Here is a 57,671-nt window from a genome sequence, read left to right as displayed (position 1 = left end):
GAAACACCCGGTGATCCAGGGTATGGACATTAGATTACTTGAGAGAATCCGCGAGAAAAGCAAAGGGCAGGTATATATCTGCCCCCCGAATGTAGATTCCTACGGGCAACAGGTATTAATTTCTAAGCTGTTTTGTCTCATAAGTATGCGATATCATCCGGTTGTATTTGCTGTCAAAGGAAACACGCCATTTATATCCATATATTACGAGCACAAAGCTGAGGGATTCGCCCGAAAGGTGGGCTTTACGGATTTTATGCTTAATGTAGAAGATATAAGCGCAGGCGAGATTATCAACAGATTCGAAGTCTTGGAACAAAACTACGACACGGTCAAAGAGCGGCTCATCGCCATAAATCCACTACTGAAAGAGGAGTCCAGAAAGACAACAAGAATCATAGTGGATAAGCTAGTACAACTTGGATGGAAGATTAATTAGATAAGGGAAAAATTACAGGTTAGTGAGAACTTGGATGTAATTCTTGGCAACGATATTTCTAGAATGTTTCAAATACGATAAGCTATTATCGAGCCGCCGCGCTGTCCTTATTGATAAAACAGCCCTTCCGTAAAATAGCTGTTAACTGCCACTGGAAAAACACATGGAGGCTCAAATATGAAGGTCTACCCCGTGCTCAAAGCGCCCATCAGAAAGGTATACCTGGTGCTTTGGGCGCTGATGCTGAAGGGCTACTATTTGCTCTTGGTACCCGTCGATATCTACCTCATCTTGTACTCCACAGATATTCATAATACGTACAGGATGTCAGAACTCAGGAAGTTCAAATTAGGTTTTAAAATGTACCTTAACACCCGCCGCATTTCAACTGGTACGTCGTACAAAGCGCATCTAGCTATGGCTTTGAAGATACTGGAGACTCCGCCGGATGTACCGGGTGATGTCATCGAGTGTGGAACGTGGAAAGGTGGTGCTTCTGCGAATTTATCACTCGTTTGCAAAATAGTTAATCGTAAATTGAAGGTGTACGATTCTTTTGAGGGGCTGCCTGAGGCTGAACCTGGTGATCGACAAGCAAAGCCATCTGCCAGAGGCACCTATCTAGGAACACTTGATGAAGTCAAGTCAAATATTCAGCGATATGGCGCAATAGAATGCTGTGAGTTCGTCAAAGGATGGTTCAAAGACACCCTTCCACAATTGGATTCGCCAATATTGTTGGCTTTTATTGACGTGGACTGGGAAGCAAGTTTACATACTTGTGTTATATACATCTGGCCAAACCTGGTCGATCAGGGTTATATGTTCACAGACGAATCCTTATTTACAGACTATGTCGCTCTATTCTTTTCTGAGAAGTGGTGGCGCAAATACTTCAATAGGACTCCTCCTGGTCTCATTGGGGCTGGCACAGGGTTACCTTTAGGTCAACACTATATCGGTCCCTGGTCAGGCTGGTCGTCGCTCATAAACCACCCGTTGCAAAAACCAATGGCTGTAGCATATACCCGAAAGACTATGTCAGGGTATTGGGCCTATTATCCTGAGGATGAGAACAAATAACGTATACGCGTCATAAACCAATTGGAATTATCAGAACCATCTTTGGTAAGCCTATGGGATTGGAAGCCTTATAGGCGATTAAGAAAACCACCATGACGCCCTTCCAAAAGCTAACCGAGCTTCCTTCATGATATGGAGATTTAATATATCAGCCAATGTGGCGATGCTTAACATCTATTCCCAGCTATAGACAGACCTCAATGAGAGTCTGGCGATTTAGGGGGTTAGCAAGCGTAAGACGTGTTGTGTGCTCTTCCTCGACCAGCTAGATATTCCACGTAGTATTTCCTTGCCTAAAAGGTTTTGATATAATGCTTGAGATCGCCATTTGGAACAGGAGAAGATAAGAATGCGATTCATGGATCGTCTTACCAGGGGGCTAATATATGTGCCGGGAGCAAGTGGTGGGAAATCGCATTGGAATTCCCTGACAAATACATCTCTGTAGTTGCCCCGGGCTTCTTCATCCGAAGGTTTAGGAAACTCTATGGTTATTCCCACGTATGGGGACGCACCTATTGGTTGGGAGTACCGGCCATGAAAATCCCCCTCGATTTCTGGGTGTATCAGGAAATAATCTGGGAAACCAGGCCTCAGTTTATCATCGAAACGGGGTCATATTCTGGAGGCAGTGCTCTGTTTTTTGCTTCTATTTGTGATCTAATTGGGGAAGGGAAGGTTGTCACCATCGATGTTGATGATCTTGCCTCCCGCACCCTTTCCCATCCTCGAATAACGACAATCGTGGGGAGTTCTGTTTCCGATGGAGTCATCAGTCAGGTTCGACAAATCGTCGGCAGCCAAACCGCAATGGTGTCCCTGGATTCTGGCCATAGTAAAGATCATGTTTTGCGGGAAATGGAACTATATAGCGAATTCGTTTCCGTCGGGAATTACCTGGTGGTAGAAGATACGGGAGCCCGGGGTCCCGGCCCCAGCCGGGCTGTGAAGGAATTTCTGCGCAATAGGCAAGATTTTGTGCCAGATGGAACGAGGGAGAAGTTCCTCTATACCGGTTTCCCCGGAGGCTTTCTTAAAAGGATATATTAATGTTTTATAAAATATATGATTTAATTAGGTATTGCTATATCGATAAGGTGAGGCAGAGGTTAATTTTTGATTATTGGCCTATTATAGAAAAAATTAGGCATAATAAATTGACTCTTTTAGAGATTGGAATTTGGAAGGGCGACTCCCTTAGATACTGGGCACATTTTTTCAAGAATCCTGAAACAAAGATTATTGGAATTGACATAAATCTTCCCGACGGTTCTTTCCATAATAAAGTTGTAATGTGTAAATGTAATCAGAACGATAGCGATGGATTAAAGAATATTGCTGAAAAATATGGGGCATTCGATATTATAATTGATGATGGTTTCCATAAAAAAAAGGAAACTGAAAATTGCTTTAATGTTTTATGGAATTATGTTGCTCCCGGTGGTTATTACGTGATAGAAGATTGGACGGCGATGGAAGATGCTGAAGTCATAAAAAAAATATCAAAAAATAAATCCAAGTTAGGGATATCGGAAGAGAGAATTGTTGCGGTAGCCCCGAGAATTATAACTATGAGGCCTTTATACATCGCAATTCCAGGCAAATGTATCGCTTTTTTTAAAAAACAGTAGAACAATTAAAAAATATTATCCAGTCAGATTAAAAATTCCTGAAGCCCAAGTGACCTGCCCCCGAATGTAGATTCCTACGGGCAGCAGGTATTAATTTCCAAGCTGTTTTGCCTCATAAGTATGAGATATTATCCGGTTGTACTTGCTGCCAAAGTAAATACGCCATTTATATCCATACCTTACGAGCACAAAGCTGAAGGATTCGCACAAAAGGTGGGCGTCACAGATTTCACGATCAATGTAGAAGATATAAGCGCAGGCGAGATTACCAACAGATTCGAAGTCCTGGAGTAAAACTACGACACGGTCAAAGAGCGGCTCGGAGCCATGAATCCAGCACTAAAAGAGGAGGCTAGAAAGACGACCAGAATCATAGTGGATAAGCTAGTACAACTTGGATGTAGAATTGATACGATAATAGAATACGATCAATTTCATTAAAAAGAACATTATCTTAGGGGTTCTATTCGCCCTTCAGTGACCTACCTACGCAGATAACGCTATTACAGGCAATCCAGGGAGATATGCAATCTAAAATTCTTGATATCAGTTTGCCGGGAGGAGTAAGCTGGAAATTAACCCCGTTGCGGGCTCCCAGGAACGGGAAATCCACCACCAATCCTATTGCATGATCTTTTGAATCATAGAAATCATGAGGTATCGTTTCGATTACCTCGAAACCGGTCTGCTTCAGGAAGTCTTCCAACTCAGCCTTTGAATACCTGTACTCTATAAAATGGTAATATTTACCTATACTTACTTTACCTCTACTTCTTTTCCCCAGCAATAGGCCCTTTACTGTCTCCGGTAGAATAGCGTTTATTGCGGCACGAATCGAATGGCGCTTCAACCCCCCCCAACACAACCTGAGTTTCACCATAAGTGACCTGGGAACCGTGTTGATTGCATTTCGAAGCGGCCGCCTGACAAGCTTCCTGATGACATTTACAGTTGGTACAGAGACGAATATTAACCCACCTGGTTTCAGGACTCTATAAGCTTCCTTCAAGGCCGGGGTCGGGCCGTCTTCAAAATGCTCAACTACTCCCATAGATATGTACGCATCCAGAGAGCTATCGGGATAATGGATATCCAGTATGTCCCCCAATTCCACCTGGAGGGACTCATCGAAATTTTTAAGTTTGGCAACAGCAAGCTCGCTGTTATCTATACCTACGATGTCATACCCCCGCTGTTTAAGATAATTAACCCATTTGCCCAGCCCACAGCCGGCGTCCACAATCTTGCCTTCTTTAGGCAGATAGGATAGAAACAGCTCTCTTGGAGGCGATTCTATGTCACAAGCCTCCAGTTCCTGTTCAATGGTCCTCACAGTCCACATACCATCCCATATCGTGCATTCGGGGTTGTTATCAAAGTAAAATAGCATCTGCATATTGCTTCGAACCTACTTTATTGTGTTCCTGACGCATTCCGAATTATTGTAACCACTTCTAGAGTTAGAATTGCTGGTATATAGAAGGGCTTTAACGCTTCTGGAATTATTAGCTGAATAAGAAGCTAACTTCTGACCTTCGTAACAGACGGCCTTCGCCGATAGAAGCAGACCAGAATAGCCTAATACTAAGATGGATTGTCACGGCTCCCATATAATGTTATCTCTTATTTTTCTTGCCGGCACCCCGGCAACCATAGTGCGTTCATCGACATTCTTCGTAACAACGGATCCCTCTCCGATCATGGCTCCCTCGCCAACAATTACACCTTTTAGGATACTTGCTCTCAGCCCAATCCAGCAGCGGTCTTTGATAATGACCGGCTTCGCGATATCCTTCGGCTCTTCTCCCGCAACCGCGTGTTTGTGGAGGTCACAGTCTAGTATCTGAACTCCCGCAGAAATTAGATAATGCGCCCCAATTTCAACCCCGGCTTTTGACACGATCCCTGTGGGGCCATTTATGACTGTTCCGTCATGGATAACCACCTTCGAGTTCATTGCCCAAACGCTCAAGCCAGGTCTCAGATCAACATTACCTATGATATGCAATGTAGAATTATATAGACTAATGCGACAGTTATCTCTCACGTTCCAACAAAGTAGGTAAGATAGATAACCTATAGACAGAATACCGTTCTCTACTATTATTTTTGAGTTGTTCGCGAGAAGGATAGTAGAAGGATGTATTCTGGCACCAGCTTCTCCGATGAATTCCACGTGCCTGCTGAAGAACAGCCAATAGTGCAATTTGGCATAGCCAAGGTGCGGTAAACTGCGAAGTCTCCTAGATAATGTAGATATAATTTTACTAATAATACAAAACTTTTTATACGACTTAGCGCGCAAGTGCACCAGGCTGGATTTTACAGTTTTCATTTTTCCTGTTCGCAAATTGGTAGATCAAACACGCATCCGGGCAACTCTTTACTTCAATTTGTGACGTGTAGCCCGTTTTTTAGATCAGTTTTACCTTTAATGGCAATCCCTGGTTCATTATCCACTATGAGGAGGAGCTGACGAAAGAATCTATCCTCTCATCAAAGAATGGGAGCAAAATCAGATCCTACGCCACACCTCAATTCATTGGTGTCTTAATAGATTTAGGGTCAGCAATTCACTCCCTAGGACACATCGAGAAGCGCCCCGATCTTCTCCAGATAGCGCCGTAGTCCATCTTCCCAATGAGGCATAATATCCAGGTTCAAGGACTTCAGTCCAGCATTTTCCAAAACCGAGTACTTGGGCCTTTGCACCTTTGAGGGGAACTCGGAAGGGTCTGCCACCGAAAGTTTGACTTTCGCCCCGGAGAGCTCAAAGATCTTTGACGCGAATTTGTGCCATGAACAGCTTTCCCGGGCAGTGACATGATAGAGGCCGTAGTCATCCACATCGCTCATGGAAACGATCTGCCTGGCGATGTCTTCGGTAAACGTTGGAGTGAGCACCTCGTCATCTACAACTCGCACCTCGTCCCTTTCCTTCGCCAATTTCAGCATTAGTTTTACGAAATTGCTCCCACCCTTGGCACGGCAGGGATTAGTGCCGTACAATCCCGATACCCTGAGAACGAAATGTTTCTTTGCGATAGCGCGCACGAAGTGCTCGCCAGCAAGTTTAGTGTTCCCGTAAATATTAAGGGGCATGGGGCAGTCGGTTTCGATATAGGGTGTCCGTTTGGCGCCGTCAAAGACGTAATCGGTGCTGATATGAAACAGCACAAAATCTAGCTCGTTGGACAGGATGGCCAGGTTCCTGGCCCCTATACCGTTGACGGCAAAGGACTTCGCCGGCTCGTCTTCACAAACGTCCAAATTATGCATGGCTGCGGTATTTACGATTACATCAGCACTGGCTTCCGCAAGCCTGGCTCTGGTGGATTCGAAATCCGTTATATCCAGGACGTCATGATTCAATTGGATGACCTCGCGTCCACTATCCGAAAACGCCGTGCAGACATCGCAACCCAGCTGGCCGTTGGCTCCGATAACAAGAACTTTCATAGGTCCACTCCAGTATCTGGTCTTAAACATAACGAGACTGCTGAAATAGTCTTAATCAACCCCCTATATCCCCCAATCTTGGGGGACTTTTTAAAGCTGGGGGACACCCCCAGACCCCTGGCAGGAAGTATCCTGCACCTCTTTTTCAGCGGTCTCATGACTTATCCTAGTGGGGAACGGCTTTGGCATCGTCTAACATCTTGAAGACCTGAATGTTATAGTATGCTGGATTCTCTATATCCTGGAATCTATCCATATTTTCGATGAGGCTTGTAACAATATCAGCAATTTCGTGTCGAGGCTTGAAGCTCAGAACGTTTCGCGCTTTCTCGATGCTGACCTTGTAGTTCCTGTAATCCGTCATATTCTTGATGTTCAGTTTCGCCTTGATGCCCAGATGCTCCTTTACGCCCTCTTTCACGTAGTCGGCGATTTCACCGACGGTATAATTCCCGGATGCGACATTGAACACACCTGAAATCTCAGGGTGCGCTTCAATAGCCCGTATGTATGCAGAGGCTGCGTCCCGAATGTCCAGAATCGGCCTCCAGATTGCGGGGTTGTTGACCGTGATCACCTTCTCTTTTATAGCATACCTGAACATCGTGTTTACTACAAGGTCAAGGCGCATCCTCGGACTGTAGCCAGACACCGTACCCTGTCTCAGCGAAATTGCGGAGAAGTTTCGGTCTTGTAGCTGGAGGCAGCTGAACTCACCCTGAAGCTTGGAAATGCCATATGGATAACTCGATATGGCAGGGGAGGTCTCGTCGTAGAGCTCGTTGACCGTGTATCCGTACACCGAGCATGAACAGCCAAAAATGTATCGTTTTACCCCTGCGCGCTTTGCAACATAGGCAAGGTATGCGGGCGCTGCGGCATTGCCCACGAAATTACGCATAGGAGAATACTCCGCCATTGGGTCATTGGAAAGCCCCGCTATGAATATGACCTGATCGTAGCCCTTGACGTCATCTTCTGTAATGGACATGATATCCTTTTCGATGACCCTGACCCCATCCGGCAGGTGATTTCCGAACCAGAGCAGGTCGAGCACATCGACATCGTACTCACGTTCTAAGAGATGAGGAACCAGCACGGACCCAATATAACCTGCGCCACCCGCAACGAGAATTCTCATCTGAACCTCCATTTACTCATAGATTTTTTACCAGACGAAGAATGGACGATGCCATTAGGTAAATGCGTTTCCCACCCGCTACCCCTCATAGGTGAAGAAATTGGATTCCTCCCTTTCGAGCCATGCCGCCAGTGTTTGAGCTGTCTGATCTTTCTGAGATACAATAGGGCCTTTAATGGGCCACTCGATACCGATTTCAGGGTCATTCCACAGGACCCCTGACTCGCCCTTGTTATTATATATGCCGGTGCATAAGTACTGGATCTCGGCATAATCGCTTAGCACACAAAACCCGCGGGCAAACCCTGCGGGTGCCCAGACCTGCAACCTGCTTTCGGCAGAGACCTCAATCCCAAACCACTTGCCCAGGGTCGGGGACCCTTTCCGAATGTCGACAGCCACAAGAAACGCTTTCCCGCGCGTCACGCGCATGGCCTTACCCATAGGCGGGTCCCACTGAAAATGAAGGCCACGCAACACGTTCCTGACAGAACCTGAATGATTCAACTGAACAAAAACCTCCGGAAGCCCTGACTCCCTGAACTTGTCCTGCCTATAGATCTCGGTGAAAAAGCCCCGCTCGTCTTCAAATGCCTCAGGTACTATTACAACAAGATCTTTAATTGGCGTTTTTTCAATCGATAATTCCATGGTGCCTCTCTCTCCTTATCAGTTGACCAACGTGGATATTTTGAGATTTCAATAAAGGTGGGCTGATAAATACGCCCTTTTAATTGGGTAATAAGCTATAGCATCTTTAATTGACTGCATTTTAACGCACTATATATTTAACTTCAAGCGTTTGTTCCCATCCAGTTATACTAATTCTGAGCCAATTAAACTCCATCACGAGGAGCGGTTGCAACCATATGTCATTGCGAGGACCCCCGACGTGAGCCGAAGCGTCCCCCGATAGATCGGGGTCGGGGGACGTGGCAATCCCTAGATATATGGTGCTGTCATCTGTGACGGAGCCTTGTTGCTGCACCCAAGTTGAAAAAGCACCGCCGGTAGCGTAGAATACCTAACAGCCACGGATATCAACGTTGGTGTCTCGATAGGGAGCCTCTGGCGTAGCCGTTATGAGCCAGCTAAACGTGACTACAGGCAGAGCGAGCCGGCTTGGCCGTGGAGGGATTGGAAATAGGGAAAATAAACGTAGCAAAAAAGAAAACGCCATATAACCGAACTTGAAGGATACGTTTAGTTTTGAACTAGGTGAGCACCTTGGATACGCATTCACAACCGTCGAGTACCAGTGCTAGGGCAAAGCCAGACTATTCGATGCTCTGGGTCACCAATATGTTATGCAACTACAATTGCGTCTATTGCTCTGCCTCATGCCAAATATTCTCAAAGGATTGTGCCGAAACGGAACCACAACCTCGACGAAGGGAACAACCGGCAGTCGGTAAGTATAGCCCAGAGCATATAGCAAGGTGTTTCGACAGCACAGGCAAGGTTTGGAAAATCTTGCTGATGGGCGGGGGTGAGTGTTTTCTGTACCCACAATTTGTAGAACTGGTCAGGGCCTTGACTCAGATACACTACGTCGAGGTAGCAACAAATCTCTCAACGCCCAATGTCTACCAGTTCGCCGATGTCATTCCATCGCAAAAAGTCCTGAGGGTTGTTGCATCCCTTCATATCATGGAGAGGGAGAAAAGGAGAAACGGTGTCGAGGAATTCATCGATAAGGTCATATGTCTTCAGGACAAGGGTTTCAATGTCAGTGTGCAGTATGTTGTCTATCCCCCTCTCATTCCTCGAGCACTGAAGGACATGGAGTATTTCACATCGCGAGGGATAGACTCCTTTTTCTTCAGGCCATTTCAAGGCATATACGCGGGAGCAACATACCCGGCCTCTTACACCGAAGAAGAAAAGATATTGCTAAAATCACGCGCTTGGGACACACGTGAAATTGATATGATGCACCTCAATGCCTTTGGAAGACTGTGCGGTACTGGTACGTATTCCTTCCACATGGACTATATGGGCAACCTGGGTCGTTGTCTGTCATCGCAAAAGAGGTATGGAAACTTCTTCACCGGGAAATACTATTTCGACGAACACCCTAAACCATGTCCGGTACGAATGTGCACTTGTCCTCTGATTTATCAAGGACAAATATCAAGTACGAAAGGTTCTGCTTCATCGGTGATGGCCGAAATGATTAAGGAAGCGTGGATTCGCTATCCTCCGTATCATCCCAAGGTAGCTGTCGATGGCTTGAGGAGCGAATTCTCAAGTAGAAGGTATAGAAAGGCAAATACGATGTCAATTGAAGAAAGCACTCTCCAAATCAGACAGCGTATTTGAAAACCTGGCGACACGTAGCGACGTTCAGGCCCGAAGATGGCTATGCGAAAGTAGAATGTGACGGACATGATGCTTGCTTGACAGAGGCAAGTATTGGACCGCCCATGCTAACGTCTCCTCTACAAGGTGGCTGCCTCATCGCCGCCGTAGCCTGTGGGCCTAATGACATTAGGATTGAGACTCTACGGATATTCATGGATCCTACGTAGCCACCACGTTGTAGGCCCATGTCAGAGCAGCCTAAATAGCCGCAGGAACTAGAATGCAAAACAGCAGTTGTAAGGTTAGCATCATAATCCCACACTACAATGGAGAGCAATATTTGAAAAGGCTGCTGCCGGGCATTGCAAATCAGACATTCGCTGATTATGAAGTCATAGTCATAGATGATTTTTCACCGGATAGGTCAGTACTGGAGTATATCAAAACATTTATCAAAGACCATGGAAACATGCGGTTGATTGAGAATGGAGAGAACCTGGGTTTTGTGAAGACCTGTAATAAAGGAATTAGACTGGCAAACGGAGAATATATCTGCCTGCTGAACCAGGACACTGAGGTTAAAAGCAATTTTGTGGAGAGAAACGTCGAAATCCTGGATGTCGACGGTTCCATAGGTGCGTTATCCTGCGTGATAGTCGACCAGGACGGAGATAACTGGTTCACCGGAGGGAGTTTCAAAGGGGGGCTTCCGGTGAACCTAAAAGACGATTTTCAGGGAATACGCCCGGTAGATTTCGTCGCTGGAACTGCCCCCTTTTACAGGAAGGAGGTGTTTGACCGGATAGGGCTTTTTGACGAGAACTACCGTATGTACCACGAAGATATCGAGTTTGGCCTGAGACTCCGGGCTGAAACGGATTATAAAGCATGTATGTTTCCCGAAAAACTGGTCGCGCACTATTTAGCGGGGAGCATACCAAGGAGTGAAGTATACTACTTTAGCTGTAGAAATCATATTCTGATACTTAAGAAGTATTACCCGAGATATTTGCCGAAGGTGCTGCTTTGGTATACGTTAGAAATAAGCCGTTTTCTAGTCAGTTTTATATCGAAACCTGGCCCCAGGTTCCTGTTTGTGAAACCGCAGCCGTGGAAGTTGTTCCTCTTTGTGAAATGGAAGCGCTTGTGGCTTTCATGGTCGCTTAACATGGCTGAAGGGATCTTGGCGGGGTTAGTCAACAGGCAAAGCAAGTAAACATGGGCTAACTGAAGCGAAGTACGGGTCATCCCGGGGTCTACGGCTTAATCCTCATCTGGAGACTGCTGAAAAAGAGGTGCCCCGATAAAATCGGGGTGGCTGCAGGAATAGTGAGCCGGCGTGGCCGTGGAGGGATATGATGGAACAAGGCGGGAACAAAGTCAGTGTAATAATCCCGAGCTATAATGGAAAGGAACATTTAAAAAGGCTGTTGCCAAGCATTGCAAATCAGACATTTAACGATTACGAAGTTATCATCATAGATGATTCTTCACCGGATGAGTCAGTGTTGGAATATGTAAGAACATTTATCAAAGACTATAGAAACATGCGGTTGATTGAGAATGGAGAGAACCTGGGTTTTGTGAAGACCTGCAATAAAGGAATTAGACTGGCAAACGGAGAATATATCTGCCTGCTGAACCAGGACACTGAGGTTAAAAGCAATTTTGTGGAGAGAAACGTCGAAATCCTGGATGCCGACGGTTCCATAGGTGCGTTATCCTGCGTAATAGTCGACCAGGATGGAGATAACTGGTTCACCGGAGGAAGTTTTAAAGGGGGGCTTCCGGTGAACCTCACGGATGATTTCCAGGGAATACGCCCGGTAGATTTCGTCGCTGGAACTGCACCCTTTTACAGGAAGGATGTTTTTAACCGGATAGGGCTTTTTGACGAGAACTACCATATGTACCACGAAGATATTGAGTTTGGCCTGAGACTTCGGGCTGAAACGGATTATAAAGTATGTGTGTTTCCCGAAAAACTGGTTGTACACAATAAACCAAGTGTGGACTGTTCAGAAGAGATGCGCATAATAATTAAGGAAGTGTATTACTTAGGCTGTAGAAATCATATTCTGACACTTAAGAAGTATTACCCGAGATATTTGCCGAAGGTGCTGCTCTGGTACACGTTAGATATAAGCCGCATTCTAGTCAGGGCTTTATTGGAACCTAGCCCCAATTTGTCCTTGTTTGTGAAACCGCGGCCCTGGAAGTTGTTCCTCTTTGTGAAAATGAAGCTCAGGTGCTTTCGATGGGCGCTTAATATGGCTGAAGGGATCTTGGCGGGGTTAGTCAATAGGCAAAGCAAGTAAACATGGGCTAACTGAAGCGAAATACGGGTCATCCCAGGTTCTACGGCTTAATCCTCATCCGGAGACTGCTGAAAAAGAGGTGCCCCGATTTTATCGGGGTGGCTGCAGGCGGGGCAAGCCGGCGTGATTGCAGGGGGCAGAATGGAAAACAGCAAGTGTAAAGTTAGCATCATAATCCCACACTACAATCAGAAGGAATATTTGAAAAGACTGCTGCCGAGCATTGCAAATCAGACATTCGCTGATTATGAAGTCATAATCATAGACGATGCCACGCCGGACAGGTCAGTAGTGGAGTACATCAAAACATTTATCAAAGACCATGGAAACATGCGCCTGGTCGAAAACACCGAGAACATGCGTTTCATCAAAACCTGCAACAAAGGGATCGAACTGGCAAAGGGAGAATATATCTGCCTGCTGAATGCAGACACTGAAGTGAAAAACAATTTTGTGGAGAGAAACGTCGAAATCCTGGATGCCGACGGTTCCATAGGTGCGTTATCCTGCGTGATAGTCGACCAGGACGGAGATAACTGGTTCACCGGAGGGAGTTTCAAAGGGGGGCTTCCGGTGAACCTGAAAGACGATTTTCAGGGAATACGCCCGGTAGATTTCGTCGCTGGAACTGCCCCCTTTTACCGGAAGGATGTTTTTGACCGGATAGGACTTCTTGACGAGAACTACCGTATGTACCACGAAGATATTGAGTTTGGCCTGAGACTCCGGGCTGAAACGGATTATAAAGCATGTATGTTTCCCGAAAAACTGGTCGCGCACTATTTAGCGGGGAGCATACCATTGCGTGAAATGTACGACTTAGCCCGTAGAAATCATATTCTGATGCTTAAAAAGTATTACCCGAGATATTTGCCGAAGGTGCTGCTCTGGTACACGTTAGATATAACCCGCACTCTAGTCAGGGATTTATTGGAACCTACCCCCAATTTGTCCTTGTTTGTGAAACCGCGGCCCTGGAAGTTGTTCCTCTTTGTGAAAATGAAGCTCAGGTGCTTTCTATGGGCGCTTAATATGGCTGGAGGGATCTTGGCAGTGCTAGTCAATAGGCAAAGCAAGTAAACATGGGCTAAATGAAGCGAAAACTGCAAGGGGCAGAATGGAAAACAGCATGTGTAAGGTTAGCATCATAATCCCACACTACAATCAGAAGGAATATTTAAAAAGACTGCTGCCGAGCATTACAGATCAGACATTTGGTGATTATGAGGTCATAATCATAGACGATGCCACGCCGGACAGGTCAGTAGTGGAGTACATTGAAACATTTATCAAAGACCATAGAAACATGCGCCTGGTTGAAAACACCGAAAACATGCGTTTCATTAAAACCTGCAACAAAGGGATCGGACTGGCAAAGGGAGAATATATCTGCCTGCTGAATGCAGACACTGAGGTGAAAAGCAATTTTGTGGAGAGAAACGTCGAAATCCTGGATGCCGACGGTTCCATAGGTGTATTATCCTGTATCATGGTAGATCAGGATGGAGATAACTGGTTCACCGGAGGGAGTTTTAAAGGGGGGCTTCCGGTGAACCTGACGGATGATTTTCAGGGAATACGCCCGGTAGATTGGATTGCCGGAACTGCCCCCTTTTATAGGAAGGATGTTTTTGACCGGATAGGGCTTTTTGACGAGAACTACCGTATGTACCACGAAGATGTTGAGTTTGGCCTGAGACTCCAGGCTGAAACGGATTATAAAGCATGTATGTTTCCCGAAAAACTGGTTGCGCATTATCTGGAGCCAAGCATACCACGGATGGAGGTTAACTACTTACTCTGTAGAAATCATATTCTGATACTTAAGAAGTATTACCCGAGATATTTACCGAAGGTGCTGCTTTGGTATACGTTAGATATAACCCGCACTCTAGTCAGGGCTTTATTGGAACCTAGCCCCAAGTTCTTGTTTGTGAAACCGCGGCCCCGGAAGTTGTCCGTCTTTGTGAAAATGAAGCTCAGGTGCTTTCTATGGGCGCTTAATATGGCTGGAGGGATCTTGGCGGGGCTAGTCAATAGGCAAAGCAAGTAAATATAGGCCAACTTACAGAAAGGATGGGTCAACTAAGGACATCCAGCTTAATCATCATCTGGTTTAGAAGTGAAGATAATACTAATGGACGTCTTGATAACGGGTTCCTGGTAGGTTTAAGAACACAATGTGGGAGTGGCCGCGGTGGTGACGGTCTATATGTGCGGGGGCTGGATTCATCTCCTTGACCGCGGCGGTGCGCGAGAACTCATAATGACTAAAGGGAAAAGGGGAATTAATGCGCTAGAGGTCGCACGAGCGGTAGGCCATAGCCGAGCTGGCTTGGCGCTTGACCGTGCGCGGCATCAGTGCTAGTCTAATATCCTGGGACGGTATAGACCTAGAAGCATCGGGTTGAAAGCGGATGAAACAACAGCGATCTGAGGGTGAGGCAAAGACCAGCAGACTGAGAACGATCTGGTTCTTCCTCAGGAACTATAAGGGCCGATTGTTCATGCTGCTGGGCCTTGCTATAATTGCTGGCTACCTCGAAACTCTGCTAATGGCTGTTTTGTTCCCCATACTGCAGGCAACCTTAGATCAGCCAAGCTACCTGAGTGGTAACCCCTTCTTTATCGTCCTAAGCCATATAGCAGGAATTATCCCGGTTGATAGCGTCCTGGTAGCGAACTCCATCGTGTTTATTATATTGACGCTCCTGGTCTTTCTGGTCATGTTGGTGTATATCAATCTATCTGCGAGAACGACTGCGAAGGTGTCGACAGACTACAAAAAAAAGGTATTCCAGAAGTATACCCAGTTCGACTACCAGTTCTTTGTCGATAATAGACAGGGCGACCTACTGTACAAGGCTAAAGGAGCACCTGAATCCATAGCGACTATATTAATGGCAATGACGACATCTCTCGCTGCAATCGTACTGTTAATATCGGTGCTGGCCCTGCTCTTCTCCCTCTCCTGGAAGGCCACGATCGGTGTGTTGCTTGGCGGTATAGCCTACTCCTACTTTACCAGGTACCTGAGTGTTAAGGTTTCCTATGTCGCGGGAAAGGGAATGCTGTTGGCCAGTCAGGACGAAAATGTGGTGTTAAACGAGTACATAACCGGAGCCAAGCAGATTATCACTACCGGGACGTTTTCGAGATGGCAACAACGGTTTAACGAAGCGGTAATGACTCGGTGGCGGTTTTGGGTAAAGAATGCAGTGTGGACAGCGATACCTACACGAGTTCTGGACATGCTGATGTATCTTTCAATTGCAATCTTTATAATTGTGGTCTGGTGGGTATGGCCCTATAGTTTCGCTTCCCTGCTTCCGTTGATCGGTACATTCGGTTATGCGGCATTTAGATTGCTTCCCCGCGTGTCAGGTCTCGGTTCCCAGATAATGGGGATCATGAATGCACTGCCAAATCTGGAGGTAACTTATGAGCTTCTGGAGGATAAAACCTATAGCAAGATTATAAATGGAACCAGGGGGTTCTCCGGGCTTCGGTCGGGAATCGAGTTGAGAAACGTCAGCTTCACTCACAAGAACAAAGAGAGTGTCACTGTGAGTGACATCTCACTCAGAGTAGATAAGGACAAGGTGACCGCAATAGTCGGTCCGTCCGGCGCCGGCAAGTCAACCATTGTGGACCTGTTCCTACGACTGTACGATGTAGACAACGGCGTCATACTGATCGATGGTGTGGATATCAAAGATTACGAGCTGTCTTCACTTCAGAGCGCAGTTGGGTTCGTAGGGCAGGAGACGTTTATCTACAACGCATCGGTAAAGGATAATATCGAATTCGGAACTGAGTATGATTTGGACAAGATAATGGAAGCAACGCAAGTGGCCGGCGCTCATGAGTTTATCCAGCAGCTTGATGCGGGCTATGATACCGTTGTTGGCGATCGTGGAGTGAGGCTTTCCGGCGGCGAAAGACAACGTATCGCCATCGCAAGGGCCATGATTCGAAGGCCACAAATATTGGTGCTGGATGAAGCCACAAGCGCCTTGGATAATATCTCGGAGAGGGTCGTCCAGAAGGCGATCGACAAGGTATCCGAGAGCTGCACAACACTGGTAGTTGCCCACAGGCTGTCAACTATCAGGAACGCAGATGCGATATATGTTCTCGATGGGGGGAGGGTTGTGGAGAGCGGCACACATGACCAACTGCTCAATAAAAAAGGGAAATATTGGGAGCTTTACAGCAGGCAAGAGGAAGAAATCTAGCGCCTGCTAACCGATCCACTTTCATCAAGCGATCCCTGATACAAGGACTCTCAAGGCCGAAATATGGAGTAGAAAATCAGAACTCATTAGATCCATTAGTTGGTCTGCAAGAGCGCTTCGCCGCACCGGGTGACTATTATGGAATGGCACATCAAGGCTAAGCTTTACCGGGCCATTACTCATCCTAGGGCAGCCGCCGGATGGTTTTATCGATATGGCTTGGAAGTTTCGAGGTACTACGTAAAATGGTTGCTCGAGTTGACGCTGTTCCGACTATGGCACCTAGTGATTATAGCCGTTTGTGGCAAACCGGAGATCACGATTGTTCTTATTGGACGTAGTGACCTCTATCACGGGGACCTCAGATCCAGGATTGAGGCCACACTGTCATGGAACCTTCGCTACATAGACGGAGAGGTAATCTACGTAGAGTGGAACCGTTTGCCGGAGCAACGATCAGATGCAGGCTGGCTGGTGAAGCGATTCCCCAATCTGCGCGTATACGTAGTGCCGCCGGAAATACATGATAGTCTCTCTACCAATCCTGACATCCCGGTGATGGAATACTTTGCCAAGAATGTTGGCATCAGGAGAGCAAGGACGCCATGGGTCTGCGTTATGAATCCAGATGTCGTGTTGGGGCCCGAGATAACCAATCGTCTGCACCGTTTGCAAAAAGAATATCTGTATGGCACAAACAGAACCGAGTTTAAGTGGGGTGGCCGGAGACTGTCTCTTCGTACACTTGCCAATCGCAAACTGCACCGGTTAACATATATAATGAATAAGGAACACAACTATATAGGGGATTTCCTGCTTGCTCATAGAGATGCGTGGTATAAGGCGCGTGGCTATGACGAATCGCTGACCGGCAGACGAAGCGGATGCGATCGGCGCGGATTGGCCCAGTTGTATCACTTGGGCGTGAAACCGCGGTATATCGGTTCATATTTTCATCTCGACCATCCGGAATCGATAGTTCATGGGGTGAAGCCGCATCATGGTGAGAGCTTCGACATCTACGGAAACCTGCCATATCAAAACGGCCCCCAGTGGGGGCTGGCGGACACACAGGAAATCCAGGTACAGGAAAGAGTATGGTTGCTGAAAAAAACCGAGTTCTAGATGGGGCTGGCTCAAGCAGCAAATTGAAGTCAGAAGGGCAAGAAATTATTAGATTGGACTTGAAGACTGGCTTTGACCTGCGAAAAGGTAGTCTCGAGCCTTATTCCAATGTTGGTTTATTCCGGTCTCTCGCATCGATAGTTGTCTCCGAAGCTAAGCAGTTTATCCTCTCAGGAGACGCCCAGGCTCGATTACCGGACGGACTTGTTCGGTGAGGGCAATAGAGTCAACGAAATCCTAATTATGAACACAGACTGTCCAGCGCTCCTACGTCGACTATTTAACCGATGCCCGGGGCTGAAAGCGAGGGGTCGTGGCGACTAGTTGGCCAGTGACCCGCCCACGACGAAAACTGAACGCGTTACGGTACATCTTGAGGAGGGGTATCGAAAACCGTAAGTAGCGCTATGTTCTGCGACAGCGTGCTAAGACGCTTTGTCGCGAAGGTAGGCCGGTAAAGGTGGTTATAGGATCTGCTACTCGAACATACGAGGACTGGCTATACACTGATCTTCCCGTCTTAGATGCTTTGAATCCAGCACACTGGAGGAGTATCTTCCCGCGAGGCGGTATAGACCGGATTCTGGCAGAGCACGTTATTGAGCACTGGACCGAAGACAGTTTTCGCTTGTTCTTGAGGAACGTCCAACCGCTTCTGACCAAGGAAGGGTTCATAAGAATAGCCGTCCCCGATGGTTTTCATCCTGATCCGTCTTACATAGACTTTGTGAAGCCAGGGGGGAGCGGGATCGGTGCTGACGACCATAAGGTCCTTTATAATCACGTCACGATTACGCGTGTCCTATCCGAGGAGCAGTACGATCACAACCTGCTGGAGTATTTCGACGAAGCGGGGCAATTTCATCGCTCACCATGGGAGACAAGCGATGGATTTGTAGTACGCTCTGCCGATTACGGTCTTAGGAATAGGGAGGTTCCCCTATCATATAGCAGTCTCATCGTGGATGCTTGGCCAAGAAGGGGTAAATAGGGGGCCTGGATTCCGAATCAATTACACCCATTATACCCAGTTCGTTCGTCAGGTCTATGGCAAAATTGGGTGGGGCAAATCCATGTTTATGTTCAACTGGCCGTAAGATACCTTAAGTCAAAGGACTAATCCAAACGCGATTGAGGACTTGCTTTGAAGATCTCGGTTATTATCACATCATATAACCAGAAGAATTACCTGCGCGAGGCGATTGAATCTGTTCTGAAACAGACGCTCTTACCCTACGAAATCATTATCGTCGATGATTGCTCATCCGATGGTTCCCAGGATATGATTCTGGATTATGCCAGGCGCTATCCCGACCTAATAATAGCATTCTGCCACGAAAAAGGACTGGGCATTCCGAAGAACCGCAATTTTGCCCTGAGGCAAGTGCGAGGGGATTTGATCTCTTTCCTAGACGGTGATGATAGGTTCTTGCCTAGCAAACTCGAGTTGGAGCTTGAGACACTGCAGCGACATCCAGAGGCTAGTACGGTCTTCTCAAACATCTACTACATTGATGAGCATGGGCAGAGAACAGGCCTCTGGGCCGAACGCGATGCCCCTCCTAGTGGATACGTTTTAAAAGAAACCTTTAGCCTTGACTGGCCTAAGGGCCATACATATAGGAATGAACTTATGACTCGTGATGCCCTGGAGCAAGTGGGCTTCTATGATGAAGAGCTTCACATATGGGAGGACTGGGACATGAGGATTCGCTTTACCAGCAGATTCACGGTCGCTTATTGTCCTATCCCCTTGGTTGAATACCGGCAACATCCTAAGGGAATCTCCATGATATCAAGCAGGGATCTTCATATTAGCACAATGAAGATGACCTATGAGAGAAATCGCCATTTACTTCAAAACCTTTCGGCGAGAGACCGCAAAGATGTGAAAAGAAAAGTGTTCGCTATACTTCTTCTACTTGAAGCGCAAGCGGCGTTTGAGAGAGGACGAAGAGGCGACGCACTCAAGAAGTACGTAGCCCTCGCGTGGAATAACCCGTTCGCTGTTGCTGGATGGATGATTTTGCTGGGGTTCTTGCTTGGAAACCGCAGGTTCAGGTTGGTAAGGGCGGTAATCGGTAAGATGCGTAAGAGCAAGCTATCATGAAGGCTACTGTTGGAAATCACTTAAGGATCCTTCAATGGTGTGCCGTGATATTATCTTTGTACTGCTAAAGTTAATACTATCTGGATGACTTGGCGTTGTTACAAAATAGAAATGGCAAAGGTGGACCGTTTTAGGCTTACAAGATTCCGTCATACTGAAGACGCAAGGGTTAAATATGTGAAATCCCTGTATATATTGAGATAGAGACCGCTGAAAAAGAGGTGCCCCGATATAATCGGGACGGGGGTTCTGGGGGTGTCCCCCAGCTTTAAAAAGTCCCCCAAGATTGGGGGATTAGGGGGTTGACTGAGACTATTTTAGCAGTCTCAGATAAATGGAGAACCAAAAATGAAATCGCTAATTAAAGAATTTATTAAGAAGTTATTCTCGCTCATAGGCTTCAGGATAACACGAACTGATGAAGTAATTGCAGGGGATGAATATAAGTTTGCACCATCACAAGAAGACAAGTTCAAATGGATTCAAAACATGAATATCAAGACTATTATCGATGTTGGAGCGCATATCGGTGAATCTGCACTACAGTTTCATGAATTATTCCCCAATGCCAAAATATATTCTTTTGAGCCCTTGCACGATTGTTACATGCAGTTGAATGATGCTATGAAGAAAGTGCCAGATTTCAGATCTTTCAATTTAGCTCTGGGTGATAAAGAAGGGAGACTACAAATACACCGTAGTGAGTTTTCTCCTAGCTCTTCGCCACTGAAAATGGCAAAACTACACGAAGAAACATTCCCCTTCTCGGCAGGTTATACATTGGAAACTGCCGATGTGAGGACTCTTGATAATATCGCGCAGGAACTCGACTTAGAAAACAACATTCTACTAAAGATAGACGTGCAGGGGTACGAAGACAGGGTGATAATGGGTTCTAGAAGCATTTTAGGCAGGGTTAAGGTAATCATCATAGAAACATCATTTAATGAGCTGTACAAGGGTCAACCGCTGTTTTCGGATATCTATGAACTGCTACACGAAAACGGTTTTATCTACGCAGGTAGCTGGGGGGAGTTGAAAAGTCCACTTGACGGTGCCCCTCTTCAGCAAGATAGCATATTCATCAGGAAATAGAATCAATCTACTATGACGTCGCCTAACCATATATTTGCTACACTTCGCTAGATCCTTTCCGAACTTCGCAAACACGCTAATTACTACCTGCAATTACACACAACGCCTTCTTTGAGCGTCTACCCTTTCCCCTGTATCGACAACAATCCGCCTTTAAAAGATATGGAAGAAGAAGGGGTCTACTAAATAACTTCTATAAAAATATGCCACTGAAATTGATTATTTAATGATGGCGGGTAATATGATATGCTATGAAGGAATGCACCCCCATACAGATGTGAAAGTGACCTGGAGAAGCAATCACGCTGCATTTGATGAAAAGGATAACGTGCCCGGTTCTCCTGATATCTTCTGCCTGCAATTAGCTTATAGTAGGCCAACCACTCAGAGGAGGTGTCTATGAATCTAGTAGACAGATCAACGTACCTCGGCTTGATTGGGAGAATTGCAAGGGTAACAGGTTGGCGGCCACCTCCAAATCCATCACCTCCAAATCCATACCTAGAATATCCAGTCAAACCCGTTCCTAGGTATGGACAAGGTAAGCCCCCACATCGTCGGCTATATGAAATAATTGATACGAATCGAACAGCCTATAAGCATACCCTAAAGAGCTTCTTGGATTTGAAAGAATATTTTGTGAGTATCCCTATAAGAAGGCCGACAAATTCTGAAGAACCCTATTGGGCTTGTACATGGCTACCGGCGTTGGACATAGTTGCTCTCTCTTCATTTCTAATCATCAACAATCCAAAGACATACTTTGAAATAGGCTCAGGCTTTTCGACAAAGTTCGCAAGGAGAGCTATATCTCATTATGGTCTTCGCACTAGGATAGTTTCCATTGACCCTTCACCCAGAGTAGAAATTGATTCTATCTGTGACAATATCATTTATAAGCCTGTTGAAGATGTGGACTTAGGCATATTTGATGAACTGGAATCTGGGGATATCCTCTTTGTTGACAGCTCACACCGTTGCTGCATGAACTCCGATGTTACTGTCGTTTTTCTAGATATTTTACCCCGATTAAGAGCTGGTGTGATGGTCGAGTTTCATGATATTTTTTTACCCTCTGATTATCCCCTTGAGTGGAAAGAGCGTTACTATTCTGAACAATATATGCTAGCGGTTTACATGTTGGCAGAAGGTAACAAATTCGACATCGTTATGCCGAACTTTTTCATTAGTTTTGATAAGGAGTTGGGGGGGATATTGCAACCTCTTTGGAATGAAATAGAAACAAATGAGGTAATAACGGCGGGAGCATCTTTTTGGATTCAAACAAAGTAATCTAATGCCTGCAATTAGCTTATAATAGGCCAACCACTATGAAAGCTTGAGAATAAGCTTGACCTTAGGTGAGGAGAAGTTATAGTATTTGAGGAGGCTTCCTGCTTTAGATTTTTACCCAGCCGGTGGGTAGGAGGAAAAAGATGAAAAAGGCATTTATTACCGGTATCACCGGACAGGATGGCTCGTACCTGGCAGAGCTTTTACTCTCCAAGGGCTATGAGGTCCATGGCCTCATCCGAAGGTCGAGCACCTTTAACACCTCCCGAATAGACCATATCTATGTGGATCCTCATGAGCCGGGAGCAAAGTTGTTTCTTCATTATGGAGACCTTTCGGATGGCACTCAACTGACTAACCTGATATATGGTATCAGCCCGGATGAAATCTACCACCTGGGTGCCCAGAGCCATGTAAGGGTTAGCTTCGATACGGCGGAGTATACCGGAGATATAGTAGCCCTGGGAACCACCCGCATCTTAGAAGCTATACGGCAAAGCGGGATAAAAGCCAAATTTTACCAGGCTTCAAGCAGCGAGATGTTCGGCGACTCTCCCCCTCCACAAAGTGAACAAACGCCCTTGCGACCGCGAAGCCCTTATGCAGTTGCTAAAGTCTACGCCTTCTGGATGACAAGGAATTACAGGGATGGTTATGGGCTCTTTGCCACCAATGGCATCCTGTTCAACCATGAATCGCCACGGCGCGGGGAAACCTTCGTAACTAGAAAGATAACTCGCTCCATTGCTAATATCACTGCCAGAAAGCAGAAATATCTCTACCTGGGAAACCTCGAAGCTAAAAGGGACTGGGGCTATGCCCCTGAATATGTAGAGGCAATGTGGCTCATGCTTCAGCAAGACCAGCCCGACGACTATGTTATAGGAACGGGAGAAACTCACTTAGTAAGCGAATTCCTTACGGAAGCCTTTGGATATGCCGGCCTTGATTGGCAGGAGTATGTGAAGACAGATCCCCGCTACTTAAGACCTCTTGAAACAGAGTTACTGATAGCGGATACCTCAAAGGCAAAGGGGAAACTGGGCTGGGAGCCCAGAATCACCTTCAAAGAGCTGGCCAGGATAATGGTAGATGCGGATATGGAGGTCGTAGGCTTACAACCTCCAGGGGAAGGAAAAACGATCCTGGCGAAGTATGGGATGAACTTCATAGATAAGGCTTTAATCGATCCAGGAACAGGGGGAATGTAGGGATGAGCTGGCTTAAGAGGAAAATGATTCTTGTAACTGGAGGAGCTGGTTTTCTTGGCAAACATGTGGTCAAGAAATTAGAGGAGAATGGTTGTAAGGAGATTTTTGTTCCCCAAAGCAAAGATTACAACCTGGTGGAAATGGAAGCGGTGAAAAGGCTATATCAAGAGGCGAAGCCCAATATTGTGATTCACCTTGCTGCCAGGGTAGGCGGCATCGGCGCGAATATGAGAAACCCGGGGAGCTTTTTTTACCAGAACCTTATGATGGGTGTCCAGATGATGGAAGAGGGGAGGCTCTTTGGGGTGGAGAAGTATGTAGCTATAGGAACGATTTGCTCTTATCCGAAGTTCACCCAGGTTCCTTTCAAAGAGGAAGACCTTTGGAACGGCTACCCCGAGGAAACCAATGCTCCCTATGGATTAGCCAAGAAGATGTTTTTAGTTCAATCCCAGGCTTATCGCCGCCAGTATGGTTATAATTCTATCTATCTTTTACCAGTTAACCTCTATGGACCCGGGGACAACTTCGATCCCGATTCCTCGCACGTTATTCCCGCTCTGATTAAGAAGGTCTTTGATGCCAAGGATAAAGGGGAGAGGAGCATTGTGGCATGGGGAAGCGGTAAGGCCTCCAGGGAATTCCTTTATGTGGAGGATGCTGCCGAGGGCATTGTGCTGGCAACTGAGAAGTACAACAAAGCCGATCCAATCAATCTCGGTGCCGGCTTCGAGATATCGATCAAGGAGCTTGCAGGGTTAATATGCGAACTGGCTGGCTTCGACGGGGAAATAGAGTGGGATGTCTCTAAGCCAGATGGGCAGCCCAGGAGGTGCTTGGATACCAGTAAGGCCAAAAAGGAGTTCGGATTTGAGGCCAGGACAGACTTCAGGAAGGGGCTTAGAAGAACTATTGAGTGGTATGATAAGGAAAGAAGGGACAGGTAAAATTCGAGGTTATAAAAATGGAGGTCTTAGCGTTTAAGGAATTACCTTTGGTCTCAAGTGAAGAGATATGGAGACTTGTATTGTAGTGGAAGGGATGCTCGCTAAGTGAGGAATTGCCTTAGGGGGAGATCCAGAAAGTTGAAATTATAAAGAACTTCGGACAGCTCGCAATTCAGTCAGTATTGGTATAGGTAAATATGCGTTGCCCAGTTTTATCACAGCTTCCGGCACCTCCGCGAGGAAAGAAAGGCTGGCCCTGGACGGAAGAAAGCCCGCAGCTTCCGGACGCTATGCCAGATGGCCATCCGTGGCCAAAGATTAGCATAGTCACTCCTAGCTACAACCAGGGGCGATTTATTGAAGAGACTATTCGCTCCGTTTTGCTTCAGGGCTATCCCGACCTGGAATACATCATCATAGATGGTGGGTCGACCGATGGCTCTGTTGATATCATTAAACAATATGAGAAATGGCTTACATACTGGGTCTCAGAACCAGATCGAGGCCAGAGCGACGCCATAAATAAAGGCTTCAAGAAAGCAAGCGGCGAAATCTATACGTGGTTGAATTCTGATGATTATTTATTGGAAAATGCGCTAAGAAACATAGCCATGGCATATAGTATCTCACCGGAAGCTGGAGCGTGGTGCGGTGATTGTATGCGCGTTTACGCAGATGGTAAGCTGCTGTCGGTTGAATCACCCAAGCGCTTGGAGTTGGACGGACTTGCTCAGTGGTTTGTGAATCACTTTTCACAGTCAGCGTGCTTTTTCTCAAGGAAGGCGTGGCAGGAATGTGGTCCTTTAGATGAAACCTTGCACTATGCGATGGACTTTGACCTATGGCTTAAGATTGCAAAAGCGCTCTCTATTAAGAAGGTAGACGATGTAATTGCAGCCGATCATGTTCACAAAGATGCGAAGACACAAAGAGCATGGGGGCAGATGTGTGCTGAGATTATCTTGCTTCAGATTCGCCATGGTTATGAGCATTTTGCTATTAAGGACATTAGTCAATTAATGAACGATTATTTTGAATTGAATAGAAAAATTAGTCGGATATCCCGCTCTCCTTTTCTTCGGCCATTCAGGCCAATAGCGCGAATCTTCTGGAGAAAATTCCTATAACTCTAACATGGATGATATCCTCTAGGTTGAAGTGAACAGTATTCCTGCAACTTCCATGACAATTGTAGGAGTAGCAGAATGCCAAAACCCAGAGATGCTACAATATATTAACAATATTAAAAGGCTGTCAGGGGGATAACTTGTCTCAATCATGGGGCAGTGTTGCTAGCAACAGCTAATTCAATCAAGATTAGACTGCGCCCTGCAAAGTGACGTTATACCCATAACAGATTTACAGCAATAATTAATAAATGAGCAAGCTTCGTCAGATATTACATTCTATTTTTATGGACGACTTGTAGTTCAATAATAATTGCTGTGATTCTAGAATGATATAAAATGGCTTTGAGAAATCCAACGGTGACCGTGATAATACCGACCTACAATAGGGCTCATCTCATAGAGCGATCTATCCGAAGCGTTTTGGATCAGACTTACCAAGACTTTGAGCTCATTGTTGTGGATGATGGTTCGACCGATAATACAGAGGAAATCGTGGCACGCTTTGGCGACGACAGGATCAGGTATATTCGGCGTAACCAAAGCTCGGGAAGTCCTGCTGCTCCAACCAATACAGGAATCAAGGCTGCCCGCGGCGAATATATAGCGATTCAAGATAGTGATGACGAATGGTTGCCCGGGAAGCTTGAGAAGCAGATGCAAGTTTTCGATAATGCATCAGCAAGAGTCGGGATTGTTTACACAGATATGTGGAGGGTTACTGAGGATGGAAAGAAGAAGTATTGGCACTCGCCTAGAATAATGCCGGAGGAGGGTATAGTATATAGGGACGCTTTAGGCTATCGAGTTGCGTACATAGGCACTCAAACATTAGTTATAAAAGGAGAGTGCTTTAATAAGGCTGGACTATTCGATGAAAAACTTCCCAACTTCATAGATACCGAACTCCTTATTCGAATGTCAAGATACTATTACTTTTATCACATTGAAGAGCCATTGGTGAATTATTTTACAACCACTAGCAGCATATCTTTGAACAGAGAGGCCGATATTACGGCACGGAAGTTAATCCTAGAAAAGCACTTTGAAGATATCAAGAAAGATAGAAAAATACTAGCGAGGCATTATTTCGGTATTGGCGCTCTTCTTTGTGTAAATGGGGAAGTCAGGCCAGCGAGGAGTTACATCATAAAAGCTATCGTTACATACCCGCTAAATATCAAGTTTTTATTACTCGCTTTTATCTCTTTGTTTGGTCAATGGCCTTGTAGCAAGACTATAGATAGTTACCAAAAAATCCGAGGCTGGTGGTCGAGGGAATGACGTCCATCTCCAAGGTCTCTATCCTCAGAGACTGGAATGAGAGTGTGGTTTGAGGCTCCAGTTCCTATCACTGGCTGATTTTAAGCCTTTTAATTAGAACCGCCTTTGTTGCTTCCAATAGCCCAAAGTAATGTTCTCCAGCGACACCTCAATCTCCAGTTTATTTCCTTGCGCTTATCTCCTCTAACCCATGCTTGTAGCAGCAAAAAGGCACAAATTATAAAAAAGGAGTCAATTACCAGCATGATTCTGAAAAAGCACCCGCGCATTTTCCCATAGTATTTATTTATAAACCGGTACCTATTTTCGTGTAAATATTTGGACCTGTTATCAGTCTGGTTTATACTTTGAGCAAAATGGTGGATTATTTGTGCCTCAGGGACAAAGTATACTACCCCACCTAATTGCTGAAGCCTATAAAACCAGTCGACCTCTTCCATAAAGAAAAAGTATTGCTCATCGAGTAAACCTACTTTATCTATTGCCTCTCTGGTTATCATCATACTAGCCCCAGATACTCCACCCACTTGTCGGGGTTGAGGGCTATAAGTTTCCTTTTTACCTATTTTCCTTAACAGCAATTTTGGAAGATAGGCAACCAAAAAATCACTACCAATAATTAGAAAGCGGACGAAGTTGAAATTACCCAAACTACCTAAAGTGGATTGCTGGAGTGATCCGTCAGGGTTTAATAGCATTGGTCCCGATGCACTGACAGCACGGTGCGCCTTCATAAAGGCTACCATTTTGTCCAGGGCACCTGAGAGAACAACAGTATCTGAATTAAGTAATAGAATGAATCTGCCACTACTCTGCCTGATGGCTTGATTGTTGGCTCTCGCAAAGCCCAGATTCTCTTTATTCTCAATCAGCTTGGCCCGTGGGAACTCCCTTTTTACCATCTCAGCGCTGCCATCAGAAGAGGCATTATCCACAACAAGGGTCTCGAACGAGGTCGCCTTGGTCTCAGCATAGACAGAGTTCAGGCAATCACGAAGTAAATCCCTGGTATTCCAGTTAACGATTATTACTGAGAGTTCAGGATGGTCTTTTACTGAGGACCTTTGTGGAGCAAGATTGGTCATACCTATTCCTACTTTACCTGCGGTCAAATCATGCTTTATGATACATATTATACAATAGATATCACAGCATCAGGGCATAATCCTAAGGAAATTTCTCTCATATATCTTTTAGCGAATTTTTTAGAAACAATCCGTAACAGCCTAATATAAAAAAGTTGACCTGCCCCCGGATTATTGTAACACCCCTGGATTTAGATTTTCTGGCATGATTTCCAGTTTCATAGTGATTGACAGACGAGAGAAAAAACCTCTTTACCCTCTTGCTTCTAAGCATGATTGAATCAATTTAAAGGCGTGGTGTCCCCGGTTATTATCTCCTCTGTTATAAACAAACCATGTTAGTATATTATGCAGATCTTCCAAGCTTTTCAAACGTATTTATAAGTGTGAACATTGTTTGCTTTGCCATACTACAGGTATAGCGCAGATACAATAACTGGTAATCATCGCCCAGTCCGCAATGCTTGTCGCGCTTTTAGGGGTTTATCTAGATGCGATCAATTAGAATTATTGATGTTATTACTCTATAATGGCGAGTGGCTGGTTAGCGATTATGTTGCTTTTACTTGGAGGTCACATTATTTATACAGGGCAGGCTCGTCGGACTAACCATGGTAATTGGTAGATGATTGCCACGTACGGAGCAGGAAAGGACAGCAATTAAAGTATCTGGCACTGTTAAGCAGGTAATGAAAAGCGGTCTTTGCACCGGCTGCGGAACCTGTGTGGGTATTTGCCCTACTTCGGCTATCCGCATGAGATATGATATACGAAAAGGTATATATTTGCCGGAATTGATTGAGGGCGAGTGTAACCAATGTGGGATTTGTGTTAAGGCCTGCCCCGGATATTTCGTTAACCTGGCCGGGCTGAACCTAGAGGTATTTGGTAAAGAGCCGAAAGACAGCCTGCTGGGCAACTACATCGGCTGTTACCTCGCTCATGCCACTGATTCCGAGATCAGGTACAATTCAGCATCAGGTGGACTGGTGACTTCATTGTTGATCTTTGCCCTAGAGCAGGGCTTCATTGATGGCGCGCTGGTGACGAGGATGAAGAAAGATAATCCTTTGGCCCCCGAGCCCTTTATAGCGAGAACGAGAGAAGATATACTTCTGGCCTTAGGCTCCAAATACTGTCCTGTACCGGCAAACATTGCTATCAGGGAAATTCTCCAAAAAGATGGGAAATATGCGGTTGTAGGGCTCCCTTGTCACATTTATGGTATTAGAAAGGCCGAAGCAGTTAGCAAGACGCTAAGAGAGAGAATAAGCCTCCATTTGGGGATTTTCTGTTCGCATACGGTCAGCTTTGATGGCACCGAATTCCTGCTGAGGAAGCTCGGCATCAGAAGTGAAGAGTTTATAGAAATATCCTATCGCGGAGGAGGGTGGCCCGGAGGAATAGGGATAAGGTTGAAAAATGGAGGCGAGAGGTTTCTCCCTAACCGAGGTTCTTTATGGAACAATATTTTCGGCGGTTTTTTCTTTACCCCATCATGCTGCCTTTCATGCGGTGACGTGACCAATGAACTGGCTGATATTTCCTTTGGCGATCCCTGGCTGCCGGAGATAATAAAAGCGGAGCACAAGGGTAAATCTGTAGTGATATCTAGGTCAGAGCGAGGTGAAGCACTACTACATGCAGCAAATTCTGCGGGGGCAGTTGAATTGGAGGTATCAAATGCCAGGGATGTCATCAGATCACAAAAGGTATTCCTGCATTTTAAAAAGGTGAATCTCAACTGGCGTAAGGGGTTGCCGAAGTTCTGGAAAAGGGAAACATATACGTGTTCAAGGACAGGGGCTAGCCTGCCGAATATACTTATAGGAGCAATAGCGTTTACAAACAGTCGTCTCACCTCTTGCGAGTTAGGCAAGTTTCTGCTGAGAAATATCCCTCTCCGGGTTTTACGTATGTATGTAGGTTATTTCCGTATTCTGTACCACAGGGTGATAAATAAGGATTTTGATAAATATTAAGTGAAATACATTGAACATTCTAATCTTGCGCGCTAACTGGTACAATCGAGGTGACGAAGCCGCGATAAGGGCGATGATTGAGTCCTTAAGAGCAGAAATTCCCGTTCAGAAAATGAGCATCATGCTTCTGGCAGCAAGAGATGCGTGGTTCCCTTACGATGATATAGAAATACTTGAGCCTTACCCAATGGTCTTGTTAGGGCGGCACCGTACAGTGGACCTTGTAGATGCCGTATTCAATATCTTAACATGTGGGAGATTATCGCTTATCAAGCGAGGGAGGAGATTCCTCCAGGCGGTAAATGAAGCTGACATAGTGATTCATGCTCCGGGTGGTCCGAGCATTGGCGATTTGTATGGTGGCGGGTTGCTAGGTGACTCATGTTCTCTGTACTGGCTACTGGTGGCGAAGGTGTTTAAGAAAAAGCCGTTGTTCTTCTATGCACCTTCGATGGGGCCATTCGTGGATAGATTCAGGAATACAGCTAGAAGATTCATACTCAAGAAGGCAGACGCCATAATACTCAGGGAAGAGATTTCTCTGGGATACCTAAAGGACCAGCTGGGATTGGAAGCGCGAGCAACTTTGGACTCTGCTTTCCAAAATGACATACCCGAAAATTACTTAGAGAAGTATGACGGTATTTCGGAGATATTGGAATTGATTAATGGGAAAAGAACGATTGGCATGGTAGTAACAGATCTAAAATGGCATAACAGGTATAGAGATGTTGAAGGAATGGCGGAGAGGATAATGGCCAGTTGCTCGGAGGTTGCTAACTACCTGATTGAAAAAGGATATTCCGTATTGCTTATACCTCAGCTTTTTGGAGAAGTTAACGATACTCAGCTACTGGAGAGCATCCGGGAGTTGGATAAAGAGCGAATACACATTTGCCCTCCAGATATTGATTCTTACGGACAGCAAATATTAATTTCCAAGCTGTTTTGCCTTATAAGTATGAGATATCACCCGGTTGTATTTGCTGCTAAGGGAAATACCCCATTTATATCCATATATTACGAGCACAAAGCTCAGGGATTCGCCCGAAAGGTGGGCTTCACAGATTTCTCCATACATGTTGAAAGCATAAGCGCAGGCGAGATTATCAACACATTCAAAATCTTGGAACAAAACTATGACATAGTTAAGCAGCGGCTCAGAGCCATAAATCCAATATTAAAAGAGGACTCCAGAAAGACGACTAGAATAGTAGTGGATAAGCTAGTACAACTTGGATGGAGAATTGATACTACAGGATAATAGAATCGACGTTATTAAAAGGAACATTAGCTTAGGGGCTCTGTTCGCCCTTTAGTGACCTACCCTTACAAAGAACGCTAGCATAAGCAATCCAGGAGGATACCTTATCTAACGTCCGTAACATCAGTTTGCCTGGGGGAAAAACATGAATCACCCCAAGATCTCTATCACCATCCTTAACTGGACAAGGTCAAGCCTTTTAATTAGCACCGCCTTTGTTGCTCCCTATCCCCCATAGTAATGCTCGCCAGAGAGACCTCACTGTGCCTTTTACTTCGTTACGCCTCTCTCCTTTGGCCAATACCTGTAGCAGTAAAAAGGCACAAATTGTAACAAGGGAATCAATTGCAAACGTGATTCTGAAAAAATACGCCGCCCTTTTCCCGTGGTGCTTCTTTATGAACAGGTACTTACTTTGTAAAAAGTATTTATAGTTGTCGTTAGTTTGCTTAGTACTTTGTCCATGATGGTGGGTTATCCGCGCATTCGGAACAAAGTAGGCTTTCCCTCCCAGTTGCTTAAGTCTATAAAACCAGTCGACTTCTTCCGCGTAGATAAAATATCGTTCATCAAGCAAACCCACTTTGTCTACTGCCTGCCTTGTCATCATAATACAAGCCCCGCTTAACGAACCCACTTGGTAGGGATTAGTGCTATAGGTCTCCTTTTTGCCAAATTTCATAATCAGTTTCTTTACTAACATTCTTAGAGGGTAAGTAGCTAACCAGTCCCCAGGTAAAAAGATGCTGATGCATCGGAACATATTCGACATCCGTGTAGATGGCTGTAGTATCCCAGCAGGGTTTAATATCATTGGCCCCGATGCATCAACAGCGGGATGCTCCCTCATAAAAATGACCATTTTGTCCAGGGCACTTGACAGAACGACAGCATCTGGATTGAGTAAAAGAACATAATTGCCAACACTTTGCATGATGGCTTGATTACTGGCTCTGGCGAAGCCCAGATTCTCCTGATTCTCAGTCAGCTTGGCCTGTGGGAACTCCCTTTTTACCATCTCAGCGCTGCCATCAGAAGAGGCATTATCCACAACAAGGATCTCGAACGAGGTCGCCTTGGTCTCAGCATAGACAGAGTTGAGGCAATCACGAAGTAAATCCCTGGTATTCCAGTTAACGATGATTACTGAGAGTTCAGGAGGCTCTTGTACCGAGAACCGTTTTCCGGCAAGATTTGTCATATCTCCTCCACTTTTACCTGCGGCCAAAGCATGCTCTCCTATATACTCATGGTCGGGGTGATAATAGCATTAGGTTATAATTCTTTATGATGCTCATATATCCGTTCTGCCGCATTTGTGACGCAACCTCCAGATCCTAGAATAGGTAAGGGGTAGCCTCAATAGTTTAACGGATTATTTCCGCGATCTCAACTTATTATAGGATTCAACTGACAATGCTGCGCCATCACCTAAGCCAAGAAGAAGACACTTAATGTATCGCAATAAGTATTTTATTGAGAGAGCTTTTTGCCTTCATAGTATATCAACACTGAACTATAATGCTGGCTCCAAATAAATGCCCACATAACAAATGAAGGGTTAGCTATTATCCGCAGCTTCCCGATCGTCTGTGTGCTGACATGTCTGGCTGCATTTCAACTTCATAATGATTAAGAGAGGGGGGAAATACCTTTTTGATCTACCTTCTTTGCTGATTGAATTCGTTTTTAGTAGGATATCCTCGGTTATCACCTATTCCTTTAAAAATTGCCCGTATGAATATCTTATACAAATCTTTTTAAGCTTTTCAAACGTATTTATGGGGATGAACAGTGTTTGCTATACCATACTGCGAGTGCAATGCAAGATCAAGGAGCTGGCCGCGCTCTGTAGCTTCGTAACCCTTGCCACGCTTCTAGGAAGCTATTTTATTATGTAAAAAGTGGTATAATTCTCCCTGACTATGTCGGGATCGCCGGCATGGGCTCGTTTACCTTTACGTTGCTTTACATATCTTTGTATGGAAACATTTATGCATTTACCCAATCCTCAAAAGGCTGTAGTCGTCTTGGCTGAAAGGGACTAAGATAGACCCAGATATGAAAATGGAAAAGCTTGACTGCACCGCGCTCGGGGATGCGATGGTGGATGTCATCCTGCCACTATCGAAGGATATAGACGAGATCACTCTCGACGGTGTGGTGAACACCAAGGCCACACTGTATGCCGGAGGCACGGCAAATGTGGCCATAAATATCTCTCAACTCGGGGGCCAGGCAGCCTTCATCGGCCGGGTGGGAGACGACCCCTTTGGCCAGCTTTTCCATGATACGCTTGAGCAGACCGGGGTGATGAAGAACGTTTCCCTCAGCCAGACCCACTTAACGGGGCTGGCGTTCACCCTGGTGCGCCCCGATGGCGAGAGATCCTTCATCTCAGACCGCGGCGCCAATGCGGAACTGCGCTACAGCGACGTGGATCAAGACGTTATAAGAAACTCGCGTTTTCTCTACTTTTCAGGCTATTCCTTTCAAGACGATATCACCTCTAAGACTATTCAAAGGGTTATCCAAGAAGTTTCTAGCGGTGAAGTGAGCCTGGTTTTCAATCCAGGCGCACCTAACCTCGCAGCGAAGTTTAGGGAGTTCTATACCGAGATCATAAGACGATATGTAGATATCCTCATTCTCAACAGGGCAGAGGCGCAAAGCCTGATAGGTAGTGTCGTAGAGCTGGAGGTGGCCAAATTTCTTCAAACCCTGGGTCTTGAGACGATCGTCTTAACCAGGGGTCAGGAAGGAAGCAGCATCATAACCGGGAAAGGCGTGTACACTATCGAGGCTCATCCGACAGAGGTGGTAGATACTACGGGTGCTGGCGATGCCTATGCTGCAGCCTTTATCCATGGCCTTTGCCGGGGATGGGGAGAGGAGAAGGTGGGGAACTATGCCTCCAATGTCGCGGCGAAGGCAGTTGCAGTGTTAGGCCCGAGGCTGCAAAAACCCTAATGCGATCCCTCGAGAACGCGTTTTAGTACATCTAGAATATCTGTAACCGACATTTTGTCCTTTAGTTCCAGCTTTTTCGAGCCGTGATACATAAATATTCCCCGGGTTGAGGGCTCTTCAGGAATATAGCCGTGCATTCCCTTGGTCTCACGATCGATAAGGGGGAAGGTAAGCGGTTTCATGAAATTGGGATAGAATTCTATCCCCGGGTCGGCCACGAAGATGAGCTCCCCATACCTGTTGTCCTTAAACCTCAATTTATATCTTCCAATCTCCTCCTCGCCGAGCACATGTCCACATTCCATGCTGTTTAATATGGCAATAATTTCCTCTCTTGCTTTAGCATCGAAGAACCAGAAGCGTGCCAGCGTGCTGTCGAGAAATAGAAGGTAATCCTTTCCCATCCTATAGGGCCTTAGCTTCGACAATAGATCACATTGTCCCCTCACCTCGGTCATGCCGTGGTCGGAGAACACGATCAGGTCGACGTCGTGATGCCTGGACAGAGTGCTATAGGCATTCACTATAACTCTCTCTAAGACCTCTAGCTTGTCCTTGAATTTGAGGGGTCTTGGGCCCTCGATATGCCCCAGGGCATCAATCGTCCCAAAATAGTAGATAAAAACACTCTTGGAGTCACTCAATTTTTCCAGATTTGTTAGAATTCCACCCTCATCGATTTCGAACTTATGGAAATCGAAATAGTAGGGGATGTCGCGTTTTTCTAACAATTCATCAAACGAGTGGTCTAGCTCAATCGGGGGGAATTTCCAGTATTGGATAGGATTCCGGCTAAACATGTGCTCTACTGATTCCGGAATCCCAGGCAAGGTCTCTACCCAGTGGCCTCGCCTCTGTGCAAAGCGCAAAAATGCCCGCTTCATAAGGATTTTTATGTGTTTATTGGGTATTCTGCCAAATATTTTCATCAGCTTATAAGGCTGTCTCGGCGAATAGAAGAACTCGGTCCAAACCCCAGTCTCCTCGGGATACCTGCCGCTCCAGATTGCGGGTATTATCGTAGAGCTGTAGCCCAGGAGCGACGTAGCCGGGACGAACTTGGCACCGAAGCTCTCCAGGAAACTGACCTCCTGCAGATAATCATAGCCCAGGGCATCGATTAAAAATATTAAAAGTTTGGTTTTCATGGCTTTGTCAGAAGCATATCAATATGAGGGCGAACCATGGGCTTGGGTCTAATCTTATAGTCATGCCAACCATCTTCTGATGCCATTTAGCTTAAATAACGCCCTCTCCAAGCTGCTGTCCGTCTCCAGAAATTGAGGGGTCTGCCAGAATCGCTCGGAGATCTCCTCGAACCTTGTTTGTGGGCTGGGTGCTCTAAGCAAGCTTATGATCTCCTTCCAGATAGTGAAGCAGGGCTCTTCAAAGAGAGATCTAATGCGAAACTCCCTTTTCTTCAGTCTTGTAAGGCTATATGTTAGGGCATGATACGGATGATAGAATTTTCTCGACAGGACATCTATATTCTGCTCCAGTGTCCCCTCGCTCTCGGTGTATATCGCCAGAAAGTGTTCCAGCGCCTGGAGCAGGTCTTGTTTGGCTTCGTTCGGTGGCAGTGCAACTTCGCTGCTCTGGCCAAGCTTAAAATGGGTAGCGCGCTCGAACTTGTCGGTGAAATGCTCCACGGCTTCCAGCTCGCATCCGGGTCGAATTTCCTCCAGCCGCTCTTTATATGAGCAGCGATACCTCCCCTCGAACACCAAATAGGCCTCCCCTATCGCCAGATATGTCTTGGCAATGCAATATTCCGGGTTGTCACCCCCATAGAACGCCTGCAACAAATCAAATGCCCTGTTAAACAGTAACCGAACCCCCTCCCACTGAGGTATTTCCTCAGGGCGCTTGATGGGTACATATCTGAAGATATCTTTGTCGCCCCATAGAATATGGGCGGTCTCTCTTGCTTCGTAATATTCTTTACTTCTGTGATTCCTCAGGTTTCTCAGAGGTATGCACCCTACATCTATCCTAAAAGGGATACTGCCGAAGTATCTATCGGTCACCGCCTTGAGCTTAGCGGGGAAGAAGGGGTCAAAACGCCTGGTGATTAAGGCCAGGTCCACATCGCTGACCATCTTCCCATTTAGCCAGGTCTCCTCTCCTCTGGCGGCGGCGCCCATAACCGCGATGGCAAGCAATCTACTCCCATAGCAGCTTGATATTCTTTCAACCAGAGGCTTTATCTCATTGGCAATGTTTTCGTTCATCTTTTTGTGCTTTGCTAATCCTTTAGAGACTGCTGAAATATTCTCAATCAACCCCCTAATCCCCCAATCTTGGGGGACTTTTTAAAGCTGGGGGACACCCCCAGACCCCCGTTAGGAAGTATCCTGCACCTCTTTTTCAGCGGTCTCCTTTAGTAGCTCTCTCCTGTCTGTAAGGCGACCACTTTTTAGCAGCTTTTTACCTCGCTGCTGGAGAGGTGACCTCTGTTCCGCGTAACCTGTATTTCCAATCCATCCCCTCCTTCAAACCAAGCTCTCGTATACATCTACAATTCTAGGGATGACAACATCAGGGGTGTAATGCTCCTTAAATCTTTCATATCCCCGCTCACCCATTTCGGCGGCCAACTCTGGCCTCTCCAGCAGGTGAGAGATGGCTTCGGCCAGTTTGTTAGAATCATTAGGGGGAACAAGGAGGCCGGTCTCCCCATCCAGTACTATATCCTTTAATCCCCCAATATCCGAAGCAATTACCGCCTTGCTCTGGCTCATCGCCTCAAAAGCAACCGTGGGACAAGGCTCTGGCCATATTGAAGGGAAGACCGCAAATCTGCATCTTGACATCGCTTGCATCACAACTTCATGCGGGGCATCCTTAATCACCTTGATTCCTTCCGTGCTTTCATAGCGATAATCTGGGTGCGTGCTGCCGATTAAAACCAACTTCGTCTGTGGATTAAATTTTTGGTAAGCTTCAAGTAATATATTTACCCCTTTGTGCGCAGAGACAGTGCCAACAAACAACATGAAATCCGAAGGGAAAGCTAATGCCGACTGTTCCCACTGTTCCTCTTTGTCAGCGTCATAGAAGTTGGGGATCATTTCCACATCTTCTTGGCTCAACCCCAGATACTTGCAGTAAACCTCTTTGACAAAGGAGCTTACCGCTATGAACTTGTCGACCAACCTCAGCTCTTTCTTGCACGTCCTTGCGGCCACATAGGTAGCTATAGACTTTGCCAGGCCATAGGAACCCCTACCGCAAGCTATGCAATCTTTAGTGAGAGGCTCATTACATATAGCGTTCTTATTCATCAATGTTTTTGTAGGACAAATAAGTGCATAGTCATGAATGGTAGTCACTAGAGGTATTCCAAATCTCTCTTTCAAGGTGAGGGCGGAATAAAGGATCCATCCGTGAACGTGCATAATATCCGGCTTCTCTCGCTCGATTATTTGCGCTGCGCTTCTGGTAATCAACCAATCTTGGGCGGGAGGATGATATCTCTTGGCAGGGTCTTTGTATAAAAAGGGGATTTTCTGGAAGAGACCATTTAACCTGTGTATTTTCACTCCTCCTTGCTCTTCATATTGGGGAAGACCCTGAATCGCCGTGGTGCAAACGGTGACCTGATGGCCCCTTCTGCTTAGCGCGCTGCTTAGTGATTGAACATGCCTTTCCATCCCCCCTAGGATTGGTGGATAGAAATCTGCTAACATGAGGATCTTCACGTCTCCCTCCTCATAGTCTCTAACTGCCCCCTCCTAGTCGATTCTGAAATACTAAAACGGAGATTCTTCTCATACCCTTCCTCTCCAGTAATTAAGTAGATCTTCCATTGTTCTCTCAAAAGGTATCGTTGGCTTCCAGCCGGTCTGCTGTTTGAATTTTGAACAGTCTCCCTGTAGTATCTCGACATCGGAAGGTCTCATCCGAGAGAGTTCCTGTCTTACCTCAATATTTTTATTGGTCATGGATAAAAGTAGATTTAAAACCTCTTGTATCGTCCTCGTTTTTTCAGAGCAGATATTATACACCTCGCCAAATTCGCATTTTTCCAGTGCCAACCAATATGCCCTTACCACATCTCTGACATCGGAGAAGTCCCTTCGAGCATCCAGGTTGCCAACACATATTACCGGCTCTTTTCCTTTCTCGATCTCTGCGATTTGCTTGGCGAAGTTCGAGGTTACAAACACCTCTCCCCTTCTCGGCCCGGTGTGATTGAAGGCACGGGTGACCACAATCTTTAAGCCATAGGATTTGTGATATTGATAGGACAGTTTATCCTGGGCTACCTTTGATACTCCGTAAGTGGAGAGAGGTCTCAAAGGATTCGTTTCCTTAATAGGCAGCTCGTTGGGATAAACCATCCCGTATTCCTCTGAAGTACCTGCAACCTGAATTTTGGGGTCTATCTCCGATTTCCTAATCGCCTCAAACAGGTGTATTGTCCCTATTGAATTGGTCTCCATGGTGTCCGCCGGCGCCCACCAACTCATCGGAACGAAGGATTGTGAAGCCAAGTGGAAAACATAGTCTGGCTTTGACTCCCCTATTACCCTTTCTAATGAATGGCCGTCTCTTATGTCGGCATTGATCAACTGTATGTTGTTTGTGATGTGTTCAATATTGTCTAGCTTGCTTCTCCAGCGCGCTATCCCATACACCTCCACTCCCTCTTTCAATAAATATTCAGCCAGATGACTCCCTACAAAACCTGTTACCCCGGTTATCAGTGCCCTCTTCATTGTATAGTTACCCCCTCTAGTATTAGCAATATTGTAGACACGCGAGTGCTATAAAGCAATTGGCTTTTAAAAAAGGTGGATCTTTCCTCTTTGGTCTGGTGGAGAGATCTCATTCAGATAGATAGTAGATTTATTTGACCACCATCTGGGAAAAATCTCTCAATCCTTCGACCAAATTTCGCGAGTAGATTCTGATACCGCAAGCATACGGCTTCGCGGTCAACATCTTTATTTTCATTCTTTTCCCTTATAAATGCTGACCGTCTCCTCAACAACCTCGTCCCAGTCCCAGAGCTTCACTTCTCCAACTTCCCTGCCAATGACTTCGTATATCGACTTTGCTAACTGGGCAATATTTACTGGATAATCAACCCCGAAGCAGTTCTTATTGTCAACCCACTCTGTTAGGGCCGAGGTATCGGCAACGATGCAGGGGGTCCTGGATGCCAGGGCTTCGGCGACTACGATGGAGAAGGACTCGTATTTTGAGAGCAGCACCAGGAGGCCTGCTGCGGCGTACCTATTGAGTATCTCCTCCCTGGGCAGGTCTTGATAAAAGTCGATCCTGCTTTCAAGTCCAAGCTCCCTGCTAAGTCCTATAAGGTGCTCTCTGTATGGTCCATTGCCTACTATTTCCAGGCGAAAGCCTGCATTAAGCATGGGCAGGGCGTGGATTACATATTGCACCCCTTTATAATCCTCTAATCTCCCTACATATAGAATTGTTTTATGCTTTCCCTCCCCCTTTTCCAAGTTATTGAATTCCTCAAGATCAATCCCTATAGGGATTACGGCAATTTTATCATCAGCTATTTTGAAATCCTTGGCTATGAGGTCTTTTTCATAATTTGAAACCGCGATTACCATATCCGCTTCCTGGAATATCTTTTTCCCAAAGGGTTTGTACAATCTTATAAGAGAATCTCGAACGGGAGTATGCCCATGCCCATGATAATAAGGAGAAACTATAAACCTTTTTTTCTTGCCATATCGGGAAAAGAAGAGGGGAAAGGCATGATAGCTATGACCGTGAACTATATCGAACTCGGACCTCCTGAGCTCCCTCAGCATATCAAAGGAGACGTGATAGGCATCGCTGGGGGAGAAGCTCTTGAATCGCCGGACCAGAACCCCATTTATAGTCTCTTCTTTGGGAAATTCCCCGGAGGGATCAGTGGCAAACACGGTGACCTCATGCTCGCGAGACATCCGCTCGCTTATGTTCCTCACGTGCTGCTCTACCCCGCCGATGGCGGGGTAGTATTTAGGGCATACCTGGAGGACCTTCATTTATGTCCTTTTAACGGCACCAAGGAACCTGTAAAGAAGGACCTGTAGTCTGTATGATATATCATGCCTGACCATGATGCTGGCTTTAATGAGTGCATACCTGGCAAATGAGGAGCTGGTTATTCTTTGGAATCCCAATGGGTGAGGATCAATACATACAGCCTCATTTTCATTTTTATAGTGGCAGATTGAGAGGAAATAGCCCCTTTTGATTTTCAGCCTAAGTCGGGCCAAATCCATTTCAAGTGCATGTCCATCATCTAGCACTTCGCCATTCTTGAATTCATAGCATCTAAGTTTAATCTTTTCGAGCGTACCCCTGATGAGCAGTGAGCAACTCACCGGACTAAGGGTTGTAACACGGCCTCCCCGTAGTGCCCGTAGGCTATGGGCAACTCCACTAATAGCAACATCGCTACCTTGAATCTCCTTCTTCATTATCTGTATGATGGAGGGGTCAAAGGTAATATCTGAATCCAGGGATAAAAGGTATCTGGCCGTAGTTTGGAATAAAACATATTGGCGTATTGCTTCTCTGCCACATGCTATGTTCCATAGTCTACTTCGTGCATAATCCGGCTTTATAACTTCAAATAGTATGACCCTTCCCCTAAGCTCGTAGAAACTGAGACGCTTTTCCAGTTCCTCGACGAAATCACTTTCCTCGGTAGCAAGAACCAGCTCGGATTGAGGATAGTTTTGCTGAATCTCTTTTTGATTTGCTAGAAATTTATCTATGATAAATGCCCCCCGACGGCAAATTGGGCTACCGACTATGACATCCACTGCCTTATTCATGGCTCTTTTCCCCAGGGGCGTTTATTTTTCTCACGTGTTCTTCCAGCCCACCAATGGCTGAGAAGTATCCGGGGCATACCTGGAGGATTTTCTTCGCCATAACCCCCTCACCTCTTCACATATCCATATAGAAACCCTAGGCCAACGCTGATGATGGTTATAGCCAAGAAGGAAAGCTGTTTCATCTCCTTTGAAGCATTTGATGAAAAGATTCCTTTTACCCTGCGGGGGATGTATTTAAAGAGCAAATCCTTGAGGTAGGATTCCTCGGTCGCTAAGGTCTCATGCGACGGACTACGCCTTCTCATTAGTGCCTTGGAGTATCCCTGATAAAAGGCCCTTCTCAGGAGTGTTCGCGGTCTTGTCTTCGATGGGGGGATTTTGTGATAAACTACGGCATCAGGGTTGTAGATTACACCCTTGCCCAGCTCGTTTTTCATCCTTAAGGCAAACTCCGGTTCTGCCCCTTGCATATAAGTGGTTCCTCCCTTGGCAAACCCGAGTTTTTCGTTGAGCAGGCCTATTTCTTCGAAGACCCCCCTTCTAAAACTCATGTTTGGCCCAAAGGTGTTGCGGACTTCTGCGACTTTTTCATCGGCAAACCCTTCATGTGTTATTCCGACCAGCCAGCCAAGCTCCTCAGGGAAATAATCCGGTTTCTTGGAGAGCCAGATAGGCAGGATTTTCCCTCCGACCGAGATAGCATCGCTTTTTTCGTAGATGTCGACCAGATTCTCTATCCATCTTCTTTCACCAACCGCATCATCATCTAGAAAGGCAATGACATCGCCCTGCGCCGCTTTCACACCGACATTCCCAGCGCCAAATGCTCCCAAGCTCTCCTCAGTTAACATAATCTTTACGTTGCCCTGGGCATCATAGATTTTCACGAGCCTCTCGTATAGTTCCTTATTGCCATCAACAACTATGATAATCTCGATCTCCTTATGAGTCTGATTCAGCAGGCTATCAACCGCATCAATAAGATTCTGGAAGTTATCCAAGCTGTGGGTGCATACTATAATGGATACAAGCATGGTGACCTTATTATCTTAACGACGCCCGTTCCCTCAGTGAAACCGCTTCCTTACAAGCGTTCGCCCTATTTTAAAGCCAGTTCTTAGTGCACGGAGCTTGGTAGGGGTTGGCCTTCTTCTGTAATAAATAGGTACTTCACCAATGCGATAACCCTTCTTGGCGATCTCTACTAGCATGCTAACCTCAAGCTCGAATCCGACGGCATCCAGCTTTAAGCCTCTGGCCACTTCCCCCCTAAACCCCCAGTAACCGGTACAGGGGTCGCTTATCCTTGTTCTGTATAAGAGATCGGCCAGTAAAGCAAGCAGAAGGTTTCCTACCATATTCAACCTTGTCATCGCTCCTTCTTCCCTCTGCCCCTTGATCCGTGACCCCAGCACCACATCGTATTTTCCCTCCAAGAGCTTAAGCATTAGAGGGATATAGGTAGCGGGATAGGTGAAGTCGGCATCTATCATGAATACGTAGTCCCCACTAACCGATTCAAAGGCTGTCCTCATCGCCCTGCCTTTCCCCCTGCGTGGTTCCGTTATAACCCGCGCTCCCTTTGCTTCGGCGATCTCCCTGGTCTTATCGGTGCTCCCATTATCAACCACTATGATCTCAGCCCGATAGCCCTTCCTTTCCAGCCCCTCCATAGGAACTTCATCGATGACCTTCCCGATCGTGTCCTCCTCATTCAGTGCGGGGAAGATTATGGAGACCTCTTTCATCGCACTTCCTCTCATGCCAAGGGTAACTGTCTTTTACATAATAGACAGCTAAGCTAGCTATAGCCATGATACCATAAACCTTTCCTGTTAGCTAGATTAGTATAAGGATAACCTATAGGCATTGCCACCTGCCCAGGTCTTTGATTGTCATAGTATTACCTTGCTTCGTATCAACTCCCCCCTAACTGTAAAGAGCATACTAGACACTCTGCAACAGGCATACATGTGCTTGTTACTGCTTAAGCGCTATAATGGGCGAAAAGAGCCAAGCCAGGCGGATTTGGAGGAGGGCAGGCATTAATGGCCAAGACTAAAACAAGAGAAGCTTAATATATACTGAGACTGGTCGGGAGAGTCAATATGTCTACCTTTTTGACAGGCGTTTTGAAGCACGTGACGGCCAAGCCTACACTCGTGGTTTGAACAGGAAGTCATTGACATAGCACTTAGTGTAAACATCGCTCAAGAACGGCTCTTGATGAACTTCATATGAAAATTCCACGTACGGACGCCATTGACCACCGTAAAGGAAAAAAGCCTCGTATCCAAATCCGAGGACCTTCTCAATCACGATGTCCATCGCAAAGTTAAGGTGTCTTTGCTCTATCTCTACAAGCATCAATGGTTTTTCACGAGCTATTGTTATTTCTGCGCCTTTTATCACCTCGAGCTCATGGCCCTCTACATCAATCTTAATAAATGCAACATTAGAGAAATTATAACTGTCCAAAGTACGTACTGGTACGAGTATAGTCCTATGCTCCCCTACGACATTGCTAAATGTTGCAAGACCATGTTGAAGTCTACCCTTAGCAACAGATATATGCAGTTCATTAAATCCCTCTGCAGAGGACAGAGCGACATCGTGAACAGTAATGTTTTTTGCACGAAAAGCCTTTATTTCAGCAGTGCAATCCACAAGAGGCTCGAATACCTCCACTCTTTGAAACAGCTTCGAAAGTTTATAGCTCCATATGCCGAAATTTGCCCCCACATCAATGGCTGTCTGTCCCGTGCCAATCAAATCTTGTAGCATAAAGAGTTCCTCTTCTATTTTTCCAAATACACGGTGATAACCATATCTGGCAGGGAGGCGGAACCGTTTTGGTAATAGTTTGGATAATGTCCGAAGCAACGACTTTGGTATTAGTTCTAATAATGTCCGAAGCAACGACCGTATTTTCACTTTAACCTTCTGATAGCCAGAAATCCTAAAGTTGCCACAGTAAAACATTTCATATAATATGCTTGCGTTAGTCTACTCCTTTTGAATGTAGAATAGATTATTGGCTAATCTAATGTCAAGAATCTCCGTAGATTGCATTTTGTAGCGTATTTTTATGTTTACCCCCAACCGCCAAATCCCTTTTTAAAAGTTCCCCAGAACGACAGCTTTCAACCCAGTGGCGGCTTACGAAATTTCAGGCTATCACTTAAGCGCACAGACCTCGTATACCGCTGCACCATTTCCAATGATTCCCACCGGTCCAGGTCTTTGATAGTCATGGTGTTACCTTGCTTTGATCAACTCCCACCCAACTATAAAAAGCATACTAGGCACTTTGTAACAGGCATATATGTGCTTTTATTGCCCAGCCAGGCAGATTTATGGCGGGAGAACTATCCTATCGCTTCACCAGATTTCCGCATCACACAAACATCACACCCACACCACGGATACTGTAAAAAATGCCGACAATCTCTATAACGAGCATGGTCGAAAGCCCAAGTAGTAAGTGCCTGATTCGGCAAAAGGATTTCCGCAACAAAGACTGCCTGGTTAGGTAAAAATTGAGAGGAAAAAGGCTTCAAACAAAGGTGATTTTATAGCTGGTGAGCCGTGCGGGTTTCGAACCCGCGACACCCTGATTAAAAGTTATTGAGGGGTATTTCCGTAGCTGGAGGAGCCTAAAATCCTGATTTTAACTCCCTAACTCGCTATTTCTTATACTCCTGGATTTCAACCAGTCAGGGACTCATCACTTAGACTCTCGACCATGCTTATTATAACATTGATATCATTTTCTGCAATATCTGCGATGTGGATGTGATGTATATGTGACTCTTTCTTCAGTTATCCTTCCACCCTCTCCAGCACCTCTTGTGTCCTGCGCAGCCAGTAGTCCACTACCCTTTTAACAAAGCAATCCTCGTTGGTTCCGCTTCTAATATCACACATCATCATGACTTAAACCCTACATGAGACTCTTCCCTGCTGGCTCTGCGGCTGGTTATTCCATAGTCTTTCCCCAGCGGGCGATGAAACGCTCTTTAACCTCAGGGTTCACAAAGCCATTGGGCCACTGACCTCTAAAGACGCGGGCCACCTCTTCGATGGGTCGCTGCATTAACTCCGACATTGAGGTATTGGACATTGCTCCCGTATGAGGGGTAATAATGATGTTGTCCAGTCCGAATAGCGGATTATTGGAATCGGGTGGCTCTTCCTCCATTACGTCGATTGCTGCTCCCTGGATAAAACCTTCGGTGAGAGCTGTATGAAGGGCAGCCTCATCCACCAGTCCACCACGTCCAGTGTTTATAAAGTACGCATTGGATTTCATCTCTTTGAACTGCTCCAAACCGAATAGGTGGTGAGTCTCCTCTGTATATGGCACATGAACGGAAATGAAATCCGAATTGGCGAGGAGTTGGTTCAAATCTACTAGCTCAGCCCCTTGCTCCTGGACCATGTCTGCTTGAATGTAGGGATCATAGGTGATTATTTTCATACCTAAAGCGTGTGCTTTCGATGCCAGCGCACGAGCGATACGACCGAAGCCTACCAGCCCCAGTGTCTGTCCCCGGATGTTGGAAAGCGGGAACACAATTCCCATAGCATCCCCTGTCCACTTGCCATTCCGCACAGCCTTATCGAGGCGAAATATCTTGCGATTGAGGGCGAGTATGAATGTAAGGGCTTGTTCAGATACCTCATCGATACAATAATCAGGAACATTGGCAACAATGATGCCACGCTCAGTAGCTGCCCCAACGTCAACATGGTCATGGCCAACAGAAAACTGGGCTATTATTTGGCACTTATCAAGTTCGTCGATGACCCGTTTGCTAAAGGGCTCTATTGCCCCCATCGCTGCATCAGCATCATGACAGGCATTTATGACTTCTTCTTCGGTGGCGCACTGTACTCTTATTATCTCGCCACCCAGACTCTCGGCAACTTCATCGTGGTAGGGAGTACTCAGAATCGGCATAGTGCAAACGATCTTAGGTCCCATGTCTCCCTCCAGTTTATGAATCGGTTATAAACTCGGCCCCAAGCTTGATAGCCTCTAGATCGATGGAAAGAAAACGCTCTCCCTTGGTTCCTGTATACCTGTCCTTAAGGGCTTTCTCAATCGCCTCGAGGGGCAGAGCTTTGGTTACCTCTAAGTATGCACCGAGCAGGATCAGGTTAGATACCATAGCTGCGCCTAACTCGAGGGCCATCTGTGTTGCCGGGATATAGTGCACCGTCACATCGTCCCGAGTAGTCCGCTCAGCAACAATTGAGCTGTCCACCAGCAATAGCCCCCCCGGTTTAACTTGTGCTTCGTGCAGCATCCAGGCTCCGGCCCCCATTAGGATGGCGGCCGAGGGATTCCTAGACGCAATAGAGGTGTTCTCTTTATTGGACAACGTCACTGTGCACTCGCATTCACCTCCGCGCATAGAAGGACCATAATTCGGATGGTAAGTCACATATCGATAGTGTGAGCTACCCGCTTGTGCCAAGACCTTGCCCATGGTGAGCAACCCCTGACCTCCAAGGCCGCTCATAAGAACCGAAAAGCGATTTGGATCCTTCTCTTGCACTGATCACCCCCGATTATCCGCGTTTGACACGGCCGACTCTGTTGATTTCCGGGTCGACCGTATACTCTATTTTGTCTACATTCTTAAACTCGCCGAGTGGGAACTCGCCGATGAGTTTCTCTTCTACGAAACTATTGGCAGCTAGCGGACTCAGGCCCCAGTTGGGGGGGCAGGCGCAGAGAATTTCCACTAAACTATAGCCCACTCCATCCATCTGTTTCTGGAAAGCGGTCTTGATCGCTTTCCTAGCCTTCTGGTAGTTGGCCGGCGTGTGCACGCTCACTCGAGACACATAGGCAGTGCCCAGCATGGTGGCAGCGATCTCGCTTAGGTGGAGAGGGAATCCAGTGCTTTGCACATCGCGGCCTTCAGGAGTCGTAGTAGTTCGCAACCCAATAAGCGAGGTGGGAGCAACTTGCCCTCCGGTCATGCCATATCCGGAGTTGTTAAGAAAGATGGTCGTTATGGGATCGGAGCGCATCATAACGTTAACCATATGTCCGGCGCCAATAGCACCCAAAGAGCCGTCGCCTCCGATATTGAAACAAATCGCCTGAGGCAGCACGCGCTTGACACCTGCCGCTACTGCAGTGGAACGTCCGTGAAGGCAGTGGAGACCATCAACGGCCAAGCCGACCATTAATACTCCGCTGCACCCAATGTCCAGGCAGGCAATAGCTTTACCCTGGATGTCGAGTTCATCGATAACCTCGCCGAGAGCCCGCCAAACTAAAGACTCATGACAGCCCGGACAGAATTTGAACGGCATGAAATCCAATTGCACTGCCTTGGGCTTGCCTACGACTTGTTGCTTTATCACTGCTCCTTTTCCCATTATGCGCACCTCCTGACATTGCCGATACGATCGAATGCTATTACCCCTCTCACAATTTAGCCACGCTTTCCATTTGTTTTATCTCCTCGACTATCCTCTCTGGATAGATGATTCCCGAACTATCGCGCCTATGGGTACCCCAAATACCAAGTAAGTGAACCGGCACCTTTCCTTGGAGAGCACATTCCACGTCCTCGACCAGAAGACCAGAGCTGTGTTCCACCACTAGTACACGACGGGCTCGGGAGCCCAACTCGCGGAGCATATTCGTTGGGAAGGGCCAAAGGGTTATTGGTCTCAGCAGTCCCACTTTCAGGCCCTCTTCTCGAGCAAGGTCCACCGCTCCTTTTGCCATTCGAGAAACGTAGCCGTATGCTACCAGGATCACTTCAGCATCATCCGCGCAATAAGCTTCATACTTTATTTCGTTTTCGGCGATCTCCTGATATTTTTCGTTCATGTCCTGATGATAACCTACATAATCCCACATGTGCTGGTGGATTCTCTGGCGCACCCCTCCACGCGCATCTAGCCCCCTAATGACCCAGTCCTTATCAGGAAGTGCGCCGAAATCCCTGGTTTTTAGATCTACTAGTTCGCAGGATTGACCTATGGTGGCATCGGTGAGAACATAAACCGTCATCTGGTACCTATCGGCGAGCCATAAAGCCAGCTGTACCAGATCACAGCATTCCTGGCTTGATGACGGGGCGAGTACAATACAACGATACCCGCCGTGCCCGCCTCCTTTGGTAACTTGCCGATAGTCGGTCTGTGATGTCTGTGCCATTCCGCTGCCCGGACCGAACCGGCAAACATCAACGATTACTGATGGCACCTTTAAATAAGCCATCAGGGAAACGGTCTCCTGCATCAAGCTTATGCCCGGGGAGGAGGTAGCAGACATTGTTCGAGTGCCGGTCATGGACGAGCCATAGACCATGCTTACAGCAGCGATCTCATCCTCAGTTTGGAGGAATACACCACCCACCTTAGGCAGTTCAGTTGCCAGAAATTCCAGGATCTCGCTTTGCGGGGTTATCGGATAGCCAAAGAAAGCCTTGCACTCTCCAAGAATCGCTCCCCATCCGATTGCCTCATTTCCTGATAACAAACGCCTATCTGCCATAAGACTCTTCCTCCTTAGCTGCCTTGATGGATGTTCGCTTCACTTTCGACATACTTGTACACCTGGATGGCAAAATCAGGGCACATCCATCCACAGATGCCACAGGCGGAGCATTTCTCCGGCGCTGAGAACACTGCTACCGGGAAGCCTTTGGGCCCCAGGCGATTCTCAGGGATCGTAATGCACTTTTTGTTACAGAACTCGACGCAGAAGCCACATGCCTGGCACAGCGTCTCATCTATTACTATCTCTCCTTTGGCCACTTTCTCCTCCCGCTACATTAGACTCAGTTTCTTACTTATTACTTTTATATGTCTCTACTGTCTCCAGGAAGATGTCTATCTGGATTTTCGTTTGAGTCTCTGAGTATGTTCGTATATCCACGATGTCACTCCCTATGAACAGGGTCCTTAATTTGGCATATTTCTGAACAGCGTGCTGGTAGTATATCTGCCCCATGCTGGTAGCCCGGCACGACATGACACCATGCATTACCAGCCCATCGATATTAAACTCAGGTATCAGATCCAAGATGTGTTGCACCCAGAAATCACCACATCCCCTATGAGCTTGTTCCCATCGGTATGTAAAGCGTTCGAAGCTTCGCAACGCCATTAGCTCAATAGGATCGTTAATGTTGTCCGGGATGATAAAAGGATCTGGTGGGGGGTAAGCCAATTGAGCTGGAAATACTGCCCCCAGACTGCCGAAATAGCTGAAGATACCCATGCTATGCCAGGGGGGAAGCCCGCCAGCAAAGAGTAATCGATACCGCTCATTATCCACTACTCCTATTCCAGAGTCCACCCGGTCCTTAAGCTCTTGATAAAGCTCTTTATAGAAGTCCAGAGTGGCTTCCTCACCGATCATGAAATGGTGGGGTACGAAGATGTTGAAGTGATCTCGGGCCGACATGGGCGCGGGAATTGCCCTGCATAGCTGTTGAGCTTTCCACCACCAATGGCGCGCCTCCTCAGCACGATGGATGATGCTCATCAGCCGATCGTGATCCAGCCGGCATCCGGTTGTCTTCTCCAGAAATTTAACCAGTCCTCGGAGCTGCTCAGCCTGGTATTTGACATAGAAATCCTTGATTTCGTGCAAATCCCTATCAACGGGTGGTACGATGACATCAATACAATAGATGGGGACATCCATATAGTGATCCAGTGCTTGGTACCATTTAAAGCGCGTATCACATCCGATACTACTTCCCAAGAACATATCAGGCATCGGCATCCCCCCATCAGGTGTTTGGGGAGCTTCCCCCATCTCGGCACGGAGAGCATCGAAGCCAATTCCGGTGCGAGCATAGCCACAGATCAGATTCGAGTAGCCTTCCTCCTCGGCTTTCTCAAGAAACGGCTGGGCGGTACCCAGGGCAGCGCACAAGCCACCATAATTCTCAGTCCAAACTGGCACTATGTCCATAGCTGCCAATATTTCGTCATACTGGCTCATCACCATGCAATAAGCGACCTTCTGTCCTCGCTCCCTAGCCTGATAAGCCCGAAGGTACATAGACTCAACAAGAGGACGGACGTTTCGTGCGCTCTGGGTTCTTTTTTCCTTCTTTTTATCCGTGTTATCTACCATATATGTCACCTAGCCAAGCGTCTCGACAAAGGCCTGAAATCGCGTTCTGAGCTGGCCCTTGGTAAGTAGAGTATATTCCTCCTCAAGGTGCAATACCGGGAAGCCTTCCCGATTGAGATACGCTTTAAGACCAGGGGCTTCCAGTGCATGGCCATCGCAAAACCGATACAAGTACAGAATGATCCCTCGAACATTGAACTCTCGTGCAAAGTCTACGAGATATAGGAAGCGCTCTTCAGCCTTGCCGGGACGGAACGTGCGGGGACAACGCATATCATCGACATAATGAGCGGCCAGACTTTCCATGGCATTCTCTTGTGGCTTCACTAGTTCCCAGAAGGAACGTGAACCGGTGCAGAGATCATCCATTACCACCGCAGCACCGCATTCCTCGATGAGCTCTATGATTGCAGGGTCATCGACCTCTCCACCATAGATCAGCACACGTGGCTTCTTTTTGCGGGGTTTACTTTCGCGGGTCTGGATCTCATGTATCACCTGAAGTAGCAACTCGTTGAATTCCCCCGCTGGAAGTCCTCTCCCTGCTGCCAGTACTCGGGCGATCTCCGTACCTGAAATCAGCGGAGGATCTGCTTTGCGGTACTGGTATATCTCCCGGAGTAGGGCTCGAGCACGATTATGGGTGTCAATGGCCTCTTTCAGCGCGTCATCGGTAACTTTCCTACCTACGAGTTGCTCCAAGCTTTTCTTGAAGAGCTTCAGTTCTTGTTCCAAGAAGTGGCAGGAGGAAGGCCCTACCATGTGAGGCACCTCGATGAAATAGGTGTAATCCAATGGCCTATGTAACTTCCATATGTCAAGGATGCGCCACATGGCGTCACATGTATGCGGTACTACCAGGCCATGTAGAAAATCGTACTCGCCACGAATAGCCAGATCGAAAGCACTACGGACGTATGAGCAAACACAAGTCTCCAGATAGGCATCTGCTTCTTTAACAGGCTCGTCTATTCGTCCGCCTATCCGGTACGGGACCAAGTCTGAAGCTGTCATGAGTTCCACAGGGGTATAGCAGCAGAAGTACCCGATGACCTTTTTGCCTTTGGCTGCCATCACACGGGCATAACCCATACGGTCCTGACATAATTCCCAGGCACGCTCCAGCCCTCGGCTAGAGATAGTCATCTAGATGACCTCCTCCTCTCTAAGCTTAACGATGTCCTCCCAGGAATACCCCAATTCAAGCAGCACTTCTTCGGTATGCTGACCCAATTCAGGAGCAGGCATTCTCACCGATAAAGGCGTCTCGCTCATATGTATAGGAAAGCCCACCATGTTCACTTTGCCCAGTGCGGGGTGATCATGCTCAGTGATATAGTCATTGGCAGTGACCTGAGGGTCATTGATGAGGTCGGAAATGGAATTTACGCGACAGAATAGCAACTCTGCTTGTTGGAGAACCTCGACCCACTCGTCACTGGGCTTTGAGGCAAAGCGCGATTCCAGGATTGGCACCAGCTCTTTGCTGTTGATAGCCCGCCGAACCAGGTTTTCGAATCGGGGGTCGTTCTCCAGTTTCTCCAGCTCCATCGCCTTGCAGAAATCCGCCCAATATCTGTCTGATTGAAGAAGGCCTAATGCTATCCACTTACCGTCGGAGCACTTGTAGTGACAATACACTGGATTCCATACCTGCGATTTAGCTTGCCGAGGCATCTCCCATCCTGCTAGAAGGCTCGTGTTGATGCTAAGGCACTGAAGCCATATCATACTGCCAAGCAGTGACGCGTTGACTTCCTGTCCCACACCAAGACGATCGCGGGCAAATAACGCCGCCAAGATCCCGTACGCCAGCATAATGGCCCCCATCTGATCAGCGATGGGACTGGCAGCCAGCAACGGTGGCATATCAGGCTCACCTACGGCCGACATGAAACCGGAGCGTGCTTGGCCCATGTAATCGTAGCCGCGCCGGTTACTCTCAGGTCCTTCAGGCCCCCAGGGCGAAGCTGTAGCATAGACAAGGCGTGGATTAATACCGGAAAGCGTTTGATAGTCAAGGCCCCACCGGGCAGCAACTCCCTGACGGAAGTTCTGGACAAAGACATCGGCCTGCTTTACCAACTGGTACATTATTTCACGGCCCTTGTCCTTCCTTACATCCAGCGTGATGCCTCGTTTATTGCGGTTATGCGCTTCGATATAGGCATGGCGGCCCTCGGCGAGATTGAACGAATTCCCACCCGTACCGATGATTCCCCGACCGGGGTCGCCACCTTCACGATTTTCGATTTTAATCACATCAGCTCCTAGGTCTCCCAACATCATACTGGCCACCGGCCCCTGCTGCCATGCGGACCAATCTACGACTCTGATTCCTTCTAGCGGCATCATGATATGACCTCCTATGTACATGCCTCATTTGGAGTGTATATCGTCTTCAAGCTGTAGGATTGCTTGATCAACGCCATAACCGGATAGCTACGTTTTTCTTTGGTTATGGCTGACGGTTCCCTGCCCCATTACGCTTTGAACAAGTCTCGTATCCTCTTACCCACGGCTCGGACCTCCTGAACCAGGGAATCCGGTTCCTCTTTCCCCGGCTCCTCCCACGGCTTGCCCAGCCCCAGGTCACCAGCAACGATTTTGTAGCAATTGTAAGATTCCGATGAGGCAGCCCACCCCCCAGGAGACCAAGCTGATCCTGTAGCATAAAGATTCTTTATAGGAGTTCTGTGGTTGGCCAACTCAGGGGTAGGCCTGTTGGCATCACGCTGGTAAAGCGAACAATCAAGAACGGCCATGTTCCCGTTGGGCCCGAGGTTCTTCATCCGCAAGGCGTCGTAGGGACTGTTAGTGTCCACGCCGATGATATTGTCCCAGGTCATATTGGGCGCATGCCTCTGCCAGACGGCAAGCAGGTCCTGAAGATACTTCCTCTTTATTTCCAGCCATTGCCTCTCGGTATAGGTAGGGGCGGGTAGGCCGAGCTGTTCGCTGTGGGCAACATGCATCCCCGCAGGTGCATAGGCAGGGTCAACCAGACTGTTGCACGTAATAGCAGGGCAGTAGTCCTCTAGCGGAGGAAACCTGCCTAGTTTCTGATAGTGGCACTCCCTGGCTATATGTTCTGGGTCAGCGTCCTCTGCCAGCCCGAGCCAGAAGGTCTCTTTTATATCAGTATTAAAGGCTGCCGCCTCATACTTAGGAGCCTCACGCAAAGCAAAGGAGTACCACATTAAGCACAGGAAGCCGCTTTCCAAAGCCTCCACACGACGCACAGTCCGGTCGTCCAGATACTCTCTGCCTATCAAATCGAAGCAAAGTTGGGCTGGGTTTAAGGTGCTCACCACCAGCTTCCTGGCTGCAATCCGAGAACCATCGGCGAGGCGGATGCCTGTGGCGGTTCCGTTCTCTATGATAACCTTGTCTACCTGGCAATGGGTAAAGAACTTGCACCCACTCTGCACCAATATCTGATGGGCAGCATGAGCTATCTGGTGAGTCCCTCCCCGGGCAAAGCCGATGGTCGGCAGATTGGCTGTCCAACTGAACATCTCTGCCCCGACTCCGGTCTCACTGACATCCCTTTGTGTAAGTACGAATCGCATAATGCAATACTGCAACTCCTTGCTTTCAAAGAATTCCTTTGCGCAACGCAGATAGCTGGCTGCCAGGACCAGGGAGTCAGGTTCAAAGCCAGCTTCTACAAGTTTTGGGTATACAGCCATTTGCCGTTCCAGCACCTCAGGGGCGCTACGCATCTCAGCGGGGCTGAACAGACTGTCTACGACCACCCTCTTCGCCTCGTCACTCTGCAATAACTCCCAGCACTTGAGCCACTTTTCGGCGTCCCTCGGCGAGAACCGGGCGATTTCCCTGGCAGTCCTCTCCTGCGTTGGATCGTGCTTTTCGCTGTAGATAGTCAGGCAGGTGTTGTTGTTTTTGAAAACGGCACCTTCGGCAACAAGATACTGGTCGCTCTGGGCCCCATACTCCCAGAATTTAGGAAAATCACGATAGAGCGGCGCGTAGTAGAGAGGGGTGATTATGGTAGCATGGGTATTGCCACGAAAACCTGGTGCCGAGGTCTCCTCAGTAGCCAGGCAGCCGCCAACCTCATGCCTCCTCTCAAATATACCAACGCTCATGCCACCGTACTTGATCAGATACATGGCAAGGAATAGAGCCTTAGTCCCCCCTCCAATTATTACCGCATCATACGTTGCATCGGGCACCACTACCTCCTTTCAAGAAATTTAGTATCTTTAGGCAATGACCAGCCTTTGGAAAGCAAGCGTTAAAATCGAATTACACTGCGTATTACCTCTCCCTTTTCAAAAGCCTGAAAGGCCTCATTGATATGGTCCAGGCTGTAGTTCCGGGTGATCAGCTTATCAATGGGGAGCTTCCCTGTCATGAACAAATCGACATACTTGGGCACATCCACCGGCGGACGTATGTTCCCCTGGAGAGTTCCGGTGATGGTTTTCCCTATGAGGAATTCAAAGGGGGCAATAGAAATCACTTTGTCTATAGGAGCCATTCCGGCTACGACGCAGGTCCCTGCGTTGTGAATCGAGGCCAAGGCCTGGGCCACAACATCTACATTTCCGATACACTCAACTGAATAGTCCGCTCCCCCTCCGGTTATCTCCATAACACGCTGTGGCGGGTCCTCCTGCGATGCATTGATAACGTAGTCGGCCCCAAGCTCTTTGGCCTTTTCCAGTTTCCGGTCCAGCGTATCCACAGCTATGAGCTTCCCGGCTCCAGCCAGCTTGGCCCCCATCACGGCACTTAGTCCCACACCGCCGCAGCCGTAGATAACTATGCTTTCGCCGGGCCTTAGCTTTGCCCTGTTGAGCACACAGCCTATGCCGGTGGTGGTACCGCAACTCAAAAGGCACACTACCTCCAGAGGAGCATCCTCTCTGACCTTTATCGCGGTGCGCTCGTGAACCACAGCATACTCGGCAAAGGAGGACTGGCAAAAGAAGTGGTTCAGCTCTTGGTTGCCCTTACGCAAACGCTTGGCTCCGCTGGGCAGCGTACCCATCAAGTTGTACACTATCCATTGGCTGCAGCACATGCCGGGCCGCCCCTCAACACAGAAGCGGCATTTCCCGCATGACCAGGCCGCCATAAGCACCACATGGTCACCAGGCTGGAGTGTGGTTACGCCAGGGCCCACCTTTTCCACAATTCCGGCTCCCTCGTGCCCCAATACGACAGGCATGATACAGGGCGCGTCGCCGTGGATATAGTGAACATCAGAGTAGCACAATCCCGTAGCTACCATTTTGACCAGTACTTCCTGGTCACCTGGCTCATCCAGACTCACCTCTTCTACACGGAAGGGGCTATTCACTTCATATAGTACCGCCGCTTTCATGACACCCTCCTCACTTCTTGCTTTATGCTTCTTCGGAAAAACACCCCGGCAATGCAGGTGGCCAGTGTTGTACACAGTTATGTCAAGTACTACCTCTACATCTTTGTGGGAGCATCAGCATCAGCGGTTATCACCCCCTCCACCAGCATGTCAGCTATCTCATCGTCGGAAAAACCCAGGATCTCTTTATAGACATAATCGTTGTGCTGACCCAGACATGGCGCCGGCCTTTTTATATCACAGGGGGTTTGTGAAAGGCGATAAGCCGGGGCATGATAAGAATGGGGACCAATTTCAAGATGGTCAAGCACTCGAAAATGCTGACGGTGCTTTAGTTGCGGGTCATTGAGGAGGTCTTCACCTGTCTGTACCACCCCCGCCGGCACCCCGGCATCCTGCATCATAGTCATCACCTGCTCCGGCGCGTAGTCCTTAGTCCACTCGCCGATGAGCCTGTCTAGCTCGTCTTCGTTCTCCTTCCGGCTGAGGATGGTGGCGAACCTGGGGTCCCTAGTCCAGTCGGGATGGCCTATTACCGGGCAAAAGCATTGCCACTGTTCTTCGTTAGCTACGGCAATGGCCACCCAGCGGTCTGCGCCGCGGCAGGGATAAACGCCGTGAGGGGACATGTAGCGGTCACGGTTTCCCATGCGGGTGACGGCGTGCTCATTGACCGTGTAGTCCAGCAGATGGGGCGCTATAAAGCTCAGTCCTGCCTCGAACTGTGACTGCTCGATGTACATTCCCTTCCCCGTCTGATGCCGCCGTAAAAGAGCTCCGATTACGGCTATGATTAAATACCACGGGGCGATGTAATCGCAGTAGGGGGTGAAGGGCAGGGTCGGCTCGCTGTCCGGCCAGCCGGTGGCAGTGCAAAGGCCGAGTAAAGCGTTGGCGTGGTGCCCAAACCCCTTAAAGCCACTGTGCGGGCCGTATTGTCCCTGCTGGGTGGTGCTGAAGTAGATGACTCCTGGATTTATCTTGCGGCAGCTTTCATAGTCCAGCCCCAACTTGGCCATCGTTCCCACGGCCATGCTGTCAGCGATGATATCAGCCCATGCCACCAGCCTCCTGGCCACCTCCTTGCTCTTGGGGTTATTCAGGTCCAGGCTGATCCCGTATTTGTTGGTGTTGTATGCTGTGTACATAGCGCTGCGGTTGATGCCGGGCTTGCCATCCTTGAAGGGGCCACTCGTTCTCAGCGAATCAAGACGTCGATGGCTCTCCACCCGAATCACCGTGGCTCCATGCTCAGCAAGCTCGCGACCTACCTGAGGCCCAACCGCAGCCCAGGCGAAATCAAACACTTTTATGCCCTCGAATACCTGCCTTGTCATTCTTCTCTCCTACATCCAGAGTTATTCTTAGAGTGTCAAATTATGTTTCGGGCCTTCATAATGGCCATCTGTTCTCTGGAGAATCCCAGCTCCTTTCCGTACACTTCCTCGTTGTGCTCGCCTGCGAGTGGGGCGCGACACTGGATTCTCCAGGGAGCCTTTTCCATCCTCACCGGGGCTCCAGGATAGGCTATGGTTTCCCCCAGCTCTGGGTGGTCTACCTCCTCCCAGAATCCCCTGGCCTGGAGATGGGGGTTCCTGCCTATGTCCTCAGTGATGGCGCAGGGAGCGAGCTTGATGCCCCTCTTGATCGCCTCCTCAAACAGCTCATCTTTAGTCTTGGTCATAAGGAACTCGATGATGGCCTTATATTGCGGGTCCAATTCCTGCTGTGCCATGGTCGATCCGTCCCACTGCCTGAAGTCATAGCCCTTAAGCTCCAGGGCCATCCCTTCCTCGTTGGCCCAGTCCAATAGAGCCTGGGAGGACTGGATCAGACCAGCGGCCCCACCAACGTAATAGATCACCACATGCCCGTCCTTGCAGGGAAAGACGAAGCGCAGGAAGAGCAGGCCATAGGGCTCCGGCCTGGGGTTTATGAAGAACTGTCCCGTACCGATGACGTTGACCTTCATCAGATCGTACACTTCGGCAGCGGTCATAGTGCTCAATGACACCGCCTCCTGCATGGAAACATCGACGTGCTGCCCCTCCCCGGTAAGCACACGGTGGTAGTGGGCCACCATCGAGCCCAGGGCGGCGTGGACGCTAGCCTGGAAATAGGCCTGTGGGTCACAGCTCATGCGCACGGGCGGGCGGCCCAATTCGCCCAGAATGCGTACCAGGCCTCCCATGGCACAGCCGACAAGATCGGTGCTCTGGTAGCGAGCATACGGACCAGTCTGGCCAAAGGGAGTTATGGAGGTCACAATTATG

General features: G+C 47.5%; 50 protein-coding genes (1 of these 50 running past the window's edge). 22 read left to right on the top strand and 28 right to left on the bottom strand.

Features of this window, described 5'->3' with window-relative positions; genetic code table 11:
* The 4 genes from VMX96_09100 to VMX96_09085 form a co-directional block, all read left to right on the top strand.
* Positions 1-439, top strand: partial view of a polysaccharide pyruvyl transferase family protein gene (locus VMX96_09100; protein HUU64053.1) — the 3' portion only. The gene continues 806 nt to the left of window position 1, outside the view; 439 of the gene's 1,245 nt are visible here — the last part of the coding sequence; the start codon falls outside the window, past its left edge; the stop codon is at positions 437-439.
* Between the two features lie 177 nt (positions 440-616).
* Positions 617-1,522 carry a TylF/MycF/NovP-related O-methyltransferase gene (locus tag VMX96_09095; GenBank protein HUU64052.1) on the top strand — a complete coding sequence of 302 codons (906 nt, stop codon included), beginning with the start codon at positions 617-619 and terminating at the stop codon, positions 1,520-1,522.
* Positions 1,523-1,939: 417 nt separating this feature from the next.
* The gene (locus VMX96_09090) at positions 1,940-2,572 is read left to right on the top strand and encodes a CmcI family methyltransferase (GenBank protein HUU64051.1); all 633 of its coding nucleotides are present in this window, start codon (positions 1,940-1,942) and stop codon (positions 2,570-2,572) included.
* Positions 2,572-3,153, top strand: coding sequence for a class I SAM-dependent methyltransferase (locus tag VMX96_09085; GenBank protein HUU64050.1), 582 nt, complete (start codon positions 2,572-2,574; stop codon positions 3,151-3,153). The genes VMX96_09090 and VMX96_09085 overlap by 1 nt, the downstream gene beginning before the upstream one ends.
* Before the next feature lie 463 nt (positions 3,154-3,616).
* Here VMX96_09085 and VMX96_09080 read toward each other — a convergent pair whose 3' ends face one another.
* From VMX96_09080 to rfbC, 5 genes are all read right to left on the bottom strand, one after another.
* A complete protein-coding gene (locus tag VMX96_09080) occupies positions 3,617-4,486 on the bottom strand; it encodes a class I SAM-dependent methyltransferase (GenBank protein HUU64049.1) in 870 nt (289 codons plus the stop codon).
* 264 nt (positions 4,487-4,750) lie between these two features.
* Positions 4,751-5,329 (bottom strand): acyltransferase, encoded by a 579-nt coding sequence (locus tag VMX96_09075; GenBank protein ID HUU64048.1) that lies wholly within the window; start codon positions 5,327-5,329, stop codon positions 4,751-4,753.
* A 404-nt stretch (positions 5,330-5,733) separates the two neighbouring features.
* A complete protein-coding gene (gene rfbD, locus VMX96_09070) occupies positions 5,734-6,612 on the bottom strand; it encodes a dTDP-4-dehydrorhamnose reductase (protein HUU64047.1) in 879 nt (292 codons plus the stop codon).
* A 166-nt stretch (positions 6,613-6,778) separates the two neighbouring features.
* Positions 6,779-7,753, bottom strand: a complete 975-nt coding sequence (locus VMX96_09065) for an SDR family oxidoreductase (GenBank protein ID HUU64046.1) — start codon at positions 7,751-7,753, stop codon at positions 6,779-6,781.
* Positions 7,754-7,831: 78 nt separating this feature from the next.
* Positions 7,832-8,404, bottom strand: coding sequence for a dTDP-4-dehydrorhamnose 3,5-epimerase (gene rfbC / locus VMX96_09060; GenBank protein HUU64045.1), 573 nt, complete (start codon positions 8,402-8,404; stop codon positions 7,832-7,834).
* Between the two features lie 633 nt (positions 8,405-9,037).
* Between rfbC and VMX96_09055 the strand changes: the two genes are divergently transcribed.
* From VMX96_09055 to VMX96_08985, 15 genes are all read left to right on the top strand, one after another.
* On the top strand, positions 9,038-10,075 hold the full coding sequence (locus VMX96_09055; protein ID HUU64044.1) for a radical SAM protein: 1,038 nt from the start codon (positions 9,038-9,040) through the stop codon (positions 10,073-10,075).
* A gap of 262 nt (positions 10,076-10,337) precedes the next feature.
* A complete protein-coding gene (locus tag VMX96_09050; GenBank protein HUU64043.1) occupies positions 10,338-11,273 on the top strand; it encodes a glycosyltransferase family 2 protein in 936 nt (311 codons plus the stop codon).
* A 139-nt stretch (positions 11,274-11,412) separates the two neighbouring features.
* Positions 11,413-12,375 (top strand): glycosyltransferase family 2 protein, encoded by a 963-nt coding sequence (locus VMX96_09045; protein ID HUU64042.1) that lies wholly within the window; start codon positions 11,413-11,415, stop codon positions 12,373-12,375.
* A 141-nt stretch (positions 12,376-12,516) separates the two neighbouring features.
* On the top strand, positions 12,517-13,455 hold the full coding sequence (locus VMX96_09040; GenBank protein ID HUU64041.1) for a glycosyltransferase family 2 protein: 939 nt from the start codon (positions 12,517-12,519) through the stop codon (positions 13,453-13,455).
* Between the two features lie 37 nt (positions 13,456-13,492).
* Positions 13,493-14,428, top strand: a complete 936-nt coding sequence (locus tag VMX96_09035; protein ID HUU64040.1) for a glycosyltransferase family 2 protein — start codon at positions 13,493-13,495, stop codon at positions 14,426-14,428.
* A gap of 364 nt (positions 14,429-14,792) precedes the next feature.
* Positions 14,793-16,613, top strand: coding sequence for an ABC transporter ATP-binding protein (locus tag VMX96_09030; GenBank protein HUU64039.1), 1,821 nt, complete (start codon positions 14,793-14,795; stop codon positions 16,611-16,613).
* Between the two features lie 138 nt (positions 16,614-16,751).
* On the top strand, positions 16,752-17,738 hold the full coding sequence (locus tag VMX96_09025; protein HUU64038.1) for a hypothetical protein: 987 nt from the start codon (positions 16,752-16,754) through the stop codon (positions 17,736-17,738).
* Positions 17,739-18,198: 460 nt separating this feature from the next.
* Positions 18,199-18,729, top strand: a complete 531-nt coding sequence (locus VMX96_09020; GenBank protein ID HUU64037.1) for a hypothetical protein — start codon at positions 18,199-18,201, stop codon at positions 18,727-18,729.
* A 153-nt stretch (positions 18,730-18,882) separates the two neighbouring features.
* Positions 18,883-19,848 carry a glycosyltransferase gene (locus VMX96_09015; protein ID HUU64036.1) on the top strand — a complete coding sequence of 322 codons (966 nt, stop codon included), beginning with the start codon at positions 18,883-18,885 and terminating at the stop codon, positions 19,846-19,848.
* Between the two features lie 348 nt (positions 19,849-20,196).
* Positions 20,197-20,943, top strand: coding sequence for an FkbM family methyltransferase (locus tag VMX96_09010; protein ID HUU64035.1), 747 nt, complete (start codon positions 20,197-20,199; stop codon positions 20,941-20,943).
* A gap of 399 nt (positions 20,944-21,342) precedes the next feature.
* Positions 21,343-22,236 carry a class I SAM-dependent methyltransferase gene (locus VMX96_09005; GenBank protein ID HUU64034.1) on the top strand — a complete coding sequence of 298 codons (894 nt, stop codon included), beginning with the start codon at positions 21,343-21,345 and terminating at the stop codon, positions 22,234-22,236.
* 143 nt (positions 22,237-22,379) lie between these two features.
* Positions 22,380-23,447, top strand: a complete 1,068-nt coding sequence (gene gmd / locus VMX96_09000; GenBank protein ID HUU64033.1) for a GDP-mannose 4,6-dehydratase — start codon at positions 22,380-22,382, stop codon at positions 23,445-23,447.
* Between the two features lie 2 nt (positions 23,448-23,449).
* Entirely contained in the window at positions 23,450-24,394 is a 945-nt protein-coding gene (locus tag VMX96_08995) for a GDP-L-fucose synthase (protein HUU64032.1), read from the top strand.
* A 290-nt stretch (positions 24,395-24,684) separates the two neighbouring features.
* The gene (locus tag VMX96_08990) at positions 24,685-25,521 is read left to right on the top strand and encodes a glycosyltransferase family 2 protein (protein ID HUU64031.1); all 837 of its coding nucleotides are present in this window, start codon (positions 24,685-24,687) and stop codon (positions 25,519-25,521) included.
* 339 nt (positions 25,522-25,860) lie between these two features.
* Positions 25,861-26,805, top strand: a complete 945-nt coding sequence (locus VMX96_08985) for a glycosyltransferase (GenBank protein ID HUU64030.1) — start codon at positions 25,861-25,863, stop codon at positions 26,803-26,805.
* Positions 26,806-26,894: 89 nt separating this feature from the next.
* Here the strand turns inward: VMX96_08985 and VMX96_08980 are convergent, their stop codons facing one another.
* Positions 26,895-27,890, bottom strand: a complete 996-nt coding sequence (locus tag VMX96_08980; GenBank protein HUU64029.1) for a glycosyltransferase family 2 protein — start codon at positions 27,888-27,890, stop codon at positions 26,895-26,897.
* A 689-nt stretch (positions 27,891-28,579) separates the two neighbouring features.
* Here VMX96_08980 and VMX96_08975 point away from each other — a divergent pair.
* Together VMX96_08975 and VMX96_08970 are read left to right on the top strand one after the other, a co-directional pair.
* A complete protein-coding gene (locus tag VMX96_08975; GenBank protein ID HUU64028.1) occupies positions 28,580-29,872 on the top strand; it encodes a Coenzyme F420 hydrogenase/dehydrogenase, beta subunit C-terminal domain in 1,293 nt (430 codons plus the stop codon).
* Positions 29,873-29,882: 10 nt separating this feature from the next.
* Entirely contained in the window at positions 29,883-31,136 is a 1,254-nt protein-coding gene (locus VMX96_08970; GenBank protein ID HUU64027.1) for a polysaccharide pyruvyl transferase family protein, read from the top strand.
* Between the two features lie 199 nt (positions 31,137-31,335).
* On the opposite strand, the gene VMX96_08965 is transcribed toward VMX96_08970, so the two are convergent.
* Complete coding sequence (locus VMX96_08965; protein HUU64026.1) at positions 31,336-32,364, bottom strand: glycosyltransferase family 2 protein; 1,029 nt, start codon at positions 32,362-32,364, stop codon at positions 31,336-31,338.
* A gap of 833 nt (positions 32,365-33,197) precedes the next feature.
* Between VMX96_08965 and VMX96_08960 the strand changes: the two genes are divergently transcribed.
* Positions 33,198-34,106 carry a sugar kinase gene (locus VMX96_08960; GenBank protein ID HUU64025.1) on the top strand — a complete coding sequence of 303 codons (909 nt, stop codon included), beginning with the start codon at positions 33,198-33,200 and terminating at the stop codon, positions 34,104-34,106.
* Here VMX96_08960 and VMX96_08955 read toward each other — a convergent pair.
* The 21 genes from VMX96_08955 to VMX96_08855 form a co-directional block, all read right to left on the bottom strand.
* Positions 34,103-35,254, bottom strand: a complete 1,152-nt coding sequence (locus tag VMX96_08955; GenBank protein HUU64024.1) for an alkaline phosphatase family protein — start codon at positions 35,252-35,254, stop codon at positions 34,103-34,105. The two genes, VMX96_08960 and VMX96_08955, sit on opposite strands and share 4 nt — an antisense overlap.
* A gap of 60 nt (positions 35,255-35,314) precedes the next feature.
* On the bottom strand, positions 35,315-36,388 hold the full coding sequence (locus VMX96_08950) for a hypothetical protein (protein HUU64023.1): 1,074 nt from the start codon (positions 36,386-36,388) through the stop codon (positions 35,315-35,317).
* 210 nt (positions 36,389-36,598) lie between these two features.
* Positions 36,599-37,807 carry a glycosyltransferase family 4 protein gene (locus VMX96_08945; protein ID HUU64022.1) on the bottom strand — a complete coding sequence of 403 codons (1,209 nt, stop codon included), beginning with the start codon at positions 37,805-37,807 and terminating at the stop codon, positions 36,599-36,601.
* A gap of 69 nt (positions 37,808-37,876) precedes the next feature.
* Positions 37,877-38,827, bottom strand: a complete 951-nt coding sequence (locus VMX96_08940) for a GDP-mannose 4,6-dehydratase (protein ID HUU64021.1) — start codon at positions 38,825-38,827, stop codon at positions 37,877-37,879.
* A gap of 234 nt (positions 38,828-39,061) precedes the next feature.
* On the bottom strand, positions 39,062-40,036 hold the full coding sequence (locus VMX96_08935; GenBank protein HUU64020.1) for a glycosyltransferase family 4 protein: 975 nt from the start codon (positions 40,034-40,036) through the stop codon (positions 39,062-39,064).
* A gap of 81 nt (positions 40,037-40,117) precedes the next feature.
* The gene (locus tag VMX96_08930; GenBank protein HUU64019.1) at positions 40,118-40,915 is read right to left on the bottom strand and encodes a hypothetical protein; all 798 of its coding nucleotides are present in this window, start codon (positions 40,913-40,915) and stop codon (positions 40,118-40,120) included.
* 107 nt (positions 40,916-41,022) lie between these two features.
* Positions 41,023-41,952, bottom strand: coding sequence for a glycosyltransferase (locus tag VMX96_08925; GenBank protein ID HUU64018.1), 930 nt, complete (start codon positions 41,950-41,952; stop codon positions 41,023-41,025).
* 33 nt (positions 41,953-41,985) lie between these two features.
* On the bottom strand, positions 41,986-42,666 hold the full coding sequence (locus VMX96_08920; GenBank protein ID HUU64017.1) for a glycosyltransferase family 2 protein: 681 nt from the start codon (positions 42,664-42,666) through the stop codon (positions 41,986-41,988).
* 406 nt (positions 42,667-43,072) lie between these two features.
* Positions 43,073-43,702 (bottom strand): FkbM family methyltransferase, encoded by a 630-nt coding sequence (locus VMX96_08915; GenBank protein HUU64016.1) that lies wholly within the window; start codon positions 43,700-43,702, stop codon positions 43,073-43,075.
* A gap of 1,195 nt (positions 43,703-44,897) precedes the next feature.
* Positions 44,898-45,905, bottom strand: coding sequence for a C-terminal binding protein (locus VMX96_08910; GenBank protein ID HUU64015.1), 1,008 nt, complete (start codon positions 45,903-45,905; stop codon positions 44,898-44,900).
* 13 nt (positions 45,906-45,918) lie between these two features.
* Entirely contained in the window at positions 45,919-46,446 is a 528-nt protein-coding gene (locus VMX96_08905) for a 2-oxoacid:acceptor oxidoreductase family protein (protein HUU64014.1), read from the bottom strand.
* 49 nt (positions 46,447-46,495) lie between these two features.
* Entirely contained in the window at positions 46,496-47,317 is an 822-nt protein-coding gene (locus VMX96_08900; protein ID HUU64013.1) for a thiamine pyrophosphate-dependent enzyme, read from the bottom strand.
* Between the two features lie 49 nt (positions 47,318-47,366).
* On the bottom strand, positions 47,367-48,446 hold the full coding sequence (gene vorB / locus VMX96_08895) for a 3-methyl-2-oxobutanoate dehydrogenase subunit VorB (protein ID HUU64012.1): 1,080 nt from the start codon (positions 48,444-48,446) through the stop codon (positions 47,367-47,369).
* 14 nt (positions 48,447-48,460) lie between these two features.
* Positions 48,461-48,709, bottom strand: coding sequence for a ferredoxin family protein (locus VMX96_08890; GenBank protein HUU64011.1), 249 nt, complete (start codon positions 48,707-48,709; stop codon positions 48,461-48,463).
* A 31-nt stretch (positions 48,710-48,740) separates the two neighbouring features.
* Positions 48,741-50,042, bottom strand: coding sequence for a 2-hydroxyacyl-CoA dehydratase family protein (locus VMX96_08885; GenBank protein ID HUU64010.1), 1,302 nt, complete (start codon positions 50,040-50,042; stop codon positions 48,741-48,743).
* A 9-nt stretch (positions 50,043-50,051) separates the two neighbouring features.
* Positions 50,052-51,188 (bottom strand): 2-hydroxyacyl-CoA dehydratase family protein, encoded by a 1,137-nt coding sequence (locus VMX96_08880; GenBank protein ID HUU64009.1) that lies wholly within the window; start codon positions 51,186-51,188, stop codon positions 50,052-50,054.
* Positions 51,189-52,397: a CoA transferase gene (locus VMX96_08875; GenBank protein HUU64008.1), complete on the bottom strand. Its 1,209-nt coding sequence runs from the start codon at positions 52,395-52,397 to the stop codon at positions 51,189-51,191.
* 128 nt (positions 52,398-52,525) lie between these two features.
* A complete protein-coding gene (locus VMX96_08870) occupies positions 52,526-54,241 on the bottom strand; it encodes an NAD(P)/FAD-dependent oxidoreductase (GenBank protein HUU64007.1) in 1,716 nt (571 codons plus the stop codon).
* A gap of 62 nt (positions 54,242-54,303) precedes the next feature.
* Positions 54,304-55,398, bottom strand: coding sequence for a Zn-dependent alcohol dehydrogenase (locus tag VMX96_08865; protein HUU64006.1), 1,095 nt, complete (start codon positions 55,396-55,398; stop codon positions 54,304-54,306).
* A gap of 95 nt (positions 55,399-55,493) precedes the next feature.
* Complete coding sequence (locus tag VMX96_08860) at positions 55,494-56,735, bottom strand: CoA transferase (GenBank protein ID HUU64005.1); 1,242 nt, start codon at positions 56,733-56,735, stop codon at positions 55,494-55,496.
* Between the two features lie 35 nt (positions 56,736-56,770).
* Positions 56,771-57,671, bottom strand: a 901-nt coding sequence (locus VMX96_08855) for a CoA transferase (protein ID HUU64004.1), incomplete at its 5' end; no start/stop codon positions are given.

It is taken from the genome of Dehalococcoidia bacterium (assembly GCA_035528575.1).
Classification (GTDB): Bacteria; Chloroflexota; Dehalococcoidia; order E44-bin15; family E44-bin15; genus DATKYK01.
This window is presented reverse-complemented; position numbering and strand designations above follow the sequence as displayed.

Excerpts from the sequence above, each read along its gene's own strand:
- VMX96_09095 (HUU64052.1), top strand. The coding sequence starts at position 617 with ATGAAGGTCTACCCCGTGCTCAAAGCGCCCATCAGAAAGGTATACCTG.
- VMX96_09085 (HUU64050.1), top strand. The coding sequence starts at position 2,572 with ATGTTTTATAAAATATATGATTTAATTAGGTATTGCTATATCGATAAG.
- rfbD (HUU64047.1), bottom strand. The coding sequence starts at position 6,612 with ATGAAAGTTCTTGTTATCGGAGCCAACGGCCAGCTGGGTTGCGATGTC.
- VMX96_09065 (HUU64046.1), bottom strand. The coding sequence starts at position 7,753 with ATGAGAATTCTCGTTGCGGGTGGCGCAGGTTATATTGGGTCCGTGCTG.
- rfbC (HUU64045.1), bottom strand. The coding sequence starts at position 8,404 with ATGGAATTATCGATTGAAAAAACGCCAATTAAAGATCTTGTTGTAATA.
- VMX96_09055 (HUU64044.1), top strand. The coding sequence starts at position 9,038 with ATGCTCTGGGTCACCAATATGTTATGCAACTACAATTGCGTCTATTGC.
- VMX96_09050 (HUU64043.1), top strand. The coding sequence starts at position 10,338 with ATGCAAAACAGCAGTTGTAAGGTTAGCATCATAATCCCACACTACAAT.
- VMX96_09045 (HUU64042.1), top strand. The coding sequence starts at position 11,413 with ATGATGGAACAAGGCGGGAACAAAGTCAGTGTAATAATCCCGAGCTAT.
- VMX96_09040 (HUU64041.1), top strand. The coding sequence starts at position 12,517 with ATGGAAAACAGCAAGTGTAAAGTTAGCATCATAATCCCACACTACAAT.
- VMX96_09035 (HUU64040.1), top strand. The coding sequence starts at position 13,493 with ATGGAAAACAGCATGTGTAAGGTTAGCATCATAATCCCACACTACAAT.
- VMX96_09030 (HUU64039.1), top strand. The coding sequence starts at position 14,793 with ATGAAACAACAGCGATCTGAGGGTGAGGCAAAGACCAGCAGACTGAGA.
- VMX96_09025 (HUU64038.1), top strand. The coding sequence starts at position 16,752 with ATGGAATGGCACATCAAGGCTAAGCTTTACCGGGCCATTACTCATCCT.
- VMX96_09010 (HUU64035.1), top strand. The coding sequence starts at position 20,197 with ATGAAATCGCTAATTAAAGAATTTATTAAGAAGTTATTCTCGCTCATA.
- VMX96_09005 (HUU64034.1), top strand. The coding sequence starts at position 21,343 with ATGAATCTAGTAGACAGATCAACGTACCTCGGCTTGATTGGGAGAATT.
- gmd (HUU64033.1), top strand. The coding sequence starts at position 22,380 with ATGAAAAAGGCATTTATTACCGGTATCACCGGACAGGATGGCTCGTAC.
- VMX96_08995 (HUU64032.1), top strand. The coding sequence starts at position 23,450 with ATGAGCTGGCTTAAGAGGAAAATGATTCTTGTAACTGGAGGAGCTGGT.
- VMX96_08990 (HUU64031.1), top strand. The coding sequence starts at position 24,685 with ATGCCAGATGGCCATCCGTGGCCAAAGATTAGCATAGTCACTCCTAGC.
- VMX96_08985 (HUU64030.1), top strand. The coding sequence starts at position 25,861 with ATGGCTTTGAGAAATCCAACGGTGACCGTGATAATACCGACCTACAAT.
- VMX96_08980 (HUU64029.1), bottom strand. The coding sequence starts at position 27,890 with ATGACCAATCTTGCTCCACAAAGGTCCTCAGTAAAAGACCATCCTGAA.
- VMX96_08975 (HUU64028.1), top strand. The coding sequence starts at position 28,580 with ATGAAAAGCGGTCTTTGCACCGGCTGCGGAACCTGTGTGGGTATTTGC.
- VMX96_08960 (HUU64025.1), top strand. The coding sequence starts at position 33,198 with ATGAAAATGGAAAAGCTTGACTGCACCGCGCTCGGGGATGCGATGGTG.
- VMX96_08955 (HUU64024.1), bottom strand. The coding sequence starts at position 35,254 with ATGAAAACCAAACTTTTAATATTTTTAATCGATGCCCTGGGCTATGAT.
- VMX96_08940 (HUU64021.1), bottom strand. The coding sequence starts at position 38,827 with ATGAAGAGGGCACTGATAACCGGGGTAACAGGTTTTGTAGGGAGTCAT.
- VMX96_08935 (HUU64020.1), bottom strand. The coding sequence starts at position 40,036 with ATGTCTCGCGAGCATGAGGTCACCGTGTTTGCCACTGATCCCTCCGGG.
- VMX96_08930 (HUU64019.1), bottom strand. The coding sequence starts at position 40,915 with ATGAATAAGGCAGTGGATGTCATAGTCGGTAGCCCAATTTGCCGTCGG.
- VMX96_08925 (HUU64018.1), bottom strand. The coding sequence starts at position 41,952 with ATGCTTGTATCCATTATAGTATGCACCCACAGCTTGGATAACTTCCAG.
- VMX96_08920 (HUU64017.1), bottom strand. The coding sequence starts at position 42,666 with ATGAAAGAGGTCTCCATAATCTTCCCCGCACTGAATGAGGAGGACACG.
- VMX96_08915 (HUU64016.1), bottom strand. The coding sequence starts at position 43,702 with ATGCTACAAGATTTGATTGGCACGGGACAGACAGCCATTGATGTGGGG.
- VMX96_08910 (HUU64015.1), bottom strand. The coding sequence starts at position 45,905 with ATGGGACCTAAGATCGTTTGCACTATGCCGATTCTGAGTACTCCCTAC.
- VMX96_08905 (HUU64014.1), bottom strand. The coding sequence starts at position 46,446 with ATGAGCGGCCTTGGAGGTCAGGGGTTGCTCACCATGGGCAAGGTCTTG.
- VMX96_08900 (HUU64013.1), bottom strand. The coding sequence starts at position 47,317 with ATGGGAAAAGGAGCAGTGATAAAGCAACAAGTCGTAGGCAAGCCCAAG.
- vorB (HUU64012.1), bottom strand. The coding sequence starts at position 48,446 with ATGGCAGATAGGCGTTTGTTATCAGGAAATGAGGCAATCGGATGGGGA.
- VMX96_08885 (HUU64010.1), bottom strand. The coding sequence starts at position 50,042 with ATGGTAGATAACACGGATAAAAAGAAGGAAAAAAGAACCCAGAGCGCA.
- VMX96_08880 (HUU64009.1), bottom strand. The coding sequence starts at position 51,188 with ATGACTATCTCTAGCCGAGGGCTGGAGCGTGCCTGGGAATTATGTCAG.
- VMX96_08875 (HUU64008.1), bottom strand. The coding sequence starts at position 52,397 with ATGATGCCGCTAGAAGGAATCAGAGTCGTAGATTGGTCCGCATGGCAG.
- VMX96_08865 (HUU64006.1), bottom strand. The coding sequence starts at position 55,398 with ATGAAAGCGGCGGTACTATATGAAGTGAATAGCCCCTTCCGTGTAGAA.
- VMX96_08860 (HUU64005.1), bottom strand. The coding sequence starts at position 56,735 with ATGACAAGGCAGGTATTCGAGGGCATAAAAGTGTTTGATTTCGCCTGG.